This is a genomic window from Fibrobacter sp. UWB2 (assembly GCF_002210425.1).
Taxonomy (GTDB): Bacteria; Fibrobacterota; Fibrobacteria; order Fibrobacterales; family Fibrobacteraceae; genus Fibrobacter; species Fibrobacter elongatus.
On the sequence record NZ_MWQK01000001.1, the window covers coordinates 228280 to 285950 of the forward strand.

Annotated in this window: 51 protein-coding genes (2 of these 51 only partly in view); 26 read left to right on the forward strand and 25 right to left on the reverse strand. The window is 48.6% G+C overall.

From position 1 onward, the window contains the following. Positions 1-22 carry the 3' portion of an ABC transporter permease subunit gene (locus tag B7982_RS01065; protein WP_014545089.1) on the forward strand. Its footprint begins 995 nt before the window's first position, so 22 of the gene's 1017 nt are visible here — the last part of the coding sequence; the start codon falls outside the window, past its left edge; it ends in the stop codon at positions 20-22. A 167-nt stretch (positions 23-189) separates the two neighbouring features. On the opposite strand, the gene guaA is transcribed toward B7982_RS01065, so the two are convergent. Continuing rightward, complete coding sequence (gene guaA / locus B7982_RS01070) at positions 190-2025, reverse strand: glutamine-hydrolyzing GMP synthase (protein WP_088659183.1); 1836 nt, start codon at positions 2023-2025, stop codon at positions 190-192. An 89-nt stretch (positions 2026-2114) separates the two neighbouring features. Further along, positions 2115-3653, reverse strand: a complete 1539-nt coding sequence (locus B7982_RS01075; RefSeq protein WP_088659184.1) for a M17 family metallopeptidase — start codon at positions 3651-3653, stop codon at positions 2115-2117. Between the two features lie 103 nt (positions 3654-3756). Between B7982_RS01075 and B7982_RS01080 the strand changes: the two genes are divergently transcribed. Together B7982_RS01080 and B7982_RS01085 are read left to right on the forward strand one after the other, a co-directional pair. Beyond that, the gene (locus tag B7982_RS01080; protein ID WP_088659185.1) at positions 3757-4764 is read left to right on the forward strand and encodes a porin family protein; all 1008 of its coding nucleotides are present in this window, start codon (positions 3757-3759) and stop codon (positions 4762-4764) included. A 6-nt stretch (positions 4765-4770) separates the two neighbouring features. Next, entirely contained in the window at positions 4771-5751 is a 981-nt protein-coding gene (locus B7982_RS01085; protein WP_088659186.1) for a calcium/sodium antiporter, read from the forward strand. Here the strand turns inward: B7982_RS01085 and B7982_RS01090 are convergent. Genes B7982_RS01090 through B7982_RS01100 form a run of 3 tightly spaced genes read right to left on the reverse strand, consistent with a single transcriptional unit; the run spans position 5748 to position 9144 of the window. Continuing rightward, positions 5748-7805, reverse strand: coding sequence for a hypothetical protein (locus tag B7982_RS01090; protein WP_233138304.1), 2058 nt, complete (start codon positions 7803-7805; stop codon positions 5748-5750). The genes B7982_RS01085 and B7982_RS01090 overlap by 4 nt on opposite strands. Continuing rightward, positions 7805-8677, reverse strand: coding sequence for a PHP domain-containing protein (locus tag B7982_RS01095; RefSeq protein ID WP_088629647.1), 873 nt, complete (start codon positions 8675-8677; stop codon positions 7805-7807). The genes B7982_RS01090 and B7982_RS01095 overlap by 1 nt, the downstream gene beginning before the upstream one ends. A gap of 2 nt (positions 8678-8679) precedes the next feature. Then, the gene (locus tag B7982_RS01100; protein ID WP_233138305.1) at positions 8680-9144 is read right to left on the reverse strand and encodes a hypothetical protein; all 465 of its coding nucleotides are present in this window, start codon (positions 9142-9144) and stop codon (positions 8680-8682) included. A gap of 149 nt (positions 9145-9293) precedes the next feature. Between B7982_RS01100 and B7982_RS01105 the strand changes: the two genes are divergently transcribed. Then, positions 9294-9878: a viroplasmin family protein gene (locus B7982_RS01105; RefSeq protein WP_088659188.1), complete on the forward strand. Its 585-nt coding sequence runs from the start codon at positions 9294-9296 to the stop codon at positions 9876-9878. Here B7982_RS01105 and B7982_RS01110 read toward each other — a convergent pair whose 3' ends face one another. Together B7982_RS01110 and B7982_RS01115 are read right to left on the reverse strand one after the other, a co-directional pair. After that, a complete protein-coding gene (locus B7982_RS01110) occupies positions 9879-10901 on the reverse strand; it encodes an agmatine/peptidylarginine deiminase (protein WP_088659189.1) in 1023 nt (340 codons plus the stop codon). A gap of 20 nt (positions 10902-10921) precedes the next feature. Next, a complete protein-coding gene (locus B7982_RS01115) occupies positions 10922-11785 on the reverse strand; it encodes a carbon-nitrogen hydrolase (protein ID WP_088659190.1) in 864 nt (287 codons plus the stop codon). A 160-nt stretch (positions 11786-11945) separates the two neighbouring features. Here B7982_RS01115 and B7982_RS01120 point away from each other — a divergent pair, with 160 nt between their 5' ends. Together B7982_RS01120 and prfB are read left to right on the forward strand one after the other, a co-directional pair. Beyond that, the gene (locus B7982_RS01120) at positions 11946-12953 is read left to right on the forward strand and encodes a peptidylprolyl isomerase (RefSeq protein ID WP_088659191.1); all 1008 of its coding nucleotides are present in this window, start codon (positions 11946-11948) and stop codon (positions 12951-12953) included. 150 nt (positions 12954-13103) lie between these two features. After that, positions 13104-14214, forward strand: a protein-coding gene (prfB, locus tag B7982_RS01125; protein ID WP_103143256.1) for a peptide chain release factor 2 whose coding sequence is annotated in 2 segments (ribosomal slippage) — positions 13104-13175 and positions 13177-14214 — 1110 coding nt in all. Because the reading frame shifts where the segments join, the coding sequence is not laid out codon by codon here. Positions 14215-14247: 33 nt separating this feature from the next. On the opposite strand, the gene B7982_RS14980 is transcribed toward prfB, so the two are convergent. Further along, complete coding sequence (locus B7982_RS14980; RefSeq protein ID WP_198953162.1) at positions 14248-14418, reverse strand: hypothetical protein; 171 nt, start codon at positions 14416-14418, stop codon at positions 14248-14250. A gap of 105 nt (positions 14419-14523) precedes the next feature. Then, a complete protein-coding gene (locus B7982_RS01130) occupies positions 14524-16188 on the reverse strand; it encodes a diphosphate--fructose-6-phosphate 1-phosphotransferase (protein WP_088659192.1) in 1665 nt (554 codons plus the stop codon). Between the two features lie 338 nt (positions 16189-16526). Between B7982_RS01130 and B7982_RS01135 the strand changes: the two genes are divergently transcribed. After that, positions 16527-16940: a hypothetical protein gene (locus B7982_RS01135; RefSeq protein WP_014545074.1), complete on the forward strand. Its 414-nt coding sequence runs from the start codon at positions 16527-16529 to the stop codon at positions 16938-16940. 46 nt (positions 16941-16986) lie between these two features. On the opposite strand, the gene B7982_RS01140 is transcribed toward B7982_RS01135, so the two are convergent. Next, positions 16987-17547, reverse strand: coding sequence for a methylated-DNA--[protein]-cysteine S-methyltransferase (locus B7982_RS01140; RefSeq protein WP_088659193.1), 561 nt, complete (start codon positions 17545-17547; stop codon positions 16987-16989). A gap of 17 nt (positions 17548-17564) precedes the next feature. Next, a complete protein-coding gene (alr, locus tag B7982_RS01145; RefSeq protein WP_015732468.1) occupies positions 17565-18788 on the reverse strand; it encodes an alanine racemase in 1224 nt (407 codons plus the stop codon). Between the two features lie 499 nt (positions 18789-19287). Between alr and B7982_RS01150 the strand changes: the two genes are divergently transcribed. The 3 genes from B7982_RS01150 (at position 19288) to B7982_RS01160 (ending at position 22775) form a co-directional block, all read left to right on the forward strand. Continuing rightward, on the forward strand, positions 19288-20226 hold the full coding sequence (locus tag B7982_RS01150; RefSeq protein ID WP_088659194.1) for an AgmX/PglI C-terminal domain-containing protein: 939 nt from the start codon (positions 19288-19290) through the stop codon (positions 20224-20226). Positions 20227-20327: 101 nt separating this feature from the next. Then, positions 20328-21443, forward strand: coding sequence for an aminopeptidase (locus B7982_RS01155; RefSeq protein WP_088659195.1), 1116 nt, complete (start codon positions 20328-20330; stop codon positions 21441-21443). Positions 21444-21545: 102 nt separating this feature from the next. Then, positions 21546-22775, forward strand: a complete 1230-nt coding sequence (locus B7982_RS01160; RefSeq protein ID WP_088659196.1) for a hypothetical protein — start codon at positions 21546-21548, stop codon at positions 22773-22775. A gap of 68 nt (positions 22776-22843) precedes the next feature. Here the strand turns inward: B7982_RS01160 and B7982_RS01165 are convergent, their stop codons facing one another. The 4 genes from B7982_RS01165 to B7982_RS01180 all read right to left on the reverse strand — a co-directional run bounded on the left by B7982_RS01165 (position 22844) and on the right by B7982_RS01180 (position 26546). Then, a complete protein-coding gene (locus B7982_RS01165) occupies positions 22844-23833 on the reverse strand; it encodes an aspartate-semialdehyde dehydrogenase (RefSeq protein WP_088659197.1) in 990 nt (329 codons plus the stop codon). Between the two features lie 21 nt (positions 23834-23854). Continuing rightward, the gene (locus tag B7982_RS01170) at positions 23855-24811 is read right to left on the reverse strand and encodes a hypothetical protein (protein WP_088659198.1); all 957 of its coding nucleotides are present in this window, start codon (positions 24809-24811) and stop codon (positions 23855-23857) included. 15 nt (positions 24812-24826) lie between these two features. Then, a complete protein-coding gene (locus B7982_RS01175) occupies positions 24827-25306 on the reverse strand; it encodes a single-stranded DNA-binding protein (protein ID WP_088659199.1) in 480 nt (159 codons plus the stop codon). A gap of 187 nt (positions 25307-25493) precedes the next feature. After that, entirely contained in the window at positions 25494-26546 is a 1053-nt protein-coding gene (locus B7982_RS01180) for a family 16 glycosylhydrolase (RefSeq protein WP_088659200.1), read from the reverse strand. 236 nt (positions 26547-26782) lie between these two features. On the opposite strand from B7982_RS01180, the gene B7982_RS01185 reads away from it, so the two are divergent. The 3 genes from B7982_RS01185 (at position 26783) to bioA (ending at position 29335) form a co-directional block, all read left to right on the forward strand. After that, on the forward strand, positions 26783-27331 hold the full coding sequence (locus tag B7982_RS01185) for an alpha/beta hydrolase (protein WP_088659201.1): 549 nt from the start codon (positions 26783-26785) through the stop codon (positions 27329-27331). After that, positions 27328-27909: a flavodoxin family protein gene (locus tag B7982_RS01190; protein WP_085490398.1), complete on the forward strand. Its 582-nt coding sequence runs from the start codon at positions 27328-27330 to the stop codon at positions 27907-27909. Before B7982_RS01185 ends, B7982_RS01190 begins: the two co-directional genes overlap by 4 nt. Positions 27910-28024: 115 nt before the next feature. Further along, a complete protein-coding gene (gene bioA, locus B7982_RS01195) occupies positions 28025-29335 on the forward strand; it encodes an adenosylmethionine--8-amino-7-oxononanoate transaminase (protein ID WP_088659202.1) in 1311 nt (436 codons plus the stop codon). A gap of 7 nt (positions 29336-29342) precedes the next feature. Here bioA and B7982_RS01200 read toward each other — a convergent pair whose 3' ends face one another. Further along, entirely contained in the window at positions 29343-30656 is a 1314-nt protein-coding gene (locus B7982_RS01200; protein WP_088659203.1) for a GGDEF domain-containing protein, read from the reverse strand. Positions 30657-30765: 109 nt separating this feature from the next. On the opposite strand from B7982_RS01200, the gene B7982_RS01205 reads away from it, so the two are divergent. The 3 genes from B7982_RS01205 to bioD are packed head-to-tail and all read left to right on the forward strand — an operon-like array spanning position 30766 to position 33434. Beyond that, positions 30766-31536 carry a 6-carboxyhexanoate--CoA ligase gene (locus B7982_RS01205; protein ID WP_088659204.1) on the forward strand — a complete coding sequence of 257 codons (771 nt, stop codon included), beginning with the start codon at positions 30766-30768 and terminating at the stop codon, positions 31534-31536. Between the two features lie 30 nt (positions 31537-31566). After that, positions 31567-32772, forward strand: coding sequence for an 8-amino-7-oxononanoate synthase (gene bioF / locus B7982_RS01210; protein ID WP_088659205.1), 1206 nt, complete (start codon positions 31567-31569; stop codon positions 32770-32772). Beyond that, positions 32769-33434 carry a dethiobiotin synthase gene (gene bioD, locus B7982_RS01215; protein WP_088659206.1) on the forward strand — a complete coding sequence of 222 codons (666 nt, stop codon included), beginning with the start codon at positions 32769-32771 and terminating at the stop codon, positions 33432-33434. Before bioF ends, bioD begins: the two co-directional genes overlap by 4 nt. Positions 33435-33512: 78 nt before the next feature. On the opposite strand, the gene B7982_RS01220 is transcribed toward bioD, so the two are convergent. Further along, positions 33513-34625 carry an FISUMP domain-containing protein gene (locus B7982_RS01220; protein WP_144065902.1) on the reverse strand — a complete coding sequence of 371 codons (1113 nt, stop codon included), beginning with the start codon at positions 34623-34625 and terminating at the stop codon, positions 33513-33515. A 180-nt stretch (positions 34626-34805) separates the two neighbouring features. Between B7982_RS01220 and B7982_RS01225 the strand changes: the two genes are divergently transcribed. Beyond that, positions 34806-36251 (forward strand): ATP-binding protein, encoded by a 1446-nt coding sequence (locus tag B7982_RS01225; protein ID WP_088659208.1) that lies wholly within the window; start codon positions 34806-34808, stop codon positions 36249-36251. A gap of 97 nt (positions 36252-36348) precedes the next feature. Here the strand turns inward: B7982_RS01225 and B7982_RS01230 are convergent, their stop codons facing one another. Further along, positions 36349-37233, reverse strand: coding sequence for an FISUMP domain-containing protein (locus B7982_RS01230; RefSeq protein ID WP_233138341.1), 885 nt, complete (start codon positions 37231-37233; stop codon positions 36349-36351). On the opposite strand from B7982_RS01230, the gene B7982_RS15045 reads away from it, so the two are divergent. The 4 genes from B7982_RS15045 to B7982_RS01245 all read left to right on the forward strand — a co-directional run bounded on the left by B7982_RS15045 (position 37163) and on the right by B7982_RS01245 (position 39310). Further along, positions 37163-37567: a hypothetical protein gene (locus B7982_RS15045; RefSeq protein WP_233138346.1), complete on the forward strand. Its 405-nt coding sequence runs from the start codon at positions 37163-37165 to the stop codon at positions 37565-37567. The two genes, B7982_RS01230 and B7982_RS15045, sit on opposite strands and share 71 nt — an antisense overlap. 69 nt (positions 37568-37636) lie before the next feature. Then, positions 37637-38290: a 7-cyano-7-deazaguanine synthase QueC gene (queC, locus tag B7982_RS01235; RefSeq protein WP_088659210.1), complete on the forward strand. Its 654-nt coding sequence runs from the start codon at positions 37637-37639 to the stop codon at positions 38288-38290. Position 38291: 1 nt separating this feature from the next. After that, entirely contained in the window at positions 38292-38621 is a 330-nt protein-coding gene (gene queD, locus B7982_RS01240) for a 6-carboxytetrahydropterin synthase QueD (RefSeq protein ID WP_088659211.1), read from the forward strand. Positions 38622-38635: 14 nt separating this feature from the next. Continuing rightward, positions 38636-39310: a radical SAM protein gene (locus B7982_RS01245; RefSeq protein ID WP_088659212.1), complete on the forward strand. Its 675-nt coding sequence runs from the start codon at positions 38636-38638 to the stop codon at positions 39308-39310. A gap of 26 nt (positions 39311-39336) precedes the next feature. On the opposite strand, the gene B7982_RS01250 is transcribed toward B7982_RS01245, so the two are convergent. After that, positions 39337-40395: an MBL fold metallo-hydrolase gene (locus B7982_RS01250; RefSeq protein WP_088659213.1), complete on the reverse strand. Its 1059-nt coding sequence runs from the start codon at positions 40393-40395 to the stop codon at positions 39337-39339. Between the two features lie 309 nt (positions 40396-40704). On the opposite strand from B7982_RS01250, the gene B7982_RS01255 reads away from it, so the two are divergent. Then, positions 40705-42567 (forward strand): phosphoenolpyruvate carboxykinase (GTP), encoded by a 1863-nt coding sequence (locus B7982_RS01255; RefSeq protein ID WP_072828614.1) that lies wholly within the window; start codon positions 40705-40707, stop codon positions 42565-42567. Between the two features lie 152 nt (positions 42568-42719). On the opposite strand, the gene B7982_RS01260 is transcribed toward B7982_RS01255, so the two are convergent. Then, positions 42720-44303 (reverse strand): vWA domain-containing protein, encoded by a 1584-nt coding sequence (locus tag B7982_RS01260; protein WP_088659214.1) that lies wholly within the window; start codon positions 44301-44303, stop codon positions 42720-42722. Between the two features lie 200 nt (positions 44304-44503). Between B7982_RS01260 and B7982_RS01265 the strand changes: the two genes are divergently transcribed. Both B7982_RS01265 and B7982_RS01270 read left to right on the forward strand, forming a co-directional pair. Beyond that, complete coding sequence (locus tag B7982_RS01265; protein WP_088659215.1) at positions 44504-47089, forward strand: SprT-like domain-containing protein; 2586 nt, start codon at positions 44504-44506, stop codon at positions 47087-47089. A gap of 119 nt (positions 47090-47208) precedes the next feature. Next, positions 47209-48705: a glycoside hydrolase family 30 beta sandwich domain-containing protein gene (locus B7982_RS01270; protein ID WP_088659216.1), complete on the forward strand. Its 1497-nt coding sequence runs from the start codon at positions 47209-47211 to the stop codon at positions 48703-48705. Positions 48706-48748: 43 nt separating this feature from the next. On the opposite strand, the gene B7982_RS14985 is transcribed toward B7982_RS01270, so the two are convergent. From B7982_RS14985 to B7982_RS01280, 3 genes are all read right to left on the reverse strand, one after another. Next, positions 48749-48922, reverse strand: a complete 174-nt coding sequence (locus B7982_RS14985) for a hypothetical protein (RefSeq protein WP_198953164.1) — start codon at positions 48920-48922, stop codon at positions 48749-48751. Positions 48923-48989: 67 nt separating this feature from the next. Then, entirely contained in the window at positions 48990-50189 is a 1200-nt protein-coding gene (locus B7982_RS01275; protein WP_088659217.1) for a DUF262 domain-containing protein, read from the reverse strand. After that, positions 50186-51385: an adenine-specific methyltransferase EcoRI family protein gene (locus B7982_RS01280; protein ID WP_088659218.1), complete on the reverse strand. Its 1200-nt coding sequence runs from the start codon at positions 51383-51385 to the stop codon at positions 50186-50188. The genes B7982_RS01275 and B7982_RS01280 overlap by 4 nt, the downstream gene beginning before the upstream one ends. 908 nt (positions 51386-52293) lie before the next feature. Here B7982_RS01280 and B7982_RS01290 point away from each other — a divergent pair. Both B7982_RS01290 and B7982_RS01295 read left to right on the forward strand, forming a co-directional pair. After that, positions 52294-52497: a hypothetical protein gene (locus B7982_RS01290; protein ID WP_088659220.1), complete on the forward strand. Its 204-nt coding sequence runs from the start codon at positions 52294-52296 to the stop codon at positions 52495-52497. A gap of 46 nt (positions 52498-52543) precedes the next feature. Then, on the forward strand, positions 52544-53344 hold the full coding sequence (locus B7982_RS01295) for a hypothetical protein (RefSeq protein WP_088659221.1): 801 nt from the start codon (positions 52544-52546) through the stop codon (positions 53342-53344). A 336-nt stretch (positions 53345-53680) separates the two neighbouring features. Here the strand turns inward: B7982_RS01295 and carB are convergent, their stop codons facing one another. Continuing rightward, on the reverse strand, positions 53681-56944 hold the full coding sequence (gene carB / locus B7982_RS01300) for a carbamoyl-phosphate synthase large subunit (protein WP_088659222.1): 3264 nt from the start codon (positions 56942-56944) through the stop codon (positions 53681-53683). Then, positions 56937-57671, reverse strand: the 3' portion of a protein-coding gene (gene carA / locus B7982_RS01305) for a glutamine-hydrolyzing carbamoyl-phosphate synthase small subunit (protein ID WP_088659223.1). 396 nt of this gene lie beyond the right edge of the window; the window shows 735 of its 1131 coding nt (coding positions 397-1131); the start codon falls outside the window, past its right edge; the stop codon is at positions 56937-56939. Before carA ends, carB begins: the two co-directional genes overlap by 8 nt.

The following is a 57671-nucleotide window of genomic DNA, read 5'->3' on the forward strand; positions in this document are numbered from 1 at the left end:
TCCGAGAATCAAGTTCTCGTAGATGAAATTTGTTTTAAATTGAAAAATCCGAATGAGTTTGTCTCATTCGGATTTAAAATTTGTCGCGACTCTCGCCTTACTGACGCTTACGCCTACGGCTTCAGCGTCTGCTTGTTCGCCTCGGTCATAAAAATGAGCAAGCTCATTTTTGCGACACTCGGCTCCGCGCTACTCCCACTCAATGGTTCCGGGCGGCTTGTGCGTCACGTCGTACCACAGGCTGCCGGCACCTTCGGCTTCGAACTTGCGCCAGAGACCTGCGAGCATTCCCTGGTCGATTTCAGCGAAGTTTGCCGTCATGGCTTCGGTGGAGTTCACCGGGCGCATCACGATGCAAGGCTTGTTAGCCGTGCGGAGCGGAACGAGCACAACCGGCATCTGCCAAATCTTTTCGTACAAGTCGTTGGCCTGCAGGAATTCGGTGCAGATGTTGTCGAACTTGCGGAGCGTATCGAAGTTTTCGCGGGTGGCGTACTGTTCGACAAGTTTCGGATCTTCATCAGTGACGCTACCAATCTGGTAAATCACGCGGTTGATGGCCTTGAAGCGGTTGGCAAGTTCGGTAGAGAACTTTTCGCATTCCTTCCAGCTTAAGCCCGGAGTCGTGATGAGGAACGGCTGTGCGTAAGTACGGCCGTCACCCTGGACGCCAACGCTCTTAATCGGGAGCATGCGGCCTGCAATGTTGTTTGCCTTGAGGTAATCGGCGAGGGACTGACCTGCGGTGTCCTTCACGTCTTCGAACTTTACCATGTCGCTTGTGAGCTTGCCTTCGCTGCAGAGTAGGCGAACGCCGAGGCCCGGACCCGGGAACGGGTGACGCCACACGAGGTTGTGCGGAATGCCGAGTTCTTCGCCGAGTGCGCGGACTTCGTCCTTGTACAAGTCGGCGAGCGGTTCCAAGACGAGACCCTTTTCCATGAGGTCCAAAACTTCTTGCACGCGGTTGTGGTGCGTCTTGATCTTGTCGGCGTTCTTGGTGCCGCCGCTTTCAATGGTGTCGGGGTAGATGGTACCCTGAGCCATCATCCATTCGTTCGGATCGAGGTTGAGCTTTGCCATTTCCTCGTCCTTCACCGTCAAGAATTCCTTACCGATGATGCCGCGCTTGGTTTCGGGAGCGGTTACGCCCTTGAGCTTTGCAAGGAAGTGTTCGCTAGCGTCGCGGATCTTGAGGTTGTTCATTCCTTCCTTCGTGAGGAAGTCCATAATCTTCTGGGATTCGCCGAGGCGCATCATGCCGTTATCCACATGCAAGCCGAGAACCTTTTCTGGTCCGAGCACGCGGTTCAAGAGCACGAATGCCACGGTGGAGTCCACACCGCCAGACACGAGCAAGAACACCTTGCGGTCCTTGACCTGGTCCTTGATGCGCTGCGTAATGAGCGGCAGATAGCTCTTCATGTTCCAAGTCTTCTTGGCACCCGTAAAGTCGACGAAGTTTTCGAGCAACTTCATGCCGAACTTGCTGTGCGTGACTTCGGGGTGGAACTGGATGCCGAAAATCTGGCGTTCGGGCTTGTCGCTATCGAATGCGACGGCGGCAATTTCGCAGTCCTTGGTGCTGGCCACGATCTTGTAGCCTTCGGGGAGCTTCGTCACCTGGTCGCCATGGCTCATCCACATTGGGGATGCCTTCGGGAGCCCCTTCAAAAGCGGGCACTTTTCGTCGCCGACGATGAGGTCTGCAATGCCGTATTCCTTGACCTTGCCCGGTTCAACGTGACCGCCCAACTGCTGGGCGATGAGCTGGTGACCGTAGCAGATGCCGAGCTTCGGCACCGGGAGGTTCAAAATTTCAGGATTGTATTCCGGAGCGTCAGCCGCATAAACGCTAGACGGACCGCCACTGTAAATGATGCCCTTCACGCCTTCGAGTTCAGAAACCGGGGCGGCGGGGGAGTGGATTTCGGTAAACACGCCAAGACGGCGTACACGGTTGGCAATCAAGTGAGCATACTGCCCACCAAAGTCCAAAACGGCAATAGTATCAACGTTTTTCATACATCTAAAAGATAGAAAAACCTTCAGAAATCTGAAGGTTTTTTAATACTCACTTTGAGGATTTGATAAGCAAATTATTTAAAATCCGCTTATGCTTCTACAGCGACATATTCGCCATCTGTATCTTTGTTTGCTGCATCTTCGCAAACTACGCCGGACATGCGTCTTGCAAGTTCAATGAGCGTTTGCACGCCGAATCCGGTGGCACCGAAATCGGTGTATTTCCAGGACTTGCTTACAAATGCCGTACCTGCGATATCCCAGTGCGTCCAGGCCGTGTTTTCAGGGACAAATTCCTGCAAGAAGAGAGCGGCGGCAATGGCACCAGCGTCGCTGCCTGTGTTCTTGAGGTCTGCAAAATGATCCTTCAAAGCGTCGGCGTATTCTTCTTCGAGCGGCATGCTCCAGAACTTTTCGCAGCATGCTTCACCGCAGTTGATGACCTTCAAGGCGAGGTCATCGTCATTGCTGAAGAACCCGGCAACAGCGTAACCGAGAGCGCGAACCATGGCTCCCGTGAGCGTCGCGAGGTCGACAATGTGCGTTGCTCCGATGAGGCCTGCTTCTGCAAGGCCGTCCGAAAGCACCAAGCGGCCTTCGGCATCGGTGTTATCGACCATGACCGTCTTTCCGTTCTTGGCGGTAAAGATATCGCCCGGCAATACAGACTTGTTGCCGATGGCATTTTCGGCGAGGCAGCAGACGGCGCTCACCTTAATCGGAAGCTCGAGCGTGGCGATGGCCTGGATGGCGGCAAGTACTGTTGCAGCACCGCTCATATCGCTAATCATCTCGGGCATGGATTTAGGCGGCTTGAGGCAGAGACCACCCGTATCAAACGTGAGGCCCTTACCGACAAATACCAAGTGGTCGGCGGAAGTGCGCGCATTTTTCGCTGCTTTCTTGGAGCTCTTGCTTCCATCGTAGCTAAGCGTGATCATGAACGGTTCGTGCGAGCTGCCCTTGCCGACAGTCACATGTCCCATGAAGCCTTCCTTTTCGAGCTGCTTCATGTTGCGCACCTTAATCGAAAGACCCGGAGTGTACTTTGCAATGGTGTTTGCATTTTCGACAAATTCAGCAGGCGTGAGGTCGCTGGAGCTTGTATTAATCAAGTTCTTGGCAAGGACTATTGCCTTGTTTTCAATGGCGACAACGTCTGCAATCTTCTTGAATTCTGCGGCGTGTTCGCCTGCAACGAGTTCGAACGTGACCTGGAAGGCGTCTTTCTGCTTGCTCTTGTAGGCATCGAACTTGTAGTCGGCGTAGTGAAGCCCGTGCAAAATGCTCTTGAACTGTTCCGGTGCGGCGTCTGCAAGCATGATGGATACGACCGGAACCTGGCGCTTGCTAGCCTTCTTGGCGAGGCGGAATGCGGCCATGCGCAGGTGGTCGAGCGACGAAAGACCGCGTTCTTTGGCTGCATTCACAAAAATGGTCGGCTGGTTATCGATTTCCAAAAATTCAAGGTCTTCGAACGGACCGTCTTCCATGCCGTTCAATACGGATTCAACTTGCTTTTCGGCTTCTTCCGAGAGCACGTTGGAAAACTGGATCGATTTTTTGACGTAAAATAGGGCGTAAGCATTGGCCTTGCCCGAAGCTGTGGTAACTATATTTGTTTTCATATAGCTTAATCTAGTATTTTATGAACGGGGAGCTTGTATTTTATATTGGTTTTTCGAATACAAAAATACTATAATATTACATGATTAACATTGGAGGATTATTATGAATCTGAAATGTACTGGAATTTTGACGGCTCTTGCCGTTTCTGCCGTGATGGCTCAGGAGGCGGCACCTGTTGAAGCGGCTCCCGTAGCTCCGGCTCCGGTTGCAGAAGAGGCTCCAGCCCAGGTGGCTCCTGTTGCTGAACAAGCTGCTCCGGCTGAAGACAAGTTTACCGCAGTCGAACAAGAACTTGCTCCTGAAAATCTCTTTGCTGAACCTGCCGCCGTTCGCGGTGAAGATGCGGCAAGGCCTGTCCAGAAACAGACTACCAGAAAGTTTGTCTATCGTCCTGTTTATTCTCCTGCTGAAATCGAAAATAGTAGTGGAAATGTCAAGACGATTTACGTTTCTCAAGTTTCTACTGCCGATACGATCGACATGGACCAGTTGCGTGGACTTATCCCGCTTAAGTTTACGTTCGGTATCCAGGGCTTTATCGGTAATGAATTCCTTTCGGGCGATAATGGCCGCTATGAATACGACCGCTATTCCGGCTTGACCTGGAGCGTTGGTGCTTTTGCCATTTTCCCGTTGGACGAATACAACATGGCGCTTAAGACTGGCGTGTTGTTTGAACACGACAAGGTAAGCAATAGCTATAACGATACATACAAAGAAACCTTTGGCGAATACCGCGTGTCGTTTAGCCAGTACCGCATTTCTGTTCCGCTTCTCCTTTCGTTGAAGAGCGCAAGATCGAACCTTTACTTTGATGTCGGTGTGCAGCCGTCTTTTGCGACTTCGGATATTTTTAGACTGAAATCGTACAATTCGTCTTCTCCCGAAAAGTCTGTAAGCATCAAGGAAGATATGATGGATAACGACTACCGTTCGGGAATCGACTGGTCGATAGTCTTTGGCTTTGGTATCCGTGCGAATCGTTACCTTGGTTTTGACGCCCGTTTCACTTGGGGTATCAGCAACCAGTATGATGATTACAATGCTTGGCCGATTAATAATCTATCTTCTAAGTCAGTCACTGTTGGTGCAACCTTCTACGCATTCTAGTTTAACATGATTCTTGCAATTGTGGCCATTGTCGTTGGCCTTGTTCTACTGGTCTGGAGCGCAGACCGGTTTGTGGATGGGGCCGTTGGCGTGGCCCAGTTTTTTGGTATGAGCACATTCCTTATTGGAATGCTGGTCGTTGGTTTTGGAACTTCTGCGCCGGAGATGGTTGTCTCCGTCTTGTCTGCGTTGAACGGTACGCCCCAGCTTGCTTTGGGTAATGCATATGGTTCAAATATTGCAAATATTGCGCTAATCCTTGGCACAACGGCGTTGATTGCTCCGGTTATAGTCAAAAAACAGGCTGTAAAACGGGATATCCCGATTCTCATTGCGACAACGGTACTGACTGTTGTCTTGGTGAAGGACGGGAATGTTTCGCTTTTTGATGGCGTGGTTCTGTTGCTTGCCTTTGTTGCAATTACGGTGTTTAATATTTCGATGGAATTGCGCGATAAGCGCAAGCGAAAAAATGAAGCAACCGAATCTGAACCTGCCGAAAAAGTTTCGATTGTCAAGGCTTTTGCATGGCTACTTGTTGGGCTTGCTCTCTTGATTGCAAGTTCGCGAATGCTTGTGTGGGGCGCTGTTTACATGGCGCAGGCTCTTGGCGTGAGCGACTTGCTGATAGGGCTTACAATTGTTGCCGTGGGGACTTCGCTCCCGGAACTCGCAAGTTCGATTGCGGCGGCTCGCCGTGGCGAGAATGACTTGGCTGTCGGAAACGTTATCGGTTCCAATATTTTTAACACGCTTGTCGTGGTGGGTATTGCCGCTGTCATCACTCCAATCAAGGCGATGGATGCTGAAGTCCTGAGCCGTGATTTGCCGATTGTTTCGGTATTGACGCTTTTGCTTTTCTTTATCTGTATTCCGTTCAAGAAGAAGAATGGCAAGCGCGTGAGTGGCTTTGGACGAATCGGCGGTGCCTTTTTCTTGAGCCTTTATATCGCTTACTTGGTTCTGCTCGGGATTCAGAGCGTTTAATTTCCGAATGTCCAGACGATGCCGTATGCGAAACGGAGGCCTTCGGGCGTATAGCCGGATTCAGGCGCGTAAATGCTGTGGTTGAAGTTCTCGATGCGGTTGTAGAGCTCAAAGGTGAGAATCTGCATACGCGCTTCGAAATCCATCGCTAGGTATTTCTTGAGAGAGACGAGCTCCGGCTCGCCTTTTTCATTGATGGTGCAGTCGTAGCGGTTGTTAAACCACTGGAAATCTACGCGGACGCTTACGCCGAGCCTGTCTTTGACAAAGCGGTTTTGCCAATGGATGCTACCCTTGTAGTAAAGCGAAGGTGTATCGATGAGCTTGGTGCGAGTAATCTTTTCGCCTCGTTCGAAGTAGAACTTCCAGTTTCCAAGACGGAATCCGATTTGCATGAGCCAGTCGAGCGTATGGGCGTGATCGAGATTTTCATAACGGAAGGCCGATTTCACGGAATCTGTAACTTCGGTTATTGTCACGTCGTTAATATCGTCGTATGAACTCGTTGTATCGATTCTTCCTGCAATGGCCCAGTGCGGTTTAATCAAGTTGTTGGCGTGTTCGTAACGCAGCCCGAGACCATAAAAGACATCTCGCTTTTGCCATACGATGTTGGCTGTCGCGCGGTCGCGAACTTCGTATTTTAGATTTTCGTTAGGGAAGGAGACTCGCCCTGTTTCAATTAGCTTGAGCTGGGTGACGTCTGGGAACTTGTTGTCGTGACGGTAAGAGGCGCTAGCCATCAAGTTGTGGGGGAGCAGGTAAGTTCCGTCGATGGAAAATGCGGGGGCAAATTCCACGGTGTCGAGGAGCGAGCTATTGCGCTGCATGCCCGCCTGCACGCGGAACAGGGCTTTCCCGAATAGTGTGTCGGAGATTTCGGCGTAGCCGATTTCGCGGTCCTGATAATACGAGTGCTTGATTTTGTCGTGGCCAGTCTCTTCGGTGTTTAAAAATTCGTATTCGAAGTGCAGTCTGGGGTTCAGGAACATGTTATAGCGAATGTCAAAATTCCCAAGAATTGTTTCGTAGTTGCGGACTTTGCTTGTGTCATAATAGCTGATGTTGATAGTTCGTGTTCCGTATTCGCTATAGGTCGTGTCATATTTATTCGGAATTTTTGGGAGCTTGCGCAAATCCATTTCGTGATTGCCGTAATGGATCTCTGTACCAAGCGTCAAATCCTTGACGGGGTAAAATTCAACGCCACCGCCGTATGTACGCGATTCGATAATGATTCGGTAGGGGTCAGTCTGGAAATTGCGAACCGTCGGGTCGAGTGTATCGAGCAGGACTTTGTGCGTCGAGTTATCCGCATTGTCGAGACTTAAATAGTTTATCTTGACGAACGCCTTGCCGTATCCAAAACGCCAGGTGACTATCGGCTGGAGGTGGATGCTGTTCATGGCGATGTTTCGACCGCCAAACGGGATTTGCGTGGAGTCGCGGCCAAGTGCAAAGAACGGTGAATGCGTTACCGGTTGGTATTCGTACGGCTTCGAAAGCATGTCGGAATGGCTCGCTACACCGAGATCGAGCGTCACCGAGTCCGTGATGAGACGGCGGAATTCAAGTCGCAAAGCGTTGCCTTCAAAGGCTCCGCGTTCCCAGTTCACGTCTGTAATCGGAGTGTCGACCGGGATGCCGTGTCGTTCTTCAAAGAGAATTCCGTTTTCGCCATTGAGCGCAAGCGTTGAACCATCGTAACTTAAACGCGTGGTGTAAATACCTGCGAGCTTGCTCGGGTAGCGCTTGCTGAGACTCCCGATGCCAAGAGACCTGGCGGGGAGTTCCGGACTGCCAAGGATGGACGTGCCGAGCACCCATTCGGATTTTTGTCCAGAAAGGTCATACGTGCGTTGCATGACTTCGCGGAGCGGAATGACCCAACGGCCAGCGTCGGTTTCTCGTGGGGCGGGGTCCGGACCGTTTACTGTTTCAAAAACGGAGTCTTGCGGAGCCGGGAGCTTGCTCGGCTTTGCATGGATTACATCGGCATAAACGCTTGAAACAAGCGTGAACAAAAACGCTAAAAGAAAAATTCCACGATTCATTAGAACCATTCTGCGCGGGATTTTTCGCGCCTTTCTCGGAGTGCCTGGACAACGGTGTAGGGCATTTTCATGCAACCTGGGGGGTAGGTCCCGTTTTCGGTGTGGAAGTCGGAACCGCCTGTGCCTACGAGGCCAAAGCGCTGAGCCATTTCCTTGTACTTGCGGCCAACGGCACCCTTTTGCGCCGGGCTGTAGACTTCCATGCCCTGGATGCCCCATTCCACCATGTTCTCGATGAACTGGTCGCTGAGGCCCGACTTGTACGGGTGGGCGAGTACTGCAATGCCGCCTGCATTTTCGATCAGTCGGATGGTTTCTTGCGGGTTGAGGCCTTTCTTTTCGACGAAAGCGATGCAACCGTCACCGAGGTACTTCGTGAACGCTTCGGAGAAGTTCGAGATGTATTCTTCATCGACGAGCGACATCGCAATGTGCGGGCGACCGATGATTTTACCCTTGCAGTAAGAATGCACTTTTTCGAATGTGATGCCGATGCCGAGCGCATTCAGCTTTTTGATAATTGCCTTCACGCGGGCGATGCGCTGCTTCGCGAAATCCTCGAGTTCCATGTTCAGGGCGAGGTTCGTTGGGTCGCAGAAGTACCCTAGAATGTGGATGTCCTTGCCCTGCCATACTGCAGAAATTTCGATTCCCGGGATGATTTCGAGACCGATTTCCTTGGCCGGTTCTTCGGCGAGCTTGTAGCTATCGAGGTTGTCGTGATCCGTGATGGAAATGCAGCGGAGCCCCTTGCGCTTGCAGAGCATGAGCAACTCGTCGACAGAGAGAGTCCCGTCGGAGAGCTTGGTGTGCATGTGCAAGTCTGCATAGCCGCCATTTTCGGTGATGATTGTCGAAAACATCTTTTGCATGGCTAGCCTTTTTTACCCTTTATAAAATAGCGTGCCATCATCCGAGCTGGCGAAATCGTCTTAAGCGGGTGGAGACTCACGTTTAAGAACGGGAATTCCTTCGCGCAATCAAAGCCGACTCTGCAAGCGGCACCACTAATAAGGGCGAGGTATAAAAATTGCGGTTTGTAAGGGCCTGGGTAAACGCAGGCTACGGGGGCGTAAGTTTTTACTTGGTATTCAAGCTTGTCGAACAGCGTTTCTCCGTAACGGCAACCTTCGTCTGTGTAGTAAGAAACTTGTGCCTTTGTCGTTGAAAAGAGAATTTCTAGATCGCCATGGGCAATAAACAAGATTTTTTTGAGACTTTCTTCGGGGAGCTCGCTTAGGATGATTTTCGCGAATTCCTTGTCTTCTGGCATAAAGAAGACAACCTTTTCTTGACTCTGTAGACATTCAGGGAAAGAAAAGGCCTTAGTTTTCTTCATTTGCCCCGCTTTACGTATAAACCACCGATAAAGCAGTGGCTTGCAAAGAAAGCGCAAAGCAAAAAAACGTTTGCCGTTGGCAAAGTACTCTGAAGAAAACAATTGGTCTCCTAATTCTAAATTCAATAAAAATATATTAAATTTGCGCCATGCCTAAACAGAAGTTCTATGCCATAAAAAGCGAAAATGAAAAGAAAATCGTAACCACGTGGGATGAATGCCTTAAACTCACTCACGGTGTTAAAGGTGTTTTGTTCAAATCCTTCGGTTCCCGCGAGGAGGCTCAGGCTTGGCTCGACGGAATGGAGGCTCCTGCGCCCGATGGGATCCGAGTATTTGTCGATGGTTCTTTTTCGCCGGGATTTGGCCCTGCTGGCTGGGCATTTGTTGTAACCGAAGACGACAAGGAACTTGCCCGCGGTTCGGGAATTACGGCATTCGATGCTGAAAGCCGTAATATCGATGGGGAAGTGATGGCTTCGTTCCAGGCAATGAAATGGCTAGATGCGCACGATATGAAGGGCGTCATTTGCCATGACTACGAGGGCATTGCACGCTGGGCTAAGGGCGAATGGCAAGCCAAGAGCAATATCGCCAAGATGTATGTGGCGGCTGCAAAACCTTATCTCAACCGAGTGCAGTTCGAAAAGGTCGCCGCCCATACTGGCGTCAAGTGGAATGAACTTGTAGATAAATTAGCAAAAGAAGCAATCGCAAAAGCGAGAAAGAAATAATTACTCGCTTTCGTGCTTGCTCATGCAGTGGAGGCTGCCGCCTTCTTCAATCACAGTGCGGCAATCAATGCCAATCACCTTGCGATCTGGGTACACGCTCTCGAAATACTTCTTGGCCTTCGCATCGTTTGCACACTTGTATTTCGGGAAGATGAGTCCTCCATTCACATAGATGTAGTTCATGTACGATGCCGGGAGAATTTGTCCGTCATCGAGCACGCGCTGCGGCGGAAGCGGGAGCGTATCGACCTTGGCGGTTTCGTAATGTTCCTTGAGCCAGCTTTCGATGAACTGCTTGGCTTCGGTTAAAATCGCGTAGTTGGGGGAACGCTTGTTGTCCGTCATGCACATGACGACTCTGTCTTTTTCGACAAAGCGTGCCACGTTATCGATGTGGCCGTCCGTGTGGTCGCCGTGCAATCCGTGCGGGAGTACGAGCAATTCCTTGAGGCCGAAAGCCTTGCAGAGGGCCTTCACGACTTTCTTCAAATCCTTCTCGTCATTGCGGTTCTTACCGACGAGGCAATCTTCGGTCGTGATGCCGAGACCGTCGCCATTGACTTCGATAGCGCCGCCTTCAAAGATGAACGGAACGCTTTCGTTGAGCGGGAGTTTTTGCTTTTCGGCAATCTTTTGCGGGATGGCGTTGTCGAGTCCCCATGGTGGGAACTTGGCGCCCCAAGCGTTAAATTGCGTTTCCGAGACGACCTTCTTGTCGCCTTTCTTCATAAAGAACGGACCGTAGTCGCGAATCCAGATGTCGTTCGTCTTGATGACGATGAAGTTCACCGGGAACGGACGATTGGCGAGAGATGCCTTTTCTTCGTCGGTCAAAAAGTTCTTGGCTGGGAGTAACAGGTTCACCGGCTGGAATTCCGTGATGTTACGGATAAGTTCTACATAGAACTTGCGGATGTTGATGCCGCGTTCACCATACCAGTTCGTCTTGTTGTGCGGGAATGCAAGCCACGTGGCGCTCTGCTTTTCCCATTCCGCCGGATAACGTACTTTTGCAATACTCATTCTTTCGTCTCTCGTCTAGTTTAATCAGCCCAAATCTTGAGGATGTCTTTGTACAAGTCCACGCGTCTGTCGCGGAAATGCGGCCACCAGCGGCGATTTTCTTCGGTTTCGGCAAGGTCGAGCTCGACATAGCTTGCACCCAAGAATTCAGGATCGCACTTTTGCAAGATGTATCCGTCCGGTGCGGCAACAAAGCTTGTGCCCCAGAACGTGAGGTGACCTTCGACGCCTGAGCGGTTTGCTGCAATCACGAATGTGCGGTTTGCAATGGCGTGTCCGCGCATGACCGTCATCCAGCTATCTTGCTGGCGCGGGTAAATTTCCTTGGGCTCGCTATCCATCCAGCCAATTGCGGTCGGGTAGATGAGCACGTCGGCACCCTTGAGACTCATGATACGGGCGGCTTCGGGGAACCACTGGTCCCAGCAAATGAGCACACCAAGCGTACCGGCGCTAGTCTTGATGGGTTCAAAACCGGTGTCGCCCGGAATAAAGTAATACTTTTCGTAGAAGGCGGGGTCATCGGGGATGTGGCTCTTGCGGTAAAGCCCTGCGATGCTTCCGTCGCGTTCAAACACGAATGCGGAGTTGTGGTAAATGCCACGGGCACGCTTTTCAAAGAATGGGAACACGACAACGGCGTTCAGTTCCTTTGCGATTGCCTGCCATTCGGCAACAATCGGGTGGTCCTTTTCAATCGCCAAGTCGAAAAAGTCTGCGTTTTCTTCGAACGGGAAGTACGGAGTGTGGAAAAGTTCGGGGAGGACGAGCAAATCGATGTCCTTGCCCTTGAGCTTGAGAGCTTCGTCCTTGTACCACTTGTTGTTGGAGTCGAAATCCCCGGTCCACTTGCCTTGCAACGTATATACTTTAATCTTGTTCATGTGCAATAATTTAGCAAAAACGAGCCTTATGTTCAATTTTTTGTAAGAACATTGTTTTGTTTGCGTAAAATCACAATTATGATACGCCCGAAAGTTGTAAGTTTTCTATATTAACCTCTGAATTTTTAAAACCCTTGAATTTTTTTTAAAAGGATAAATAATGTCTCTTAAACTCATTTCTCGTGGTGCTGCTGCCGTGCTCCTTACCGCCGGTATTGCTTCTGCTCAGTTGATGAATTCTAAAAGCATGGATGTCATCCGTGTCGAAAAGACCGGTATTTCTGCAGGCAAGATTGATAGCCTTGCAACGATGCTTGGCCAACAGCAGGCTCCGGGCCAGAAGTTGACTGATGAAATGATGACTCAACTTCGCTATGCCGTTGTCGATAACCTCGTGGGTCAGGAACTCATCAAGCTCGAAGCTAAGAAAATGGGTATCAAGGTGTCTGCGGGTAAGGTTGATAGCTTGACCGCACTCTTCAAGAAGCAGTTCCCGAGCGAAGAAGCTTTCCAGAAGGAACTCAAGAAGTCTAACACGACGATGGCTCAGTTCAAGTCCAAGATCGAAGACCAGCTCAAGAGCGAACAGATTCTCGAAAAGAAGGTCCCGTATCCGACTGCTCCGACCGAAAAGGATCTCGAAGCTTTCTGGCAGCTCAACAAGAGCAAGGTCGTCCTCAACGATACGATTAGCGGTGCTCGCATCTTTATCTCTACCAAGGGTAAGAGCGCTCAGGAAATCAGCGATGCCAAGGACATGTTGAAGGGTCTTGCAGCTCAGGTTCGCTCCAAGAAGGCAACGTTTGCTCAGCTCGCTGCAGTCTATAGCGATGACAAGGAAGCCAAGAAGACTGGTGGTATCATGAACAAGTTTGTCGCAAAGTCCAAGGGCGCTGCTTTTGCCAAGGCTGTCGATAAGATCAAGGTTGGCGAAATTTCTGAAGTTATCACGGAAAAAGATGGCGTTTCTATCTTCATGCTTACCGAAAAGAACGACGGCAAGTTTGAAAGCTACAAGCACCAGATCGACTACATCCTCCGTGTGCAGGCCGAACAGGAACGCCAGGCTAAGCTCAAGGCTTACCTCGATGACCTCGGCAAGACTTACAAGGTCCAGTACCTCGACAAGAAGTACGAACCGCCTCAGGCAATCGGCGCTGCTAAGTAATAGCACGAACTGTTTGTACGTGTCATTCTGAGCGAAGCGTAGCGAAGTCGAAGAATCCAGAGATCCTTTTGGGTCCTTCGATTTTGAATCTACGGTTCTGCACTCAGGATGGCACTTCTTTTTTTAACTAGCTGATATTAGAGGTTTGATATGGCATTCAACACTACTCACACTGGGCTTATCGAGTTGCGCAGCCGCATCGATAAACTCTGGGGGTATCTTTGACTTAGAAGCAAAGACCGAAGAACTCTACGTCCTTGAAAAAGATTCCGGCGACCCGAACCTGTGGAACGATCAGGAAAAGGCGCAGGCAATGATGAAAAAGATTGGGAACCTCAAGGGACTCATTGATTCCTGGAAAGAAGTTTCCCAGACGTGTGATGACCTTGCCGAGCTTTATGAAATGAGCAAGGACGAGGAATCTGCCGACCTCACGGCAACGCTCGAATCCGACATTGCGGACCTCAAGTCTAGAGTCGAAGCGATGGAATTCAAGAAAATGCTGAACGGCCCGGACGATGCCTGTGCATGCCTTATGTCTATTCATCCGGGTGCAGGTGGTACGGAGTCCCAGGACTGGGCATTGATGCTTTTCCGCATGTACACGCACTTCTTTGAACGCGAGAAGATGGACTTCAAGGTCGTGGATTTCCAGGAAGCGGAAGATGCGGGCCTCAAGAGTGCAACGATTGAAGTCACTTGCGAAAACGCTTACGGCTTGCTCCGTTCTGAAATTGGTGTCCATCGCCTGGTGCGCATTAGCCCGTTTGATGCCAACGCTCGCCGCCATACGAGCTTTACTGCCGTTTATCTGTACCCTGAACACGAAGATGTGGAATTCGATCTCGACATGTCCGAAGTCCGTGTGGACACGTACCGCAGTAGTGGTGCCGGTGGTCAGTACATCAACAAGACGGATTCCGCAGTGCGTATGACCCACTTGCCGACAGGCATCATGGCGAGCTGCCAGACAGAACGTTCGCAGATCCAGAACCGTGAAACCTGCTACAAGATGCTCAAGACCATGGTCGCAGAACACTACCGCTTGGAAGAAGAAGCCAAACGCGATGCTCGCATGGCCGAGAAGAAAAAGGTCGAATGGGGTAGCCAGATCCGCAGCTACGTGTTGCAACCGTACCAGCTCGTGAAGGACCTCCGCACAGGCGTTGAAACGTCTGACACCGCGGGCGTGCTCGACGGAAAAATCAAGCCGTTCATCGACGCTTATCTGCTAAGTACAAGCGAAGCGAATAAGGGATAGAAAATGTGGCGGGTTTTGCCCGCCATTTTTCTTTTATTTTAAGTTGTACTTTTCCTTGACAGCGATGCGCTCTTCTTCGGAAAGGCTCTTGATATAGCTTTTCCAGCCTGGGCAAAAGTTTATATGGAATCGCCAAATGCGTCCAATCAGCGACTTGGAGTTTTTGTCGTATTGTGCGCGGAGTTTGCAATTTGCACAAGCCATTTTTTGACACCTTTTGTTGATTGTGATTTTTCTTAATATACAATAAAAATGCTCCCGGTGGAAGCCAGGAGCATTTTATTTTTTTATGCTGTTTTGAAGTAAAAATTACTTCATTGCACCGCGTTCGAGCTTAATCGTGAAGTTCGTGATGTCGCAAACTTCGCTCGGACCCCAGTACTGGATCGGACCCGGATAGGTGTAGGATTCAGTCTTAGCCCATTCGTCGCGGCGAGCGGCGAAGTACTTGAACGGAGCGCTCATCGGGCCTTCGAGTTCAACGAGTGCCTTGCGGATAACCGGCTTGTCGGCACCGTGACGGCGTTCGATGTTCATCATCATGGTGATCGGAAGGCCGCCAGCGACCCAGTTTTCGATACCCTTAGTGACGTTGCGGACAGAGCTCATGTAGCCGTTCATGCCATTGAGGGCGAGAACAGAGGCTGCAAAGCCGAGGCTGTAGCAGTAGTCAGCGTCGAAGTTGGACGGAGCTGCGCAACGGCCTTCGTAACCGAAGAAGTGGTTGAGAGCAGAGAACTTGCCCTTGAAGTCACCACGGTTCTTGAGTTCCTTCTTGACCATTTCGATGATGAGCTTTTCAGTTTCGATGAGGGAAACCTGAACGTTGCCATGGCTGTCGCGTTCGAGCATGAGCTGGGCCTGGATGCCAGCCGGGAGGCTCTTGAGGACTTCAGCGGATTCTGCGCTGACCCATGCGCAGAGCTTTTCGACCTTAGCAGCCGTGTCGAGACCTTCGACTTCGGCTTCGTGGTGGGCGAGAGCTTCAGAAAGTTCAGAGATAAGGACGCCAACGTCCGGGATGAATTCGAGGAGGCCTTCCGGAATGAGGGCGACACCGAAGTTCTTGCCCTGAGCTGCACGAGCATAGACAACGTCAGCAACCTGCTTGATCACGTCCTTGAGCTTCATCTGCTTTGCTTTGACTTCTTCAGAGATAAGGCAGATGTTCGGGTGAGTCTGGAGAGCGGCTTCGAGAGCGATATGGGAAGCAGAGCGGCCCATGAGCTTGATGAAGTGCCAGTACTTCTGAGCGGAGTTAGCATCGCGCATGATGTTGCCGATGAGTTCAGAGTAGGTCTTCACAGCGGTGTCGAAACCGAAAGAGGTTTCGATGAATTCGTTCTTCAAGTCACCGTCGATGGTCTTCGGGCAACCGCAAACGCAAGTCTTAACGCCCTTGGACTGGAAGTATTCACCGAGAACAGCAGCGTTCGTGTTGGAGTCATCACCACCGATGATAACGATAGCGTCGAGGTCGAGCTTGTTAGCAACAGCGATGCACTTGTTGAACTGTTCTTCAGTTTCGAGCTTGGTACGGCCAGACTGGATCATGTCGAAGCCACCGGCGTTGCGGTAGGCGTCCATCTTGGCGTCGTCAATTTCAATGTACTTGCCGTTTTCGAGACCGCTCGGACCGCCGAGGAAACCGAAAAGGACGGAATCCTTGGAAACGGACTTGATGCCGTCGTAGATACCGGCGATAACGTTATGTCCACCCGGAGCCTGGCCACCAGAGAGGACCACGCCCATGCGGAGTGCCTTGCCAGCCTTGGCTTCGGCAGCTTCGAACTGAACAACCGGAAGACCGTAGGTGTTCGGGAAGAGTTCCTTGATCTTGGCCTGGTCGCTAACGGATTCCGTAGCTGCACCCTTGTTAATCTTCACGCTCAGGGCACCGTTCTTGAGGGAGACCGGGAGCTTCGGCTGATAGGCCTGACGGGCCTTGGTCAGTACAGAGAGATTTTCGGACATTGTTTATTCCTTTTTTATTTGCCCCGCATTCGCGGGTTTTTGGTTAAAATCCGGCGTAAATATAGAAAATTAGACGAAAGACGAAAGATGAGTGGCAAAAGAAAACGTGCCATTCTGAGTTCCGGAACAAGTTGGGGATAAACTCCGGCCGAATGGGCGATGACAAAGAATCAACAGAAAGTTGATTACGAAATGTGATAAAAGTCAAATTTTTGTATGTTTTTTTTAACTTTTTATTCCAAATTAGAGTAAATTTTACTATATATGCGGCGCGTAATAAAAAAGTAATGAGTGCCGTGTGACAATCATTACACAAAAAGCAATAAGAAGGTGAGTGTATGAATGTTTTAATCTGGGGATCCGATACGATCCTTGGCCATGGGCTCCTGTCCATGCTCAAGGACATCAAGGATGGTGTTTTCAACGCTATCGGTAATATTGAAATTGGGGAAATCTTTGCCTGTGATGCAGAATCCGACAAAGATGTCATCGACGAGGCTTGTGCCAACGCCGACTTCGTTTTCAATTTGTCTTACGGATTTAAATCTGACAAGCTCATCGAAGGCTTGAACGTTCATAACAATACTTGCCCGGTGCTGTTGGGCCATTCCGTTGGCGACAAGAGCCTCTTCCGCGAATATGCTCAAAGCAACAACGTGCCGATTCTTGAATGGGCTCCGAACTACGACATGGAACTCCTGAGTGTCGAAGCTCAAGTCTACGACATGCTCGGTGCACTGCAATGCGCATAAACTAGACGAAAGATATTTTAGGCGGTCTTTAGGACCGCCTGTTTTGTTATTCCAACATTAATTCATTTGGAATGGCTCCCTCCATGCAGAGTAGCCTTCTTTTTAGGCTGACGCCAAGCGCGTAGCCACTCAGGCGACCGCGGCTATCAATCACGCGGTGGCAGGGGATGACGACTTGAATCGGATTGTTGTGTAGTACGTTTCCGACAGCACGGACTGCTTGCGGATGTCCGACGGCTTCGGCAACTTGTTTGTACGTACAAGTTTTACCATATGGAATATGGCGTGTGACTTCGAGAACTTTTTTTTGGAAGTCGGTGCCGTAGATTTTTATGGGTATAGAAAACTCGCAGATTTTGCCTGCGAGGTACAAATTAAGTTCGTTCACGGCCTTGCGGTAGGCGCTGCGAACGCGGCTGTTTAATTCAGTTTCCATGTCGGGGCTTGCATAGGCGCAAGCCTGCACGTTGCTCGGAGTCGCTTTTACTTCGTCTGAAGTTTCCCGAAATTTTAGGCCACAAAGTTTGGATCCTTCGAAGATAAAGGTCCATTCGCCCCAGACATTCCGGTGGCTTATCTTTGTGAATTTCGGGTCATTAAACTTCATACCATGCGGTGCTTCTCCTAGCGCAATGGATATTCCTTGAAATCCTTGACGCCGAATTCTTCCTTGAGGTAGTCCCAGCGCACGAGGCGGTTCTTCCAGTAGTACTTGCGGTACAGGCGGCGAGCCACGCGGCTAGTGATTTCGTACGGAATCGTGTGGTGTTCTTCGGCAACGCTTTCCATCGAAATGCGGAAGTCGAGTTCGCCATTCACGACGTCAACGGTTTCGCCGACTTGCACATCCGGGATGTGGCTTACGTCGACCATGGTCGCATCCATGCAGACACGTCCGAGAATCGGGCAGAGCTGTCCACGGATAAAGACAAAGCCCTTGTTGTATTCGCCGCGGAGGTAGCCGTCACCGTAACCGATAGCGATGGTTGCGATGCGCGTGAGCTGCTGGGCTGCCCAGTAACCGCCGTAGCTAACGGTTTCACCGGGTTTCACGTCGTGCACGTGGCGGATGGTGGACTTGATTTTCATGACCGGCTTGATCGGCAATGTGGTCGGGATTGCTCCCATGCAGTTGTAGCCGTAAAGCGTGAGACCTGGGCGCACCATGTCGAAATGGCTTTCGGGGTGCGTGAGCGTGCCTGCGGAACTAGAGCAGTGGCAAATTTCAGGACGGAGTCCTTCGGCTTCGAGCACATCGACGAGTCGTGTAAAGCGCTGAATCTGAATTTCCGTTTTCGGGTTGCCCGGCATGTCGGCTGTAGCGAGATGCGTGAACATGCCTTCGAACTTGAGATGCTTGAGGCTGAGTGCTGCGCGAATGTTGTTGAAGTCTTCTGCGTCAAAGCCGTAGCGGTTCATACCCGTGTCAATGGCGAGATGAGCCTTGCATTCTGTACCAGTTTCACCGAGGAACTGGTCGAATGCCATTGCAGTGCGGATGTCGGTAATGGCAGCCGTGAGCTGGTATTCGACAAAGTACGCAAAGTCAGACGGAGTGCAAGGACCAAGTACGAGAATGGGCAAGTCCATGCCGTACTGGCGAAGGAGCATGCCTTCGCTGATGTGGGCAACGCCGAGGTAGTCGGCACCACCGAACTTGGCGGCAAAAGAGCAGGCGAGGCTTCCGTGGCCGTAAGAGTCGGCCTTGACGGGGAGCAAAATTTTTGTAGAGGCCGGAATCTGGCTTCTAATAAATTGAATGTTGTTGCAGAGAGCGTCTAGGTTGATTTCAATCCAGTTCGGGCGAGCAATCTTATTTAAGTCAGGAGGAGTAGCTAAAAGTTTCATGATAATGGAAATATAGGTAAGTCTTTTAAAAATGGGTCCACGTTCGGTAAAAAAGCGCAAATATAGGGGGTGTTTTGCAAATTTAATTCCAAATTGGAATAAATTATACTGGGCTAAGTTTTGTAAAAATCTAGGGCTGAGAAAAAATCGAAAATTGCGAGCAACCCCAGTAACTACGCGCAAAGCCTTATTTTATCTGAGTTTACAAACATTCGTATGAAATTTTCTTTACTGTTTTGTAGTGGTTTTTGCATTTTTTTTATTGGTACTTTATGGGTGTGGTAAGGATGTGGGTTGTTTAAGTAAATACCTTACTTTGTAATAAAGTTTTTCTGACATTGTATGTAATCGCGTGAAACTTCGCAATAAAGGCTTGTTCGGGTAGCCTTATTCCGAAGTGTTGCCATTCGGCAAATTGATACTCCGCTCACGGGGTAGTTGGTTTGCTGATACCAAAAAAACAAAAACATCCAATTTCCTGAAAAGGGAGGATAAAATCATGAAAACAACAAAACAACAACAAGATGCGTTCATCGCATCCCTGATGCCAGATTCCGACAAGAAGATGGTGCGCATTTCTGGTGCATCGCTTATTGTCGCGTTGATGCTTGGCTTCTGGGCTTCTACGTATGAAAGCATTATCGATGAGGTCATGTTTGATCCACCGGAAAAAGAACAAATAGGGGTTTCTGTAAACATGGAGACGATTAAAAAGCCGGATCCACCTAAGAAACCTAAAGTACAGGAAGAAATCATTCGTAAAAGACCGGGTGGTGGCGGTAAGCCCGCTGGAGACGGCGACACTAGAGCGCCTATTAACCGTGGTGTTCTTGAAAGGTTGACCGCTATGACAAAGACGGCGTCGGCGCAAGCATACGACCTTGCGAATAAGACATTTGCCAAAGATATGGTAAAGACGCTTAAAGTTCTGAATGGTTTACAGGTGACGGGTAAGACTAGCCTTGCCGATAGACGTCGCGGTAAACCGAATGTTGGTTTCAATTCTGGAAGCATTACGGGAGGTTCTGGTGGAATTGGCGACATGCTTAACGGCTTGCTCGGCGGTTCTGCTGGTGCTCTCAAGACAACGGCAAAAATGAAAAATATGCCGATTCCCAAGATGAATGAAATCGATATGGGTTCTGCAGGTGCATCCCGTTCGGCTTCTGAAATCATGAAGGTGGTTAAGCAGCGTACGCCTGGACTCCGTCACATTTACAATACCCATTTAAAGAAAAAGCCGGGGTTCCAGGGTAAGGTCACATTGAAGTTCACGATTGCACCGGGTGGTGAAATCATAAGCATTGCTGTGGCAAATTCGACGACAGGATTCCCTGAATTCGATAGCGCCGTCAAGTCTGCTGTTAGCAAGTGGACTTTCAATAAAATCAAATCGGGTAATACGACGGTGACGATTCCGTTTACCTTTACGGAGTAATGGAATGATAATTGGAGTAGAATAAAGACAAATAGATTTTTAAATTTAAGTCGGCGATTTTTGTCGCCGACTTTCGGTGATTTTAATTTATGGGGTAAAGAATGAAGGATCCTCGCATTACGCAACTTGCAGAAAATTTGATTAACAACGCCATTGCACTCAAGGCGGGCGAAAATATTTTAATCGAAACGACCGACACGCCGGACGAGCTCTCGACAGAACTCATCAAGGCGGTTGCCAAAGTTGGCGGTAACGCATTTGTCCACAATTACAATAGCCGTGTACGTCGTGAAGTTATTCGCAGCGCATCCGAAGAACAGATGAAGCTTTCTGCGGACCTTGCGATGAACGAGATGAAGCAGATGCAGGCTTATCTCTCCATCCGCGCGATGAACAACGCCATGGAGAACTGCGATATCGATGACAAGAAGATGCTTGCGTACAGGACCATCACGCAGGACGTGCTCAACTACCGCGTAAACAACACACGCTGGTGCGTGCTCCGCTGGCCGAACCCGTCCATGGCTCAGGGCGCAAAGATGAGCACGGAAGCGTTCGAGGACTTCTACTTCAAGGCTTGCCTTGCCGATTACCCGAAGATGCAGCGCGCCGCCCAGGCTCTGGTCGACCTCATGAACAGGACGGACAAGGTGCGTCTTGTGGCGCAGGATACGGACATCACGTTCAGCATTAAGGATATTCCGGCGGTGCCGTGCTGTGGCAACATGAACATTCCCGATGGCGAAGTCTATACGGCGCCGGTGCAGGGGAGTATCGAAGGCGTTATCCATTACAACACGCCGACGCTTTACGAAGGCAAGCAGTTCAGCAATATCCGCCTCGTTTTTAAGCAGGGGAAGATTGTCGAAGCGACTTGCGAAACGGGCGACAACAAGAGCCTGAACGCTATTTTTGATACGGACGAGGGCGCTCGTTATGTGGGCGAATTTGCTATCGGCTTTAACCCGTTTGTGCTTTCTCCGATGTGTGACATCTTGTTCGACGAAAAGATTGCTGGCTCCATCCACTTTACGCCGGGCATGTGCTACGAAGATGCCCCGAATGGGAACAAGTCTGCAATCCATTGGGACTTGGTGCTGATTATGCGTCCTGAATACGGTGGCGGCGAAATCTGGTTCGATGACAAGCTCATCCGCAAGGACGGACTTTTTGTGGTCGATGAACTTAAGTGCTTGAATCCGGAGAACTTAGGATAATAGTTAAAATCATACTTTTGGTAGCTGTTGACAAAAACTGATAACTGGAATTAATTATATTTTTGTCACACAAATCAAAAAATCTTATTACAAGGAAAGATTATGAATTTAAAAACGATGTTTGGCATTGGCCTCGTTAGCGTCGGTGCAGCTTTTGCACAGGAAGCTTCTGAATCGAACGCTCCTTCCATGAGCGAACAGCAGCTCCAGCAGCAGGAAGAACAGGCTGCTGCTTCTGAAAGCCTTACGGCTCCGGTTCCGTTTGTCGCTCCGGAAATTCCGAAGGACTCCAAGCGCACTCCGTTCAATGCCATCTTGCATGGCAAGTCCTACAACAGAAACAGCAACATGGCCGCTGCTAACAATACGGACCTCTTGCTCAAGTATCCGAACTTGTTTGCAAACCGCAAGTTCTTCTACATTGAACCGACCAACAAGCTTGGCATTGTTTCTCTCGGTTCTTTCTTCACGGCTTTTGACATTAGCAAGGCTACGCATGACGATAGCCAGCTTGGCCGTCTCACTCTCGGTTACGCCGTTCCGGGCTTCGGCTTCTACGTAAGAGCAGGCCTTGGCCGTGACCGCGTCAGCAACGATGCTGGCGTTGTTAGCACGACTTACGGTGGCGATGACTGGGCTGCAGCAATCGCCAAGAGTTTCTTGGGCATGAACGTTGCTGCCGATGTCGACTGGCTCACCACGAAGAAACAGACTCATAATGATCCGGACCACGGTACTGAAACCGAAGACCGTTTTGACAGCCTTACCGTTAACTTGAGCTTGACCAATGCTCCGACCGCCAAGAACTTCACTTGGACTCTCGGTGCAAGATTCGTCAGCTTCAACAATGAAACCGAAATTGATGGCGATGTTGAAAAGGCTAACGACCCGGCTTCTTTCTGGGACCTTTCTCCGTACATCCGCGCTGGTCTCTCCGTTCTTGAAAACGAAAATGCTCGCATCCTTATCGGTGGTGCTGCCATTGTCTCTTACAGAAATTATGACGATCCGGTTGACCAGTATGCCATTACCGCTGTTCTCCAGCCGAGCATGCTTGGTGAAGTCTTCGTCGGCGAAGAAAAGAACTTCTTGTTCTACGGCGAAGTCGGTTACGACTGGGTGGCTTTCCAGTACTTGAAGAACAACGATTCCGATATGAGCCGTATGATGGACGTGATGAACTCTGTGAACGCTTCTATCGGTTTCCGTTACCAGTACAAGGACTTCCTTGCTGTTGAACTCGGCCTCGGCGAAAAGCTCTTCACTGGCCTTGGCAACTACTTCCAGGCTGATGGAACGTTCATCGACTTCAGTGCGATGATCCGCTTCTAATAGAAGAAATGATGATAAAAAAAGAGTCTAGCGAATGCTAGACTCTTTTTTAAATGCGCGAATCGCGATTAGAGGCGTTCTGCAATCTGGACGGCGTTGAGAGCAGCACCCTTGCGGATCTGGTCACCAACAATCCAGATGTTCATGCCGTTTTCGCAAGCGAGGTCCTTACGGATACGGCCGACGTAGACGTCGTCCGTGCCCATGAGGTTGAGCGGCATCGGGTAAACGTTGTTTGCCGGATCGTCGCAGAGCTGGAGGCCTTCGCCGTTCTTGATGGCGTTGCGGACTTCTTCAACAGAGAGTGCGCGTTCAGTTTCGAAGCTGATGGCTTCGGAGTGGCAGCGGAGAGCAGAAACGCGGACGCAGGTAGCGGCGCAGCGGACATCGCTGTGCATGATCTTCTGCGTTTCGTTGAACATCTTCATTTCTTCCTTCGTGTAGCCGTTGTCGGTGAACACGTCGATGTGCGGAATGAGGTTGTATGCGAGCTGGTGTGCGAACTTCTTCACGGTGACCGGCTTGCCTTCAACGATTTCCTGGTACTGCTGCTTGAGTTCGGCCATGCCAGTTGCACCGGCACCGCTTGCGCTCTGGTAAGAGGAAACGTGGATGGTCTTGATCTTGCTCAAGTCGTTAATCGGCTTGAGGGCGACAACCATCATGATGGTCGTGCAGTTCGGGTTAGCGATGATGCCCTTGTGGAGCTTGATGTCTTCCGGATTCACTTCCGGGACAACGAGCGGAACGTTCGGGTCCATGCGGAAGAAGCTCGTGTTGTCGACGACGACTGCGCCTGCGTCAACAGCAATCGGAGCAAATTCCTTGGAAACGCTTGCGCCTGCAGAAGAGAGCACGAGGTCAACGTTCTTGAATGCGTCCTTGCAAGTCAGTTCGACTTTGAGCTTTTCGCCCTTGAATTCATATTCACGGCCGACACTGCGTTCGGAGGCGAGGAGCTTCAAGTTCTGAAGCGGGAAGTTACGTTGTTCAAGAATCTTGAGGAGTTCTTGACCTACTGCGCCAGTGGCGCCCATGATCGCTACGTTACGAATCATAGATTTAACCTTTGTTTTTTCTTATTGTTGAGGTTGATTGTTCGTTTTTAAATTTTGAATAATTTTGTTGAATTTGTCGATATGCCTTTTGGCAATCTCAACCAGGTCGCGAGCCTGAGAATACTTCTTCATTGCTTCTTCTGGGTCTTCGATTAGGCAGTACGAATACAGCACGTGCGAGGCGCTACGGATTGTTTCCGAAGCCTGTACAAGTTCTGAATGGGCTTCGCGAGCTTCCATCGGATGGAAAATCCCGATGGCCTTGCGATTGAGCGATGTCGCCTTGTTGTTAATGGCGAGAGCCTGCTGGCTACGCTTTTCGCGTTCCATTTCGCCTGCATTCGGTTCCATCGGTTCGAACGAACTTACAGAACGCAAGATGTCGAACATCTTGTCGATGATGGTTTCTGCCTTGTCTGCATAAGTATCAAGGCGATCCATCACTTCAGGAGCGATTTCGAAATCGTCATCAATTGCGCTTGATGGTTCGAAGCTGTTCTTTGCTTCGGCGTGTGCTGCCGCCTGTTCTCTGTTTTCGTTGTTCGCATTGTCAAAAGACGAAATGTAGTCTTCGTACTTTTTGTTGTACGTCACGAGTTCTGTCGGAGAATAAGATGACGTGAGAACCAGGGTTGGACGTTCGAAACACGCCGTTCCGATACAGCCGGTCAGCATGCATAACGAGAAGAACAGGAACGATGCTCTCGTGGACCATTCTTCGCTTTGCACCATGCAGAAGATACTGAAAAGAAAAAGCAAAAAGAACGACAGCAGAATACCACCTTCGACATTTTGGACGATGATGGTATTCTTTACGAAATAGAACAGACAGTCTATTACAATCGTAAGAGTCGATAGAATGGCTCCGACGACTTTCGTATTACGCCCAGGGCACGATGCCGTAGCAAATAGCGTTACAAACGATATTCCTAGCGGCAACGCATAGATGAGCGCTAATTCTGCAATTCCTTGATTCATTCACAAAATCTTGAATTAGAACGGAAGATCGACGTCTTCTTCTGCCATGCCTGCATCATAGGCCGGAGCGCTATTCTGCTGCATGCCGTTAAAGCTGTTGGACTGGTAGCTGTTGGCCTGGCTGAAACCACCTGCACCCGGTGCGCCACCCTGGCCACGCGGAGTGAGGAGCTGGAACGTATCCATGTTGATTTCAGTGACATAGCGCTTCTGGCCGCTCGTCTGGTCTGTCCAGCTGCGGTTGGTGAGGGAACCTTCAACATAGAGGCTCATGCCCTTGCGAATGCCAAGCTGTTCAACGATATCTGCGATTTTGCCCCAGCCAATGATGTTATGCCAGTCGGTCTGTTCCTTCTGTTCGCCGTTGTTGTCACGATAGCGACGAGAAGTGGCGAGGGAGAAAGAAACGCGCTTGCGACCACCATTGGGATTAACGCGAACTTCCGGATCCTTACCGATATTACCGATGAGCATAACCTTATTCAAATAAGCCATATAATTATCCTATTTTAATTTTTAAAAATTTCGAAATCAAAAATACAAAATCTAGTTTGACATTTTAGTGTCAAAATTCAAAAAAATTGGCGAAATTCCCCCAATTTTAATGGATAAAACAAAAAACCATATGGTAAATCCATATGGCTTTTGCGATAAAGAGAATTATAAAGAGAAACGGCCACAATTAGTATTCGAAGTTCACGCGGTAGTGCTTGTGACCATTCGGGTTCACCTTGGCGCCCTTGGCGTTCACAAGACCGCGACGATCCTTTGCAGCTGCCGGAGTCGTACGCATTCCGTGGATGGCGTTTGTGGCGCTCGAGGAGCTCGGCGGAATGATTGCGCTGCTCGAAGAGGCCGGGACGCTAGAGGAGCTTGCTGGAACACTGCTCGAAGACGATGCCGGAGCGCTGCTAGAAGATTGCGGAGCCTGTTCGTCGTCTCTCGGAACCTGGCCGTTGAAGCTTTCCTGGCCTTTGCGGGTGAGGGCGAGGATTAACATGCCGTCTCTGGAGTAGATATTCTTGTCGGTGAGGTCGACTCGGTTGCCATCGAATGTCCAGTCACCCTTGCCCCAGCGGGAGCCATCGAATGTGTCGAAATTGTCGGTCCAGTCGAGCGTAAAGTCGCTGCCACCTTCGCCCCGGCCCGGCGTGTACTTATAAACCTTGACCCAGTTGATGAACTGGAAAAGCGGAAGCTTCGATTCATCGAACTGGCCAACCCAAGCCGCACTCTCAGACGACCAAAGGTTAAAACGGAGTCCCTGTGTACCTGTCAAGTTGGAAACCTGGCCACCTTCCGTCTTGCGGACTTCCTGACCGTCTACAGTCCAGCGGACGTAATTCGGAGTCCATTCGAGACCGTATGTGTGGAAAGCCTGATCGGCGGCGGGGCTAACGGCATGGTGTTTTTCGCTAGTCTTCTGTGCGCCGGCCTTACCAGTAATGATGTTGGACTGGAAACTGCCCGGATTCTTGCCGAGAACTTCGATATCCACTTCTACCCAAGGCCTTCCATCAGCGATTTCGGAACCATTCTGGTAGAGGAACATGGAACTGACCGTTCCCGATGCGGCTGCCATCTTCATACGGGCTTCAAACTTACCGTACTGAACTTCTTCTAACGTGTAGAGTTCGGCACCGCTAAAATCCTTTGCGCTAACATTGGTGGTGAGGGCTGCTGCGGCGGCTGCTACGGCGAGAGCGCTCTTGACTGCAGTTTTCTTGATGTTCATATTTTATCTCCATGAAGTTTCTGTACAAAACAGAATCCCATTTAACCGAAGATAAAGATAAGTTAGCGAAATTAAATAACCAATAAAATAGAATGTATTTAAAATATTAACTGTATCGAGTGTGCGAGTATGCTGTGCTGAAAAAGTGCGGATTTGGGTGAAATTTGCCGTAAATTCATTTTTTAACGGGAAAGTAATTTAATTTTTATACTAATTTGGTAGGAAAAGAGGCGATAATGAATTACTTGATTGTTCCTGGATTGAATAATTCCGGACCGAAACACTGGCAGAGCTTCTGGGAAAAGAGCTTGCCGAATGCAACGCGCGTCATCCAGCACTGTTGGGACCATCCCGAGAAAGCGGACTGGGTCGAGACTTTGGACAAGTGCATCCAGCAGTTGAATGCGGATACGATTCTTGTGGCGCATAGCTTGGGTGTTTGCACGACGGTCAACTATCTTTTGAAGGCGAAATCGCAAGGTGGCGTTCCGCCGTACATCAAAGGGGCTTTCCTTGTTTCGCCAAGTGATGTGGATAACGTAGAACTTATTGGGAACTTTGCTCCGATGCCACTTGAAAAACTGCCGATTCCGGCATGTGTCGTGGCGAGCGAAAATGACCCGTTTGTCTCGATGGAACGTTCTGAATTTTTTGCCAACGCTTGGGGCGTAAAGCTGTTTAACGCAGGTGCTCTTGGACATATCAATTCGGATTCCGATCTCGGTGAATGGGAACAGGGGCGTAAATTCCTTGCAGAATTTGAATCAACGGAGGTTCTAAAATGAAGGTCATCTTGTTTAACGGTAGCCGTCGCGAAAATGGCTGCACTTATACGGCTCTGAACATCGTCGCAAACCAGCTCAAGGCCGCTGGAATCGAAACGAAAATCGTGTTTGTCGGTGGGCGAGTGCTCAAGGGCGAGGTGAACGAAGTTGTCCACGAAGCCAAGGAACTCTTGGAAACGGCGGACGGCGTTGTTTACGGTTCTCCGGTTTATTACGCTTCTCCGAGCGGCGAAATGTTGATGTTCCTCGACCGTCTTTACGGTGTCGCAGAAGCAAATCTGCTGTTCAAGCCGGCGGCAAACGTGGTTTCTGCACGTCGTGCAGGGACGACCGCAACTCTCGATGTGCTCAACAAGTACCCGACTTATGCGCAGCAGCCGCTCGTGACTTCACGCTACTGGAACATGGTCCATGGTTCGAATCCAGAAGATGTGCTGAAGGATGAAGAAGGCGTGCAGATTATGAAGGAACTGGGCCGCAATATGGCATGGCTCCTCAAGAGCATTGATGCGGGCAAGCAGGCGGGCGTGACGCAGCCTGATGCCAAGCAGAAAGTCTACACCAATTTCATTCGATAGAAACTTCGCGAGACTCCGCGCTGTTTCGAGATGCCGCCGGTGAATGCCGCGCGGCACTTTTAATTACGAGAGGTCGCGGGGGACAGCCCGCGCATTTTTCTATATTGCGCCGCAAATGAATACGCTATTGAATTTCGACAGCGAGCATTTGTGGCACCCGTATGCTGCGCTGAAAAATACTCCCGCAAGATTCCTTGCAATGTCGGCTCACGGAACGACGATTGAAACCGCCGACGGATTGAAACTGATTGATGCCGTATCGAGCTGGTGGTGCATGGCTCACGGGCATAACGCTCCTGAAATTGTTGAAGCGATTCGCAAGCAAAGCGAAAAGATGTGCCACGTGATGTTCGGCGGTTTTACGCATGAGCCCGCAATTGAATTGGGTGAGAAGTTAGTGAACTTTTTGCCCGAGGGCTTGAACAAGATTTTCTTTGCTGATTCGGGAAGCATCGCCGTGGAATGCGCCGCCAAGATGGCGGTGCAGTACCAGCATTCGCTGGGTCGCCCGGAGCGCTGTAAGTTGGTCGCCTTGAAGGGCGGCTACCACGGCGATACGGCAGGCGCAATGGCTTTGAGCGATCCTGACGGTATGCATGTGCTTTTCCGCGGAATCATGCCGCATCATTACTTTGCGGAACGCCCGAATTGCCGTTTTGATAGCGCTTGGGACGATAGCGATTTTGCATCGATGGAACGCGTTGTCGAAGAGCATAAAAATGAAATTGCGGCCGTCATTTGCGAGCCTGTTTTCCAGGGCGGAAACGGCATGTGGCTTTATAATGCAGGTTACCTCAAGCGACTCCGCGAGCTTTGCGACCGCTATGGCATCTTGCTTATTTTGGATGAAATTGCTTCGGGATTTTACCGCACAGGCCCGCGATTTGCGATGATTCATGCGGGTATAAAGCCGGACATTATGTGCATCGGCAAGGCGCTTACAGGCGGTAGCATTACGATGGCCGCTTGTGTTGCATCCGAAAAGGTCGCTGACTCGATTACGAATAGCAAGATCCCAGCGTTTATGCATGGCCCGACGTACATGGCAAACCCGCTAGCGTGTGCGGCTGGGATTGCTTCGCTTTCGTTGTTTGAAAGTCGCGATTATGCATCAAGCGTGGCTCGGATTGAAAAGCGCTTAAAGGCGAATTTGGAACCGCTCCGTTCGCTTGAAAATGCGGCGGACGTGCGTGTGCTCGGTGCAATTGGCGTTTTGGAACTCAAGGCAAAGCCAAGTGCAGACGATATTTTGAAAGTCATCAAGGAAACTGGCGTGTGGCTACGTCCGTTCTGCAATTACGTCTATACGATGCCGCCGTTCATCACGAGCGATGCTGAAGTGGACCGCATTTGCGAAGCGATTAAGATGATTGGAAAATGCGAACCTGCGCCGATTGTGGATGGCGAGGACGAATTCCACGAGTAAATACAACTTAAATTTTTTCTTCAAACGGAACTAAGGTCACACAGTTCCGTTTTTTCTTTGATACGTAGAGCGCCTTGTCGGCAAAGGAGAGCATGTCTGAAACAATTCCGTCTCCGAATGTTCCGCCAAAGCTCATTGTTAACTTTACATCAGGGTAATCTTGCAGTTTAATTTTTTCTGCCCGAGCGCGCATCTGTTCAAGTCTGTTTCTCAGCACTTCATGAGTAATACCCTTGAACGAGATTAAAAATTCGTCGCCACCATAACGTACTACACGGTCCAAATTACGAACAGATGAATTCAGTATCGATGCAACGGCAGCAAGGGCGGCATCACCACACTGGTGGCCGTAATTGTCATTAACATCTTTGAAAAAGTCAATATCAGCCATTACGACGGCTTGACTATTACGCGATGATAGTTTATCATCAAAATACTTGCGGTTCATCACTTGAGTCAACGAATCCCTGTAGATTTTATCGTTTATTTCCGTGATTTCGTTATTTTTGTCGGTGAAACCGAACACGGTTGTTTCTTCGCCGGTTCGCACAATTTTCATTTCAACATATTGGCCGACTTCGTTGTGGAAAATTTTTGACAAACTATTTCCGACTGGCAAGTATTCCTTAATATAGGACTCATCAGCCACTTCTCGGATACTTTTTCGATCCTCTTCGTGTACAACCGTATTGATAAGTTTTTCAACAAGGATCTTGAACGGAGGCGGTTCTTTCATGAAGCCAAGAGCACTTTTGATTCGATCGCTTGTGCGGAAAAATTCCACCTTTTCTGTGACAAAATCAACTCCGACTACAGAGGCGTATCCGTTCATGAGCGCATTGATCATATTTTGTTGTTTGCGGTTCTGCTCCAAGAGCTCTTTCTCTTGTTCCAGCTTTGTCATTTGCGCATTCACGTTTTCGACAACGTACAGGACTCGACGTAGTGGCTTGTCATCACCAACGCGTACAAACATTGCCTTACTCCAACCGTGAATTTTCCCGTGAAAAATTTCGGAAATAACATTTGCATTCTTCATGCGTTCCGACAATGTTGAAAGGATCGTAAAATTCTTGATGGTTGAAACGCTTTCTGGGCATGCAAGGTTCACCATGATATTGGTAATACTTTCTTGCAGGGTATCTGCATTTTTCATAAACTTATCGATGAACTCGTTCGTCTTGATAGGGAACGCGGTCATATTCTCAAGATCGAGTACATGCATCGAAATGTACAGTTCAGTTGTGGCGTAAGTTATAGCTGTGAAAAACTCCGCAGAGTCCACAGGAAAGTCCGCGATAAACTTTTTGCAATCACCCATATCAGTTACCAAGAAAAGTCATTACTCCCGTTACTAGTAAAAATATATTCATTTCAATGAAAACGATAAGACCTTTTTTCTAAATTGTGGCGCGTAAAAGAAGGCTCTTATGGATTACTACAGTTTAAAAATGCGAGCCTCGCAGCATGTTGGCGAAGGCGAAAACTCCCATGAACAGCATATTTCCGGTGCTGAACGTATTGTTGGTCGTGATTCCGTGGAAGCTGTGTGTGCGGCGATGGTGCGCCGTGCGATGAATCATTCCAAGGGCGACCCGGATTTTATCAATGTGAAAATTGAAAAGGTTCACGAAAGCGATATTCAGGTCTTGAAATCGCTCCATGTAACGCGAGTGGATGTGGAAACGTGGCAGGAAGGGTTGGAGAAGGCTTTTGGCTTGATTACGCCGCTGATGGGCTCCGGTTGTGGACTGCGCGAAAAATTGCAGGATCTTCTGCGGGAGACGTTCCCGATGCGCGGGGCGATGCTTTACGACATTGCGACGGGAAACCGCCTGGAACCAGACCACGAACGCGGTGTCCGTGCAACGTATATGGATGCGCTCCATTCGAGCGAAGTCGATGGATGCAAGAATCATTTCAACGAAGCGATTGTCCTTGCGACCAAGGTGGCGAATGCACCGGGTATGGTGGCGGAATTCTGCGTAAGCGATGACCCGAATTATGTGACAGGCTATGTCGCGAGCAAGGAACTCGGCTATGTTCGCGTCATGAAAATGAAGGAAATGGGCGACGAAAACGGAGGCCGCATTTTCTTGTTTGATTCTCGAAAAGCCTCCGCCGAAGAATGCATCGAGTATTTGCAAAAGAAGAAAGTGCTCGTGGATGTCGCCGCGTGTCATCCTGAGCGAAGGGCGTAGCCCGAAGTCGAAGGATCCAAGGCTTTTTGTATGAACGAACGAATTTTAGACTTTTTCACGAAAGATGCGCTTGAAACGGCGCGTGCGAACAATACGTACCGCACGTTGCGTCACATCTCGTCGCCAGAAGCATCGCATGTGACGATTGCGGGTAAGGATACTGTTTTGCTCGCTTCGAATTCTTACTTGGATTTGGCGAATATTTCCGAACTCAAGCAGGCGATGGCAGATGCGGTCCTTGAATGGGGTACGGGGAGCGGTGGCGCCCGCCTCACGACCGGCAACAAGACTCCGCACGATGAACTCGAAGAGTTTATTGCAAAGTTCAAAGGCGAAGAGGCAGCTATCGCGTTCAATACGGGCTACATGGCGAACGTGGGTACGATTTCTGCGTTGTGCGGCAAGAACGATTTTATTTTCAGCGACGAACTGAACCACGCAAGCATCATTGATGGCATTCGTCTTTCGCGTGCAAAATGCTTTGTGTACAAGCACAATGACATGGCGGATTTGGAACGCGCGATTGAAGAGGCTAAGGCTGAGTTCTGCGCACGTGAAAAGTTCGCGGAAAACGCAGTCTTGAATTTCCGTGGTCTCATTGTGACCGACGCTGTTTTCAGCATGGATGGCGATTTGGCGAACTTGCCGGAACTCTTGCAGATTGCGAAAGCGCATGGCGTGTTGCTCATGATTGATGAGGCGCATGCCACGGGCGTCCTTGGGCGCACGGGGCGCGGACTTGCGGAACATTACAATTGTGAACATGCCGATGTGACCGTCGGGACTTTGAGCAAGGCCGTGGCCGCCGAAGGCGGCTTTGTCGCCGGTTTCAAGCAGTTGATTGAATTCTTGAAAAACAAGTCTCGCAGTTTCATTTTCACGACAGCGATGGCCCCTGCGGTAGCGGCGGCTGCACTCCGCAATTTGCAGTTCATTGATGCGCATCCGGAACGTGTTCAGCAATTGCGTGACAACGTGAAATTCTTTTGCGATGCTTTGCGCTTGCATGGGTTGCAAGTTTCGCAGACGGAATCGGCGATTATCCCGATTATCATTGGGGATGAAGCGAAGGCTTTGCGGATTTCGGAAACGCTCCAGAATGAGGGCGTCTTGATCCCTGCAATCCGTTATCCGACGGTTGCAAAAGGGCAGGCACGCTTACGCGCTAGCCTCATGGCAACGCATACAAAAGAAGAACTTGAATTTGCTGCAGCAAAAATTGCGGAGGCGATATGAGCAAAGGTTATTTCGTTACGGCGACGGGTACGGATGTCGGTAAAACTTTTATCACGGGTCTTTTGGTGAAAAAATGGCGCGATTCCGGCATTGACGCGGGCTATTACAAGGCGGCTCTTAGTGGTGCTGAACTCCGTGATGGCAAGTGGATTGCGGGCGACGCTGATTACGTCAAGCGCATTGCAGGTCTCCCGGACTCGCAAGAACAGCTCGTCAGTTACGTTTACAAAGAGGCGGTTTCTCCGCATCTGGCCGCACAAAAAGAAGGCAATCCCGTTGAGCTTTCTAAAGTTCAGGCGGACTTTAACGCAGCCTGCTCCCGCCACGAATTCATCTTTGCCGAAGGTAGCGGGGGAATCATTTGCCCCATCCGCTATGATGACCAGAAAATTTTCCTCGAAGATATCATCAAGACGCTCAAGCTTCCGCTGCTTATCGTAACGACGGCTGCACTCGGCTCCATCAACGCTTGCGTGCTCACTATAGAATACGCTCGCAGCCGTGGCCTTTCCATCCGTGGAATTATCGTGAACCGTTACGGCTGTAGCGGCAATTTTGAAATGGAAGATGACAATATCCGCATGATGCAGGACTTGACAGGGCTTGAAATTCTTGCAAAAGTCAAGGAAGGCGACAGCGATTTAGGCGTCGATACGTTTTAATGTTAGGATATTCCGACACCATGTCGGAATAACGCAAGGAAGGCGGATACAATCCGCCTTAATATTTTTATAAGGAAACTATTCTAGCTTTACGCAACGAATAGATACGCCTTCCAATTTCGAGCCTGCTGAATTTTTAGCAGGAGATTCTTCACCCAACTTCGAAACAAGTGCTGAATTAACAATTGTCAATGAGGTGCCGCCATATTCTTGCGGATAATTCCAAATAGCAAAATTTGCTAATGATTCAAATGCTCCTTTTTCAGTTCTATACCCCGCACCAATCAAAGAAAATCCACTTGTATTAGTTCCATTAAAACATTGAGAACGCAAACCGCTTATTCCCTCATCATATTTATCTTCGTATTGGCGTATAATTACATAATCATCCCATGTAAAAAGTCGCCAACCTTCAGGGCATATTCCTCGATGTTTTTCTTGTATTAAATCCGTGCAACTTTCGGTATTGCAACGACTCGGTAGTTGCATCATTTCCGCCCATTGGTAAAGCCCACCAAATCGATCACAATAGGTTGTGTCGTTGTTATAGCAATAGCGTTCAATTTTTGCATCATCATTTTGGTCATTTTCACCAGAAACCATTTCACCGATATTTAAATTTTCAGCCATAACAGTTACAGATTTTCCAGTTTTTGATGAAACTGCGGTATAGTAGTAATAACTGCGACCATTACGCGTATCGGTAAAAGTCTTATAATCATTTTTATGAACGTTCCAGTTTCCTGCAAGGCATGTATCATGAGCATATGGTTTATACTCAATACCACTAGATACGTCATTGTTTAGACTCGAAGATGAAGAAATCTTTTGACTAGAGCTAGACTCAACTTTTTTACTTGAGCTTGAGGCCGAGACAGAAGAAGAGGATGCAACCTTTGCAGACGATGATGAAGACGTTGCCTTCGCCGACGAAGAGGACACTTTCGAAGAACTGCTACTAGATTGCTTACTGTTACTGGATCCTTCGCGGCTATCGCCGCTCTGGATGACGGAACTGCTGCTCCGGATGACACTAGACGATGACGACTTCTTAACGCTGGAACTAGATGGCGATCCCGGAACGGAATCCGGGATGACTTCAGAAGGGGATGTTCCGCTGTCGCCGCCACAAGCGATGAGGGCTACAGATAGTAAAATGGACGCAATAATGCTGTACTTGAAATTTCTCATTCTAAACCTCGTCCATATACCCAATTGCGCTGCAATATAGATAAATACAGATGCTTTATCACCTGTCATGCGTAAAATAGGAATCTTCTCTTGCTTTTTTGCTAAAAATAATGTATAATAACTACCAAATCGTGATTTACTAAATCGTGATTTGGTAAATTACAAAACGAAGGGTAGAATATGTTCATTGGCAGAAAACAGGAATTGCAATTTCTTGAAGACCGATACACAAGCAAAGGCGGACAATTGGTCGTGCTTTACGGCCGCAGGCGCGTAGGTAAAACGGAAACACTTCATGAATTTTGCAAAGATAAGCCGCACGTGTTCTACTCATGCCGAGAAGTGTCCGACAAATTGCAGTTACGCAGCTTTTCTTCGAAGATGTTGCAAGAAAAAATTCCTGCGGCGAAATATATCTCCGAATTTGACGACTGGGAAGCGGCTTTTGGCGCGGTCTCGGAGTTGCCCTACGGCAAACGTAAAAAACTGCTGATTATCGATGAATTCCCTTACATGTGCAAGTTCAACAGCAGCGTTCCATCTGTTTTACAAAACCTTTGGGATGAACGCCTGAAAGACGAGAACATCATGATAGTCCTGTGCGGCAGCGCAATGAGTTTTATCGAAAAGGAATTGCTAGCCGAGAAAAATCCGCTTTATGGAAGGGCTACGGGAATATTCAAGATGGAACCTATGGGATTTTACGATGCAACGCAGTTTTTCCCAAAATATTCCGCCCGTGACAAGATTATCGCCTACTCTATTCTTGGCGGAATTCCGCATTATTTGCGACAATTCGATTCGGACTTGTCTCTTGAAGAAAACATCAAGCGAAATATTCTTACTAAGGGATGCGCACTTTATAGCGAGGTAGAATTTTTACTTCGACAGGAATTACGAGAAACAATTCTCTACAATTCCATCATTGAATCCATTGCGCTTGGGGCAACCAAGTTGAATGACATCAGCAAGAAATCGCTTATAGATGACACCTCAAAAACAAGCGTTTATCTAAAAAACTTGATAGAACTTTCTATCGTAAAACGTGAATTTTCTGTCGATGACGGCATAAAGGAAGTCGGAAATCGGAATCGCGGACTTTACCGCTTGACGGACAATTTTTTCCGTTTCTGGTACGCTTTTGTATTTACCAACTATTCTGATTTGGAAAGCGGAGATGTCGACGGCGTTTTTGAACATGTCGTTAAGCCATCTCTGCACGAGTTTGCGTCTTTATCTTTTGAAGATGTTTGTCGTGAATTCATCCAAGAAAAGCAGAAATCAGGACTGCTACCGTTCCGTTATAAGCGGATGGGACGCTGGTGGGGCAAAACTACTGTACGCCGTGGCGATGATACAGAAGTTCAAGAAACGGAAATTGATCTGCTTGCGATATCTGCAGATAAGGATAAGTATCTTGTAGGTGAATGCAAGTTCAAGGGCAAGCCGTTTACCTACGGTGATTTTCTCGATACGATGGTAAAGCTTTCTTTGCAAAAGGAAAAAGCAGAATTTTACTATTACCTTTTTTCAGAATCAGGCTTTGTGGAAAAACTTAGCGACGAGGCTCGCAAGAATCACAATATCCATCTTGTAAATCTTGATGATATCGTAAAGCTAAAGTAAGGACGGCGACACCGATTTAGGCGTACAGGTATTTTAGAGTAACGAAAACGAACTCCCACCCATGGGAGTTCGTTATTTTTATACTCACTAATGAGTTTTATTCAATTTTCGTACAGCGAACGGAAAAACCTTTAACCTTCAGTTCACGGCCATTTTGTTTAACAGGATCATCCACAAGACTCGAAATAATCGTATGATGAGCCCTAACTTCTTTATCATCCATATATTCCTCAGGACGGAACCAAGTAGCAAATGTGTTTAGTTCCTCAAACACACCATCTTCAGTTCTCAGACCACCTCCGATTAAGGAGAACCCACTAGCATTGCTTCCAAGAAAGCATTGCGAACGCAAGCCTTTTATTCCATCACCGTATTGGTCATTATAATCTCTAATTATTTCGTAATCATCCCAAGTAAACAAGCGCCAGCCCTCAGGACAAATTCCTCGATGATCGCGTCTAATTTTTTTATAGCAACTTTCGGTATTGCAGCTACTCGGTAACTGCATCATTTCAGCCCACTGGTACAACCCACCATACTTATCGCAATTAGTGGTATCATTGTTGTAGCAATAGCGTTCAATCTTCGTATCATCATTTTGATCATTTTCACCGAGGACCATATCACCTATATTCAAATTTTCGGCCATAACGGTTACTTTTCTTCCTGTTTTTGAAGAAACGGCTGTATAGTAGTAGTAACTACGACCATTACGTGGGTCGGTAAACTGTTTGTAAACGCTCTTGTGAATATTCCAGTTTCCAGCAAGGCATGTATCATGAGCATACGGTTTATACTCAACACCACTGGATACATCATTGTTCAGACTCGAAGAAGAAGCAGTCTTTTGACTGGAGCTAGACTCGACCTTTTTACTAGAAGATGAAGGGAGATTCCCGCTCGAGGCGGGAATGACAGAGGAAGAAGAGGATTGCTTACTGCTACTGGATTCTTCGCTACGCTTCGAGGATGACGAGACGATCTTTGCAGATGACGAAGAGGACGTTGCCTTCGCCGATGACGAAGAGGAAACCTTCGAGGAACTGCTACTTGTCATGCCGGACTCCGTTCCGGCATCGCCTTTTTTACTGCTACTTGAAGGGCGATTCGCGCTTGAAGCGGGAATGATTGAAGAAGAGGAGACCTTTTCAGAAGACGATGATGACTTTTCCACATCATCATTTGCGGAAGTACCGCTGTCGCCGCCACAAGCGGCAAGAGCTACGGATAGGATTATGGATGCAATAATGCTGTACTTGAACTTTCTCATTCTAAACCTCGTCCATATACCCAACTTTTTTATTGAAACAATTTAGCAAAATTTCTATCTTTGACATTAGTCAGTTCGAGACCCATCCTGACTCTAAACAAAACTAGGAGATTTTATGAAAGACGCTTTGCTGGTCTTGTCTGGTGGAATGGACAGTGTGACCTTGCTCTACGACCGCGCCGCGGATATTGCGCTTGCCGTTTCGTTTGATTACGGCAGCAACCACAACGACAAAGAAATTCCTTTTGCGCGCATGCACTGCGAAAAACTCGGGATTCCGCACATTACGATTCCGCTTAAGTTCATGCACGATTACTTTACGTCGTCACTCCTTTCGGGGGCAGATGCTATCCCAGAAGGGACTTACGCTGACGAGAACATGAAATCGACGGTGGTGCCGTTCCGCAATGGCATTATGCTTTCTGTGGCGGCAGGGCTTGCCGAAAGCCGTGACCTCAAGCGCGTGATGATGGCAAACCACTTTGGCGACCATGCGATTTATCCGGACTGCCGCGAAGAATTCGTGAAGAACATGTCGGCAGCGATTTCTGCAGGTACATACGCAAACATCACGATTGACGCTCCGTACACGAACATTTCCAAGGCGGATATCGCTCGTAAAGGCAAATTGCTTGGCTTGGACTACAGCGAAACTTGGTCTTGCTACAAGGGCGGCAAAATCCATTGTGGCAAGTGCGCAACCTGCCTGGAACGCAAGGCTGCTCTCGCCGAGGCGGGCATCAACGACACAACGGAATACGAGGCGTAATATGTACAGAGTTATCAAGCGTATTGAAATTTCTGGGGCTCACAAGCTCTCGCTCCCGTACGAAAGCAAGTGCCGCGGTCTGCATGGCCATAACTGGATTATCACGGTGTTCTGCCAGTCCGAAACTCTCGATGAAAACGGCATGGTGGTCGATTTTTCGCACATCAAGGAAATTGTGAAGGGCAAATTCGATCACAAGTTCTTGAACGATGTGGTGGACTTTAATCCGACAGCGGAGAATATGGCTCGCTGGATTTGCGAACAGGTGCCGCATTGCTACAAGGTGCAGGTCCAGGAAAGCGAAGGCAATACCGTCGAGTACGAAGTGTAAGGGCGCGGGCTCTTATGAAAGTTTGCGAAATATTTAAGAGTATCGAGGGCGAAGGGATTCGCATGGGGCAGGCGGCGGTGTTTGTGCGTCTGCACGGTTGCAATTTGCGCTGTAGCTACTGCGATTCAATGTATGCGGTCGAAGGTCCTGACTTTAAGCAGATGAGCGTGGGGGAGATCCTTGCAGCGGTTGAAGCGTATCGCAACGAATCCGGTGTCAAGTGCGTCACGCTCACGGGTGGCGAACCGCTGATTCACGAAGGCGTGGGCGAGCTGCTTACCGCATTCTGTGACGGTGGCTTTGAAGTCAACATCGAAACAAACGGCACAGTCCCTTGCAAATGGCAGTTACCAGGGCTCTTTTACACGATGGACTGGAAATGCAAAAGCAGCGGCATGTCGGCCCGAATGAAGATGGAAAATATCATTTCACTCGGCAAAAATGACGTGCTCAAGTTCGTTATCGGGAGTGTTGAAGACTTGCAAGAAGCGGAAGGCGTTGTCGCGCGACTCTCGCTAACATCTCCAGATAATATGCCGCACATCTTTATTTCGCCGGTATGGGGCGAACTCACCAACGAGCAAATTGTCAATTGGATGGTGGGTAGCAAGGTCATGACGCAAAACAACGCTCGGTTTCAAGTGCAACTGCACAAAATCGTATGGGACCCCGACATGCGCGGGGTGTAATGCGGACGCTTCTTGCAAAGCGATTGCTAATCGAGATAAATAACTTCGCCGATAAGCGGCATGAGCAAAGGCTTGCCAGATTCCTTGGCGGCCTTTTTTGCATTTTCGAGAGGCTCGTAATACGGATGCTTGCTCAGGCAGAACTTGGAATGATGAACCGTCAAATAGCGTTTAGCACCAAGTTCAAGCATTTCACGGCCTAAATATTGCGGCATCGTATGGACTTGCGCCCAATCCGGATTGTATTGCCCGTTTTCAAGAATCCCTAAATCGATGTTCGGGAAGTTCGCCTTGATTTTCGAGTAGTGCGAACCGTAGCCACCATCTCCGCCTATCCAAATTGTACGTTTGGGCGATTCATAGACGAACGAAGCCCAGAACGTCTTGTTCTTGTGCAAATCGCGGCCCGAGAAATGCCTTGCAGGCGTTGCCGTAACGCGGGTGCTGTCGCCAAGTTGCGCTTTTTCCCACCAGTCAAGCTCAATAAGTTTGTTCACGGGATAGTGCCAGTATTCCAGATGCGAGCCTACGCCAAGTGCGGTTATGACCTTCTTGACGCGCGGTTCCAACTCCGTGACAGTCTCGTAATCCAAGTGATCCCAATGGTCGTGAGTAATAACCAGGTAATCGATATCCGGCATGTCGGCGGGCTTGTAAATGTCCGTACCCTTGAACATCTTATTGGCAAACTTGACGGGGGAGCCCTTGTAAAATACCGGGTCCACCAAAATTTTCTTACCCGAAAGGTTCACAAGGTACGATGAATGCCCGAACCAAACAATCCAATCCTTGTCGTTGGGGAGTTTTCTCAAATCTGTCTTGATTGCGTGAATGGCGGTGTCGGGGACGGTGTTCTTCTTTTTGTTGAACATAAATTCGCGCCAGACAGTGAGCGTACTCTTGTTGCCCGTCATAAATTCCGTTTCTTCGTCGTTCACGAACTGCTTGCCATCGTAATGCGGGGACTTTTTGATGCGCTCCAGACGCTTCCCTTGCGGGAGCTTGCCAAAGCTATCTTGGCTTAGGAACAGAACGCCCGCATCGCCCAAAAGAAAAAGGACTGTTAAAATAATCGTTGTAATCATAACTAGGCTTTAATATATAATTGTTTTTTGCTAAAAATTCTATCCAGATGTGCAGGTTTACATTGTGTTAAAAGGTGAAGCCGTTCTTGAAAGGGTGGTGCCCGCTTACTTCGACTTCGCTCAGCACAGGCTCCGGCGGGCATGACAGGTTTAATGTTTAGGTTGAATCTTTCCATTTTCTTCTTACTGCCTACTTCCTACCGCCTACTAATCGCTAAAATTCATTGACCAATACCCATTTTTTTTGCTATCTTGTAGCGCGTTCGAAATATCTCGAAATCTAACACGTTAAACCAATAGGAGCTCATAATGAGTCTTACTCTTAACGATATCAAGCACCCGAAAATCAGTACTTGGGTGAATGAAATGATTGCCATGTGCGAACCGGACAACGTCGTCGTCGTTGACGGTACCCAGGAAGAATATGATGCCCTCATGCAGAAGTGCGTCAAGGCCGGCCTCGCAACGAAGCTTGCCAAGAAGGAAAACTGCTACTTGTTCCGTTCTCTTCCGTCTGACGTGGCTCGCGTCGAATCCCGTACGTTCATCTCCTCCGTCAAGGAAGAAGATGCAGGTCCGACCAACCACTGGATCGACCCGTCTGAACTCAAGCAGACGATGCGTAAGCTCTACAAGGGTTGTATGCACGGCCGTACCATGTACGTGATCCCGTTCTGCATGGGCCCGCTCGGCTCCCCGATTTCCAAGAACGGTATCGAAGTCACTGACTCCGAATACGTCGTTCTCAACATGGACATCATGACTCGCGCTGGCAAGAAGGTTCTCGATATCTTCAATGCTGACCCGAACGCTGACTTCGTTCCGTGCCTCCACTCCGTTGGTAAGCCGCTCCGCGAATGCGAAAGCGACAACGGCATCTGGCCGTGCGCTGACGTTGAATACAAGTACATCACGCAGTTCCCGGAAGAACGCCTCATTTGGTCCTACGGTTCCGGTTACGGTGGAAACGCCCTCCTCGGCAAGAAGTGCTTTGCTCTCCGCATTGCTACCGTTCTCGCTCGCGACGAAGGCTGGCTCGCTGAACACATGCTCATCCTCAAGCTCACCAACCCGAAGGGCGAAGTCAAGTACGTGACTGGCGCATTCCCGTCTGCTTGCGGTAAGACGAACCTCGCCATGCTCATCCCGACTATCCCGGGCTGGAAGGTCGAAACCATCGGTGACGACATTGCATGGATGAAGTTTGGCAAGGATGGCCGTCTCTATGCTATCAACCCGGAAGCTGGCTTCTTCGGCGTTGCCCCGGGTACTTCTGCAGAATCCAACAAGAACGCTCTTGTTTCTGCTGAAAAGAACACGATCTACACGAACTGCGCTCTCACTGAAGACGGCGACGTGTGGTGGGAAGGCATCGGCTACCCGGCTAAGGGCAAGCTCGTTGACTGGAAGGGCAAGACCCGTGACGCTCTCCCGAAGGACAAGGCTCCTAAGGGCGAAGAAATGGCTCACCCGAACGCTCGCTTCACCGCTCCGGCTAAGCAGTGCCCGTGCATTGCTAAGGAATGGGAAGATCCGGCAGGCGTGCCTATCTCTGCAATCCTCTTCGGTGGCCGTCGTCCGTCCACCATTCCTCTGGTCCACCAGTCCCTCAGCTGGAACCACGGCGTGTTCCTCGGCTCCATCGTGGGTTCCGAAATCACTGCTGCCTCTACGATTGACGCCTCTCAGGTCGGTAAGATCCGCCGCGACCCGTTCGCAATCCTCCCGTTCTGCGGCTACAACATGGGTGACTACTTCAAGCACTGGATCGAAATCGGTCAGAAGTCCACTGAAGACAAGCTTCCGAAGATCTTCTACGTGAACTGGTTCCGCAAGGATGCCAACAACGAAAAGCTTCCGGGTGGCTTCATGTGGCCGGGTTACGGCGACAACAGCCGCGTGCTCGCTTGGATCTTCGACCGCTGCAACGGTGTTGACAACGCTGTCGAAACTCCGATCGGTTACATGCCGAAGGAAGGCGCCATCAATACTGATGGTCTCGCTGACTACTATAAGGAAACTCTCCCGCAGATCACGAAGGTTGACGTGGAAGGCTGGAAGAAGGAACTCGCTGACGTTAAGGAAAACCACTATCCGAAGTTCGGCAAGCACCTCCCGAAGGAACTCTCCGAAATCATCGACATGATCCAGGATCGCCTCAATAAGGCATAATGTTTGCCGCGGCTTGATGTCGCGACACTCTGTGTCTAGTTCCTAGCGAACTTAAATGCCCTTGCGATGAAAGTCGCAAGGGTGTTTTTGTATATAAAAGAAAGTGCCGCGGCATCTCGTCGCGACACTTTGAGTATGTTATTGGTTACGATTTATTCTACATATTTCTTGATGAGGCGGACCATCAAATCGGCGAGTTTTTCCACTTCGTAATCGCCGACAGAAGCTTCGATGTGCTTATTTCCGATGCCACTATCGTTTGTGAGGAATACGTACGTGCCACCCGTAGCAAGTTCAAAGAATCTCAGCATAAATTCAGTGTCCTTGTCCACGCCGCTTGCGGCCACCGGGATAATCTTGATGCCGTTCTGGGCAAAGAGTGCAATGGATTTTTGCAGGCTTTCGATGACGTTGTCCTTATGGTGCGCAGGAGCGTCAAGAATCAAGAATGCGATACGTGCGCGAGCCGATTCGTTCCAGGAAAGCTTTTGCAAGGATGCTTCAAGTGCATAGTCAACAGCTTCGGGATAGTCGCCACCACCGCCAGCTTTCTGTTTGGCGACAAATTCCTGAGTCGTAGAAACGTTATCTGAAAAATCATCGTATCGGGTGATGTATTCGTCTTGGAGATCGCGGTAGAACAATGCTGCCGTACGCAAAGCGATGTTGTTGCCCGAACTTGCGTGGTCGATAATGTAGTTCAGGTCAGAAATAAGGAAACGGATTTCGTCGGTCATGGAGCCTGTAGCATCCACGATGAATGCGATATCGGCTTTTGCTGCGGCCTGTTGGGCGTCAGCACTTACGACAACGTTGACATTGACTTGTTCATCGCCCTGCAAGGTGAACTTGAGCGGTTCGATATAGCTAGCACCATTGACGTTAAGCGAATAATCTTCAGCAACAATTTCGCCATTATCATTAGCAAAGAGGTTCTGCCAGCAGTAAGCGAACCCGGCGTTATCCGTCTTTGTGGAGAATAGCACAGAGCCATCCTTAAGGAGTTCCACGGGGACATTTGCAATGGCGGTGTTATTGCCATCGACAACTTGTACGGCTACGAGATTCTTAGGGTAGAATTTCCAGTAGCTTGTTTTATCGTAATATTTATTTTCGTTGAGGAGACTACTCCAGAACTTCCAATTGTCGAGGTCGTTCCATTCTCCTGCCGTGAGTAATCCTGATGTTCTGTTGTTTGTGCCATCAAGGCCTCCCGCGCCGCTCGTTCCACCGACTCCACCTGCGCCGCCTGGCGATCCGCCTGTTACGCTAACGCCACCGGCACCGCCTGTTAAGCCGCCGGCTCCGCCGCCTTTAGTAGATGTGGTAGCTTCAGAGAAACCGCCTCCGAAACCACCGGGAGCGCCAGCGCCACCTTCGTAGCTGTCTGTAATGGCGTATTCATAGTCACCGAAGGGAGTGTCTAAGAAATTTGTTGCGCTGCTTTTGGGCGTGGCACTTGAAGAACTTTCTGTTCCCGAGCTACTTTCAGCGGAGCTTTCTGTAGAACTTTCTGCAGAGCTTTCAACGCTCGAAGACATTACAGAACTCGAGGAGAATGCTGAGCTGCTTTCGGCGTCAGGACTGTCGGCGGAGCTTTCTATACCTGAGCTTTCGATTCTTGCGCTTGCGGGGTTTTCGGCACCCACTGCACTCGGAAAATTCCCGATGTTGTCATCGCTACAAGCTGCACTCAATAGCGAAAACGCTATAACCGCCAACCATTTCTTTTTCATGTTAAGGTCTCCTTCTTGTTTCCTATAACATGAAATATAATTTTAGTACACAACAAAGATGTGTAAATTTTTGAAATATCGCTGTTTCTGTTGAGAAAATTGTCAAAACATTTTCTATATGCAACAAAGCGTTTTATATAGAAAACGAAAAATTCCATTTTGACACTTAGTGTCATTTTGTTTGGTTATATTTGTGGATCATGCAAAAGTTTTCGCTAAAGAATATCCGCTTTTTGATTGGTGAATTTGAAAAACGATTGGCCGATTTGAGGTCATTTTCGGATTTTACATCTAAAGCGGAAGCGGCTGTAAAGGAATGTGCCGATGCGGTTTTGAACGCCCTTATTAAGGAAAAGCTCGAAGGGGTATTTCTTGGTCGGCTGGATCTTGAGCCGGAAACTTTGCTTAGTATGACCGAAAGAAAGGTCACAAACGCTTCTCATTTGATGGGCGTGTCCGAAAGTGTTCTTGCCAACGCATTTGCGGTCCCTGCGGCCGATGCAAAGAAAATCGTTGAGTATGTGGGGGAGCATTACGAAAATGCTCGAAAATCTGTCAATGTGAAGTTGAATGTTGACGAGAAAACGCGGGAATCGTCTGACCTAGTCCGGGCTCTTTACGTTTATCGTCATGGGCTTCCGTTAGCGCAAAAATGCCAAGAACTTTTGAAAGAAAACGAAGCTCGTGTCATTGAAAATATCAACGCATTGCGCCCCTATACGAGTTCGTTCAAGTTTGTGGCATCGCTCCTTTTTAACAGGGAGGCGAAAACCCGATTCAATTCGCTGAATGAACTTTATGAGAGTGATTTTTGGCATCGTTCTGCGTCTTTGCTTTCTGAATTGCAAGCGCTAATAACGGCGGATCCGTCGTTTGCGTGGGAGGCGTTTTCTCAATCACCGATTCCGTTCTTTACCGACTTGGAAAGGATTTGCCCTTACGCATTGGGCAATGAAGAAATTGTTTCGGCCGAATTGCCGAAGGAAATTCTTGACGAAAGGACAAATTTAGACGGCTTAAAGACGCAGCTGCGCCAATATCAAGTTCTTGGCGTGAAGTTTATTTTGCATCAGGGGCGAGTTTTGTTAGGGGACGAAATGGGCCTCGGTAAAACGGTCGAAGCGATAGCGGCGCTTGTGACTTTGAAAAATTTGGGTGAAACCCATTTTATGGTCATTTGCCCGGCGAGCATTTTGGTGAACTGGATTCGCGAAATCCAGAAGCTTTGTGATATTCCAGCCGTAAAAATCCACGGACCGGACAAGTTTATTTATTTTGATGCGTGGAAAAAGAATGGGGGAGTCGCCGTTACGACTTATGAAACTTCGAGACAACTGGAATTATCTGAAAAAGATTCCATTTCGATGGTTGTTGTCGATGAAGCGCATTACATCAAGAATCCGGGGAGCCAACGCACCGTGAGTGTCCGCCAAATATGCAAACACTCAAATCGGTTGCTGCTCATGACGGGTACTGCTCTTGAAAACCGCACGAAAGAAATGCTCTTCTTGTTGCAAATTCTTCGCCCGAAGATTGCGTCAATGGCGATGGGCTTTGCTAAAGAAAGTACTAGCCAAGAATTTATGCAGATGATTGCGCCGATTTACTATCGGCGAAAGCGCGAAGATGTCTTGAAGGAATTGCCGGAGCTCATCGAAGAAGAATCGTGGATTGAAGGTGGCGATGCCGAGATGGCTGCATACGAAGAAGCGGCTGTTAAAGAAGAATTCATGACGATGCGCCGGGTTTCTTTTAATGTCGACGATTTTGAACAGTCCGGAAAGCTGAAGCGAATCAAGGAGATTGTTCGTCAGGCAAAATTTGAAAACCGCAAGGTTCTCGTCTTTTCATTTTTCTTGGAAACGATCAAGAAAGTTTGCGCATATTTGAATGATTCTTGCATGGAGCCTATTACGGGTGCGGTGCCTGTGAGCCATAGGCAAGAAATTATCGATGCGTTTGAAAAATCCCCTGCTGGGACAGTTCTCCCGTTGCAAATCAACGCGGGCGGGCTTGGTTTGAACATTCAGGCCGCCAATGTGGTCATCTTGTGCGAACCGCAGCTGAAGCCGAGTGCCGAGATGCAGGCAATTTCGCGCGCATACCGAATGGGTCAGGTTCGAAATGTGCTTGTGTACAGGCTTTTGATGCTTGATTCGATTGACGAGAAAATCAACACTCTGCTCAAATTCAAAAAGCAAGTCTTTAATACGTTTGCCGATAAGTCTCTGTCCGGGACGCAGGATTTGGAAATCAGTCCTGATGAAATCAAGAATCTTTTCAAGAAAGAAATTGAGCGAATTCGTGCCGCGCAGGGGAACATTCCGACTGAGAAGAGTCTGATTGCAGCAAACGAGTGGCTAGGAAAAGAAACGAATGAAGAAATAAATGAATTTGGCTATCGGGAACATGATCCGGTTTTGATAACGCCGGATTTTATGCGGAAAACCTGCGAACGCTACAATGAGCTCTATTTTGAAGGCATGCTAGATGTAGACCGGTTGAGTTTTGAATTGGACTATAGTTCTAGTTATTTGGCCTGTTTTGTCCCTAGCTATTTAAGCATTGTATTTAGTCGCCGTTTCGAATTTGATTACCGGAAATACCGCAATACGATGGTGCATGAAATGTGCCATTATTACCTGTATTCATTTTCGGGAGAAAATGGATCCGACAACACTTTCAAATATGAGACGGTTCACGGCAAAGCATTCCAGGATTTGGTCGACAGATTGAATTCTAAACATGCTGAGCTCAATGTGATGCTTAGAGATTGTGATTGCTAAAATTGGGTATAACGCCATAAAGCTGTTGTCATTTTATCAAGACAAATTCGTTTTTAGCCTTATATAAAGTGAATTTTTCAACTTAGTTTAAAGAAAGTAAGGGACAAAAAGGAGGCTTTATGACGTATTCAATGAAGAGATTTTCTCTTTTTGCGGGTTCCATCGCATTTTTGAGCACTCTTGCCTGTGCCGCAACGATAAACGTTGACATGGGCAAGGAATACCAGCGCATCAGCGGCTTTGGTGCTGCATCAGCATGGGCCGGTTCCATCACCGACAAGAACGCCGCCTTTCTTTGGGACTCCACTAGTGGCGCGGGGCTTACCCTGCACCGCATCCGTATTGCTCCGGACGGTTCCACCTCCGAAACAAGTATCGCCAAAAAGGCGAGTGAATACGGCGTCAAAGTTTGGGCTGCTCCGTGGACATCCAAATATACTGTCAATTACGATGGCAATAAAAAACATTTGGATTTCAATCACGCCCAGGACTGGGCAAACACCATCTTAAAGTTTACGCAAGACATGCGTAAGGCTGGAGTCAACCTATACGCGATTTCGTCGCAAAACGAGCCCGACGGCACCGGCGACAACCACTACGAACCCGATGAATTGGCCCGTTGGGTAGGTGACTACCTTGGCCCCACCCTCGATACCACTGGCATCAAAATCATTGGCACTGAAGCCATCAACTGGTACGGATTCCCCAATTACAAAAAAGCATTCTTCAACAATCCCGCCGCTCTGAAATATACGGACATTTTTGGAACGCACGAATATGGCGGAGACCCAGCCGCTTATCCCGAAATCCATGAAGCCGGCAAAGAATTCTGGGAAACCGAAGTCTACGATCTCGGAAGCAACAAGGAAGACGTTGGCATGGGAAGCGCTCTCCGCGTTGCAAACATGATCCACGACGCCCTTACTATTTCGAACATGAACGCCTGGCATTTTTGGTGGATTTATTCCTGTAGCGAACCCAGCTGCGGTAATGGAGCCCTTTGGCCGCAAGGGCAAGGCAACCCCGACAACGTAGAACCCACCAAGCGACTCTGGGTCATGGGGAACTTCAGCCGCTTTGCACGGCCCGGCGCGAGGAGAATCGACGCCACCAAGAATCCCGAAAGAGATGTAAAGGTCACTGCCTACCGCGATTCCCTCAAGACGAAAATCGCAGTCGTCATTCTCAATTCCAAGAACGAGGAATTCAAGGCGGACTTTGACTTCGGAAACACAAAGATTGGAAGCTTTAAGCCCTATGTCACCGACGACAATAACAACCTCAAGGAAGGAAGCGAAGTCAGGGTTGACGGTACAAAGTGCAGTTACAGCGTCCCGGCCCGCAGCGCAACGACAGTCGAATTCGTTCTGTGGCAAGAGCCCAAGGTGGAACCGCCCAAGGATTCTACAGAATCAATTGCCTTCGGGAGACTTTCTGTACCGCAAAAACACCAAAGTACATATAAAGTATTTAGCCCAATCGGAGCGTTTATCGGTGAATTCGAAGCTGGAGATGTTGGCGAACTCCGCAATGCCTTGACAAACGCGGGCTTAAGCCGCGGCATTTATATGGTCAAACACGGCAATGCCAAAACGAAGCGTATTGTTTTGAGATAGCGCAATTACCATCGGCTCTCGATAAATTCCTTGAATGGCTCTGTTAACGGATTGTTGCGGCTGCTTTTTCAATTTCATCGAAAAAACGTTTGGTGGCGTCTGCATTAGCTTTGCGGGCGTCTTCGGCTGCTTCCCTCATAATTTGGGCAAGCATTTCATCGGTCGGCTCTTCCATGTCCGTCAATCTGTAAGAATCAATGCTTTTTGTCGTTGTCATAGGGGCTCCTTGAAGCCTTATCCCTAATGTGAATATTTGAACGGAACAACTTCTTTTTTTTCAAAAACTATCTATTTCCCTTGGCTCTGTTATGCGATTTGCAGAGCATTTCGCAATTATTGCGGTCGGTGGCTCCACCTTTACTCCATGCAGTCACATGGTCGGCGTCCATCTCGGTGAGTTTCCAGATTTTATTTTTGTTTGCGTTTTCTGACATTGCACAGTAAGGGCAATTAGATATTCCTTTCTGCTTGGCAGAAGCTGTTTGCTTGGCATAGACGCTCTTCTTGGTCGCATCATCAAATACACGCACATTCAAGAGTTTCTTGTCTTGTTCCCCCCCAAGAATATATTCAAAAATTCCTTTGCGGTCTTTTACATAAGAATCCGCATAGAGTGATATAACTCTGTCGTGAATTTCCTTTGGATTGTATGCCTTGTTATGGAATGTTTCGTATAAGCGTCCCCATTCGAGACCACACATTTCACTTTCGGTCATATCAAAAACTCCTGAAACCCAATCAATGACCGTATTAAAATAGGTCTTAAGTTCATTTATATTGTCATCATGTCGGTGTTTTGCCATATAGTATTCTTTTTTTGTACATCTTAATTTATCGCACTCTTCATCCAATATTTTGAAATTGCTGATCCAGTCAAGAGCTTCGCTCAATACAAGTTGTCGTTTGGCATCCCCAGAAACATAATGTTTCCATTTCTGCATATTTGAATTTTGTGAGTTGCTGAATTCTGCCTTTGCAGCCGTCACGAACGGACCTGAATAGATGGCATTCAGTAGTTCCTGGTCATTCAAGGGAATGCCCACGATGTTTATAGTCTTGAACCATTCCTTGATTTCTGTTTCCGTTCCCTCACATTCATAAACAAGTAGCTCGTAATTGTCAATCAAACTCCGCTTGTCTTCTGGAAGCGACGAATAGTATTGAGGAATTTTATTTGAATCCATTATGGCAAGTTTTCCCGTAACAAATCGTCCAATAGATGTGATTCTTTGCTGACCATCTAAAACCTCGAAATGTTTATCGTCTATTTTATTGAAATAGATTAGCCCAAGCGGGTAGCCTTTGAGCATAGAGTCGATAACAGCGACATCACGCTTGCCATCAGCGTAAATATAATTTCGTTGGTATTCAGGCTGAATGGTAAGTTTTCCCGAAAGTCCGAACAGCCCCTTAGCTTCAAGTTCATTATAGACAAATCCTTCGCAGACTTGTTTTACTGTGTATTTTTTTAAAGTTGAAATCATACTTTATTCTCCTTAAACCGAATAAGAACTCGTGCGTACACCTGTTGATATATCTTATCATTCACTATATAATAGGTGTCTTCATCGGGAGCCTCCGATAATTCAATTGCAGCGCCATCATTCAACTTTGTTACACGGCTTCTCTTTCCATGTTTGTCAACTTGAATTTGTTCTGGGTAAATTTTTGTTGCTCCTCCATACCATGTTTTCGTAATTCCCAAGATTTCAAACTGCTCAGGACAGTATTTTTCAAAGAAGGTTGGTGGCACTCCCATTGTTCCTTTGTAATCACACGGAATTGTTTCCGTAAACTTAACCTCTATTGCATCATAATTATCATATTTTTTGTATCCAACACCTTTAACTTCTTTTCGTTTGCTGAATCGAATATTATCGGATTCTGTCATTAACGATAGAGGTTGGTGACGACGACCATGATCAATATTTGTAAACCAATAGGCATTTCCAAGTCTCGTATAATCGCCTATGTATCCTAGTTTCGCTGCTTTTTCTTTATCTTTTTTAGAGACTATTGCCCCTTTGGGTACTTCAAACACCATATCGGATCCATTATTTGTTGCTCCTAACCACATCTTATTATCCTTCATTAAAGGAAATATTTCTTTATACGTGATTGCGTTTGAGGTTCCGATTATTGCAAAACTTTTTTTTGCCTCCATAATCCATGACACAAATTCTCGAAACAAACTAAAAGGAGGATTGGTTATGATAAAGTCTGCTTCATCTCGCAGTTGCTTGATTTCATTAGAACGGAAGTCTCCGTCTCCTTCTAAATACTCCCACTCAAGGTCATGAATATCTATCCGTCCATTTTTATTGGAATCATGGTCAAGCGTAAAAATTTTGCCTCTGATTTTTGACTTATCTTCATCGAACCAAGGTGCCTGCTGTTCAAACAAAGTCGGTTGCCAATCTTTGATTTTATACTTTTTAGATTCTATTGCAAAAGATGTTGAAATAAGTTTTTTCAAACCAAGTTTTTCAAAATTTTGAGCAAAGTATAAAGTAAAATTACTCCATTCAGGATCATCACAAGGAAGTAAAATTGTTTTATTACGGAATACATCGGGGGCATATTCCAGATAGGCGTTCATTTCCTTCTCAATATATGCATACTGAGTGTAAAATTCGTCATTCTTATTCTTTTTTGCATTTCCAAGAGCTTTATTCGCCATCGTGTCGCTCCATGTTCAAAGTGAACGAGTTCTCTCTCGCGGGAGCGGTTCCTGAGGGAAGAGCCGGCTCACTCCTTGCCTAAAAGCACGACGTTTTCAAAAAAAGAATACAATACCCGCAACATGCTTGCCAGAGATTGCTTTGTCCATACAGGCTCGCAATGACACGGCACATCGCCCTAAGCATACACAACGCTCAGGGTACACTACGCCCATACATTACATGGGCAGTTGCGAATTATCGTCTTATTCTCGTTGTAGAAATTGTCGAAGTTTCAGATAGAGGACAAGAGTATAACTCAGCGAGTTTACTCTCGTTTTGTATCTATCCATTCTTTTTTGAAAATAAAAAAAGGCGTGGAGTTGAATGCATTTACCTATCTGAGGCCTTCGACTGCCCACAACGAATAAACGCAAACAACTCACGCCCCCAAAGGCCGTTTGCGTAAGGCTGACTGCTATAAAAACAATAAACCATATAGCAAAACGATGCGGCAAGTTTACACTAGTCGCAGACGTGAGCGTCCGTCTTGTTCTCGTTGTAGAAATTGTCGAAGTTTCAGATAGAGAACAAGAGAAAACTCTATTTTCATTGCATAATATAGCTTATTAAAATTGCAAAAGATGACTGCAGTTCCCATCCGACAGAAAAATGCGAACTTTTTGACTTTCATCTCTATTAAGATCACTTTTAGGGGGCAAATAAGTGGTTTTGCAAAAAAAAGTTGTTTTACGTATATCTGCAGGGAATGTGTGCGAGGCGGATGATGCAAAATCAAAAATACTTGGTTTTGTTTCTGTGCCATAGCAACAGATGGTGTAAGCGTAAATGGCTCGAAGGATGAGTACCAGCCTATTTAAGTCGAAATATGTTATATTGCCATTAAGCAATATGATGTACACCTCTCATGACATTAGACGACAATGCTGAAATTGTCCATTCCGAAATGGGCGAGGATGGTCGTGCCGATTCTCAGAAAGGTGGGTCTAGCAATGTCGCTCAAAAGGTTGAAAACGGCATGGATGATCTATGGAATTCTGGCAAGTGGGACGATGAAAAGAATGAAGAAATACTAAAAGAGCATCTGCGGACTCCTTATAGGAACAAATAAGAATTATTTTTTATTTGTACATCTCTTTTATTATGGAATTTCATCGATGAAAAAAAATTTAATAGCTTTATCCTTCTTAATTCTATTAACTAGTTGTGGGGAAGAAGATGCTTTTATGACTTCTTCAGATATGGTTTCTGTTATTGATGTCAACGCTAAGGAATATTCAATAAACGGTAATGTTATTGGTAAAACCTCTGATGATGTTGTTCAAGCAGATAATTTATTGATAAAAACAATAGATTTAAGGCTGAAATCATTAATTCGAAAAACGAACGAATACTCACTCCATATCCATTTGGCTGAAACTCTTTCTTATGATGTGTTTTACAAAATTATTGCAACGGCGGGCTTTTCAGGGATTACTGGTATTCAATATGTTGTAGGTGATAAGTTTAAAACACCTTTTGCAATTTATTTACCGGAAAGAAATGATAAAGGATGCACCAAATTTAGATCTACGATGAGATTGTTGCAACTGTTAAATGAAACTTATAAATCATCCGATGAGTTCCTAAAAGACAAACGTCAAGAAATTGAGTGTGCTGAAAAATATATGGAACTTTCTTTGGCTACTTTTTTAGATAATGATACCTTAAATTATTTTATTTCCTTAAATGAGTTAGGAATTATTGGAGGTGGAAAAAACTATACGTTAAAAAGTGAAAAGGAATTGTGGAATTTATTAGACGAGATTCGGTCAAGAAAGAATCTAGAAAACAAACTTGATCGAAATAAAATTGTATTTGTTGCTGATAAAAATATTTTGCTTAAAGATATCGTCTCGATTATAACGAAATTAACTGAATATGGCTATGAAATTTCTTATGCTGCTTTAGGAAGTTGATTTCTGGCGTCTAAGCCAGGCGTTGCGGGCTGGCGTCTGAAGCCCGCTAGAAGGGGTAGCGAGCAACAAGGTGCGAGCGAGGGGAAGGCTTTCCCCTCCATATAAAAAAAGAGAACTGCTTTTAAGCAATTCTCTTTTTTAATTCTTTGGATCCTTCGACTTCGCGCCTTACGGCGCTCCGCTCAGGATGACATGTAGCTTACTTCTTCACGAGTCTGTGGTATTGACGCCTACAGCGTCCGCGGCTTCGGCTCAGCCATGCCAGAGAACAAGTTCTCTGTCGCGGCATTCGCCTTGCACGCTATTCCTGCAGGCTGCAGACAAGTCGCTGTCGCGTTATTTTTTTACGTGACGATGGTACTCTTGCAAACTGCACACTTCGAATCTTCCGAAGTCGTGCTTGTCCATGAGGCCTTCCACGGTAGAGGTGAGGGCAGCGATGGTCGTGGTGATAGGAATGCCAGAGACGACTGCCTTGGAGCGCATCTGGATTTCGTCAACCATGGCTTCTGCGCCAGTTTCGGTGGTGTTCACGATCCACTGCACTTCCTTATCGTGGATAAGGTCGAGCAGGTTCGGGCGGCCACGGGAGATGCGGAACACGGCGCGGGTCTTGATGCCTTCGTTGTAGAGCATCGTGGAGGTGCCGCGGGTGGCGTAAATCTGGTAGCCCATGTCCACGAGGCGCTTGATGAGCGGAACGGCCTTCTGCTTGTCTTCGTCCTTGAGCGAGACGAAGATGTTGCCCTGGCTCGGGACCTTGTTGCCGGAAGCCAGCTGGCTCTTGAGGTAGGCAAGGCCGCGGTCGCGATCGAGGCTCATGACTTCGCCGGTTGACTTCATTTCCGGAGAAAGCGTGATGTCGACGCCCGGGAACTTGACGAACGGGAACACGGCTTCCTTGACGCTCACGTAAGGCACGCGGACTTCTTCGGTGAAGCCGATCTGTTCGAGAGATTCGCCGGTCATGCAGCGTGTTGCATAGCTTGCAAGCGGCACGCCGATGGATTTGGACACAAACGGCACCGTACGGGATGCACGCGGGTTCACTTCGATCATGTAGAGTTCGCCATCCTTGACGGCAAGCTGCATGTTCATGAGACCCACGACGTGGAGTTCCTTTGCAAATTCCTTGGCGAATTCACGGACCTTGTCCTGAATTTCCTTGGAGAGGGTCATCGGCGGGATAACGCTAGCGGAGTCACCGGAGTGGATGCCTGCGGGTTCCACGTGTTCCATGATGGCGCCGATAACGGTGTGCTTGCCATCGCTGATGCAGTCCACATCGAGTTCGGTGGCGTCTTCGAGGAAGCGGTCGATGAGGATCGGCTTGCCTTCGCCAATGGCGGCAGCTTCTTCCACGAACTTGCGGAGGTACTTTTCCTTGTAGACAATCACCATGCCGCGGCCACCGAGAACGAAGCTCGGGCGCACGAGAACCGGGTAACCGATCTTATCGACAATGGCGAGGGCTTCTTCGACGTTGTGGGCGATGCCGCTTTCAGCCTGCTTGATGCCAATCTTGGTGACGAGCTGCTTGAAGAAGTCGCGGTCTTCGGCGAGGTCGATGTCTTCGGGGCTTGTACCGATGACATTTGCACCAGCCTTCTTGAGACGCATAGCAAGGTTCAGCGGAGTCTGACCACCGAACTGAACAATCACGCCCGCGCACTTTTCGCGTTCGTAAATGCCCATCACGTCTTCGAGCGTAAGCGGTTCAAAGTAGAGCTTGTCCGAAGTGTCGTAGTCGGTAGAAACCGTTTCGGGGTTGGAGTTCACCATGATGACTTCGAAGCCGTGCTTGCGGAGCGTGAATGCAGCGTGGCAGCAGCAGTAGTCAAATTCAATGCCCTGGCCGATTCTGTTCGGACCGCCGCCGAGCACCATGATGCGTTTTTTGCTCTGGTGACCCGGAATTTCGCGGACCGGTTCAGTATTGTCGGCGTAGCAGCTATAGTAATACGGCGTGATGGCTTCGAATTCGCCGGCGCAAGTATCGACGGAGTAGTAGCTCGGGACGAGGCCGATCTGCTTACGCACTGCCATGACTTCTTCCGGAGTCTTGTGGAAGAGGTAACCAATCTGGATGTCACTGAAGCCGAATTCCTTAGCCTGGCGGAAGAGTGCCTTATCCTTGGCGAGGTTTTCGAGAGAACCTGCAGCCGTGATTTCGTCTTCGAAGCAGGCGAGTTCTTCGAGGTGACGGAGGAAGTAGCGGTCGATTCTGGTCACGTCGTAAAGCTTTTCGATGTCCCAACCGCGGCGGAATGCTTCATAGACCACGAAGATGCGTTCTGCACTCGGGCGTGCAACTTCCTTGGCGAGCGTTTCGTCGTCGTATTCCTTGAACTTTTCGCACTTGGCGCAGGCACCGAAACCGCCGAATCCCGTTTCGAGAGAGCGGAGAGCCTTCTGCATGGCCTGCTTGAAGTTCGTACCGATTGCCATCGCTTCGCCCACAGACTTCATCTGAGTGCCGAGCGTGGAATCTGCCTTCGGGAACTTTTCGAACGTGAAGCGCGGAACCTTCACGACAACGTAGTCGAGAGCCGGTTCAAAGCAGCTCGGAGTCGATTGCGTAATATCGTTGCGGAGTTCGTCGAGCGTATAACCCACGGCGAGAAGTGCTGCAATCTTTGCGATGGGGAAGCCCGTTGCTTTAGAAGCAAGAGCAGAAGAACGGGACACACGTGGGTTCATTTCGATGATGATGCGACGGCCGGTCTTCGGTTCGATAGCCCACTGCACGTTAGATCCACCGGTTTCCACGCCGATTGCTTCCATGACCTTCAAGGAGTCATCACGCATGGCCTGGTAGGCGCGGTCATCAAGGCTCTGGATCGGAGCAACCGTGATGGAGTCACCGGTGTGAACACCCATCGGGTCGAGGTTTTCAATGGAGCAGACGATAACGGCATTGCCCTTCTTATCGCGCATGACTTCCATTTCGAATTCTTTCCAGCCGAGGAGCGATTCTTCGATAAGCACTTCGTTGTTGAGCGAGGCGTCAAGACCGCGGTTCACGATGGTTTCGAATTCTTCTTCGTTGTGGGCGATACCGCCACCAGTACCACCAAGCGTAAAGCCCGGACGGATGATCAACGGCCAGCTTCCGATAGTGTGGGCGATAGCGGTTGCTTCGTTCATGGAGTGTGCGGAACCGGAGCGGGGGAGGTCAAGCCCGATTTTGAGCATGGCTTCCTTGAACAAGTGACGGTCTTCGGCGCGCTGGATGGACTCGGCCTTAGCACCGATGAGTTCCACCTGGTAGCGGTCGAGTATGCCGCGTTCGTTGAGTTCCATGGCGAGGTTCAAGGCGGTCTGGCCACCGAGAGTCGGGAGCAATGCATCGGGGCGTTCGCGACGGATAATTTCGTGGAGAATATCGACGCTCAGCGGTTCGATGTAGGTGCGGTCAGCCATTTCCGGGTCGGTCATGATGGTTGCCGGGTTGGAGTTCACGAGCACCACTTCGTAACCTTCACGACGAAGCACCTTGCAAGCCTGCACGCCGGAGTAGTCGAATTCGCAGCCCTGGCCAATCACAATCGGGCCAGAACCGATGAGCATAATCTTCTTGATGTCGGTACGCTTAGGCATTCTTGCCTCCCTTGAAATCTTCAATCATCTTCTTAAATTCTTCGAACAAGTACATGGAATCGTTCGGACCCGGAGCAGATTCCGGATGGTACTGCACACTGAATGCCGGGAACTTTTTGTGGCGGATGCCTTCGACCGTGTTGTCGTTCAGGTTGATGTGCGTGACTTCGACATCGGCGGGGAGAGACGTTTCGTCAATGGCGTAGTTGTGGTTCTGTGACGTGATTTCGACAGCGCCCGTCAAGAGGTTCTTGACCGGATGGTTGCAGCCGTGGTGGCCGAACTTGAGCTTGGAAACCTTAGCACCGAGAGCAAGGCCCAAAAGCTGGTTACCCAGGCAGATACCCATGAGAGGAATCTTGCCGAGGAGCTGCTTGACCATGTTGTAAACCTGCGGGAGGCTGTTCGGGTCGGCAGGGCCGTTGGAGAGGAACACGCCATCCGGCTTCTGTTCCATAATCTTTTCGTAGCTCGTGCCAATCGGCATGACCGTGACGCGCAAGTCCTGAGCGGCGAGGTTTCTCAAGATGTTCGTCTTGATACCGAAATCGAGAGCGACAATGTGATACTTGCCTTCGTTATTGAATTCGTAGCCGTTCGGGTCGCTCACCTTGCTCGCATAATCCTGACCGTCGAGGCCTTCCCAAGCCTTAGCCTTTGCGATAGCTTCGGCTTCGGTCATTTCCGTGTCTTCAACGTGGAGGTAAGCCTTCTGGGCACCGTGCGT

Bases quoted from the DNA above. Each gene is read 5' to 3' on its own strand.
- guaA (WP_088659183.1), bottom strand. From the start codon at position 2,025: ATGAAAAACGTTGATACTATTGCCGTTTTGGACTTTGGTGGGCAGTAT.
- B7982_RS01075 (WP_088659184.1), bottom strand. From the start codon at position 3,653: ATGAAAACAAATATAGTTACCACAGCTTCGGGCAAGGCCAATGCTTAC.
- B7982_RS01080 (WP_088659185.1), top strand. From the start codon at position 3,757: ATGAATCTGAAATGTACTGGAATTTTGACGGCTCTTGCCGTTTCTGCC.
- B7982_RS01085 (WP_088659186.1), top strand. From the start codon at position 4,771: ATGATTCTTGCAATTGTGGCCATTGTCGTTGGCCTTGTTCTACTGGTC.
- B7982_RS01090 (WP_233138304.1), bottom strand. From the start codon at position 7,805: ATGAATCGTGGAATTTTTCTTTTAGCGTTTTTGTTCACGCTTGTTTCA.
- B7982_RS01095 (WP_088629647.1), bottom strand. From the start codon at position 8,677: ATGCAAAAGATGTTTTCGACAATCATCACCGAAAATGGCGGCTATGCA.
- B7982_RS01100 (WP_233138305.1), bottom strand. From the start codon at position 9,144: ATGAAGAAAACTAAGGCCTTTTCTTTCCCTGAATGTCTACAGAGTCAA.
- B7982_RS01105 (WP_088659188.1), top strand. From the start codon at position 9,294: ATGCCTAAACAGAAGTTCTATGCCATAAAAAGCGAAAATGAAAAGAAA.
- B7982_RS01110 (WP_088659189.1), bottom strand. From the start codon at position 10,901: ATGAGTATTGCAAAAGTACGTTATCCGGCGGAATGGGAAAAGCAGAGC.
- B7982_RS01115 (WP_088659190.1), bottom strand. From the start codon at position 11,785: ATGAACAAGATTAAAGTATATACGTTGCAAGGCAAGTGGACCGGGGAT.
- B7982_RS01120 (WP_088659191.1), top strand. From the start codon at position 11,946: ATGTCTCTTAAACTCATTTCTCGTGGTGCTGCTGCCGTGCTCCTTACC.
- B7982_RS14980 (WP_198953162.1), bottom strand. From the start codon at position 14,418: ATGGCTTGTGCAAATTGCAAACTCCGCGCACAATACGACAAAAACTCC.
- B7982_RS01130 (WP_088659192.1), bottom strand. From the start codon at position 16,188: ATGTCCGAAAATCTCTCTGTACTGACCAAGGCCCGTCAGGCCTATCAG.
- B7982_RS01135 (WP_014545074.1), top strand. From the start codon at position 16,527: ATGAATGTTTTAATCTGGGGATCCGATACGATCCTTGGCCATGGGCTC.
- B7982_RS01140 (WP_088659193.1), bottom strand. From the start codon at position 17,547: ATGAAGTTTAATGACCCGAAATTCACAAAGATAAGCCACCGGAATGTC.
- alr (WP_015732468.1), bottom strand. From the start codon at position 18,788: ATGAAACTTTTAGCTACTCCTCCTGACTTAAATAAGATTGCTCGCCCG.
- B7982_RS01150 (WP_088659194.1), top strand. From the start codon at position 19,288: ATGAAAACAACAAAACAACAACAAGATGCGTTCATCGCATCCCTGATG.
- B7982_RS01155 (WP_088659195.1), top strand. From the start codon at position 20,328: ATGAAGGATCCTCGCATTACGCAACTTGCAGAAAATTTGATTAACAAC.
- B7982_RS01160 (WP_088659196.1), top strand. From the start codon at position 21,546: ATGAATTTAAAAACGATGTTTGGCATTGGCCTCGTTAGCGTCGGTGCA.
- B7982_RS01165 (WP_088659197.1), bottom strand. From the start codon at position 23,833: ATGATTCGTAACGTAGCGATCATGGGCGCCACTGGCGCAGTAGGTCAA.
- B7982_RS01170 (WP_088659198.1), bottom strand. From the start codon at position 24,811: ATGAATCAAGGAATTGCAGAATTAGCGCTCATCTATGCGTTGCCGCTA.
- B7982_RS01175 (WP_088659199.1), bottom strand. From the start codon at position 25,306: ATGGCTTATTTGAATAAGGTTATGCTCATCGGTAATATCGGTAAGGAT.
- B7982_RS01180 (WP_088659200.1), bottom strand. From the start codon at position 26,546: ATGAACATCAAGAAAACTGCAGTCAAGAGCGCTCTCGCCGTAGCAGCC.
- B7982_RS01185 (WP_088659201.1), top strand. From the start codon at position 26,783: ATGAATTACTTGATTGTTCCTGGATTGAATAATTCCGGACCGAAACAC.
- B7982_RS01190 (WP_085490398.1), top strand. From the start codon at position 27,328: ATGAAGGTCATCTTGTTTAACGGTAGCCGTCGCGAAAATGGCTGCACT.
- bioA (WP_088659202.1), top strand. From the start codon at position 28,025: ATGAATACGCTATTGAATTTCGACAGCGAGCATTTGTGGCACCCGTAT.
- B7982_RS01200 (WP_088659203.1), bottom strand. From the start codon at position 30,656: ATGGGTGATTGCAAAAAGTTTATCGCGGACTTTCCTGTGGACTCTGCG.
- B7982_RS01205 (WP_088659204.1), top strand. From the start codon at position 30,766: ATGGATTACTACAGTTTAAAAATGCGAGCCTCGCAGCATGTTGGCGAA.
- bioF (WP_088659205.1), top strand. From the start codon at position 31,567: ATGAACGAACGAATTTTAGACTTTTTCACGAAAGATGCGCTTGAAACG.
- bioD (WP_088659206.1), top strand. From the start codon at position 32,769: ATGAGCAAAGGTTATTTCGTTACGGCGACGGGTACGGATGTCGGTAAA.
- B7982_RS01220 (WP_144065902.1), bottom strand. From the start codon at position 34,625: ATGAGAAATTTCAAGTACAGCATTATTGCGTCCATTTTACTATCTGTA.
- B7982_RS01225 (WP_088659208.1), top strand. From the start codon at position 34,806: ATGTTCATTGGCAGAAAACAGGAATTGCAATTTCTTGAAGACCGATAC.
- B7982_RS15045 (WP_233138346.1), top strand. From the start codon at position 37,163: ATGACAGAGGAAGAAGAGGATTGCTTACTGCTACTGGATTCTTCGCTA.
- queC (WP_088659210.1), top strand. From the start codon at position 37,637: ATGAAAGACGCTTTGCTGGTCTTGTCTGGTGGAATGGACAGTGTGACC.
- queD (WP_088659211.1), top strand. From the start codon at position 38,292: ATGTACAGAGTTATCAAGCGTATTGAAATTTCTGGGGCTCACAAGCTC.
- B7982_RS01245 (WP_088659212.1), top strand. From the start codon at position 38,636: ATGAAAGTTTGCGAAATATTTAAGAGTATCGAGGGCGAAGGGATTCGC.
- B7982_RS01250 (WP_088659213.1), bottom strand. From the start codon at position 40,395: ATGATTACAACGATTATTTTAACAGTCCTTTTTCTTTTGGGCGATGCG.
- B7982_RS01255 (WP_072828614.1), top strand. From the start codon at position 40,705: ATGAGTCTTACTCTTAACGATATCAAGCACCCGAAAATCAGTACTTGG.
- B7982_RS01260 (WP_088659214.1), bottom strand. From the start codon at position 44,303: ATGAAAAAGAAATGGTTGGCGGTTATAGCGTTTTCGCTATTGAGTGCA.
- B7982_RS01265 (WP_088659215.1), top strand. From the start codon at position 44,504: ATGCAAAAGTTTTCGCTAAAGAATATCCGCTTTTTGATTGGTGAATTT.
- B7982_RS01270 (WP_088659216.1), top strand. From the start codon at position 47,209: ATGACGTATTCAATGAAGAGATTTTCTCTTTTTGCGGGTTCCATCGCA.
- B7982_RS14985 (WP_198953164.1), bottom strand. From the start codon at position 48,922: ATGACAACGACAAAAAGCATTGATTCTTACAGATTGACGGACATGGAA.
- B7982_RS01275 (WP_088659217.1), bottom strand. From the start codon at position 50,189: ATGATTTCAACTTTAAAAAAATACACAGTAAAACAAGTCTGCGAAGGA.
- B7982_RS01280 (WP_088659218.1), bottom strand. From the start codon at position 51,385: ATGGCGAATAAAGCTCTTGGAAATGCAAAAAAGAATAAGAATGACGAA.
- B7982_RS01290 (WP_088659220.1), top strand. From the start codon at position 52,294: ATGACATTAGACGACAATGCTGAAATTGTCCATTCCGAAATGGGCGAG.
- B7982_RS01295 (WP_088659221.1), top strand. From the start codon at position 52,544: ATGAAAAAAAATTTAATAGCTTTATCCTTCTTAATTCTATTAACTAGT.
- carB (WP_088659222.1), bottom strand. From the start codon at position 56,944: ATGCCTAAGCGTACCGACATCAAGAAGATTATGCTCATCGGTTCTGGC.